Source organism: Campylobacter sp. BCW_6873, assembly GCF_001762365.1.
Taxonomy (GTDB): Bacteria; Campylobacterota; Campylobacteria; order Campylobacterales; family Campylobacteraceae; genus Campylobacter_D; species Campylobacter_D jejuni.
The window spans coordinates 57,905-104,940 of record NZ_MJWS01000107.1; the positions used below are offsets into that span (position 1 = coordinate 57,905).

The window sequence follows — 47,036 nt, forward strand, 5'->3', positions numbered from 1 at the left end:
TTTAATAGCTTCATTTGACTCTTGTGCATTTAAATTAGTTATTAGCAATAATGCAAATAAAGATAACTTAAAAGCTTTTTTATTTGGATGCAAATTTTACTCCTTAAATAAAATAAATAATGATAATTTATATCATAATAATTTAGAACTAAATTTATCCATTATTAACTTAATTTAGTATAAATTTTTGTTAAAATAGATAATTTATATATTTTAAGTTATTTTTAATTTGATAATTGATACCATTTTTTTTAATATTTTATTTTAAAATCAAGAAAGGATAAAAATGAATTTTGAAAGCATTATTTCTCATATGAATGATCATCATAAATCAAATTTAGTTGATCTTTGTAAAAAATTTGGTGGTATTGAGCAAGTGCAAGATGTTTTTCTAAAAAGTGTTGATTTTAATGGCTTGGATCTTGTTTACAATGATAAAGAAAATTTACGAGTGGAATTTCCTAAAAAAGCCGATGAAAACACGATTAAAGATACTATAATATCCCTTTGCATGAGTGCAAAGAGCGAGCAAAATTTTAGTGGCGTAGAAAAAGAATTAAATGAATTTATGCTAAGTTTTAATTCTGTAGCTTTGGCAACTTTAAATGCAAATGGAGAAGTTGTTTGCTCGTATGCACCTTTTGTAAGCACACAATGGGGAAATTATATTTATATAAGTGAAGTAAGCGAACATTTTAACAACATCAAAGTAAATCCAAACAATATAGAAATAATGTTTTTAGAGGATGAGAGTAAAGCTGCTTCTGTTATACTGCGCAAAAGATTGCGCTATAGAGTAAATGCAAGCTTTTTGGAGAGAGGTGAAAGATTTGATCAAATTTATGATGAGTTTGAAAAACAAACCGGAGGAGAAGGAGGCATTAAAACTATACGCAAGATGCTTGATTTTCATCTAGTAAAGCTTGAATTTAAAAAAGGACGCTTTGTAAAAGGTTTTGGTCAAGCTTATGATATAGAAAATGGAAATGTTACACATGTAGGTGCTAGTGGAAATCCACATAAATTCCCACATAAGCATTAATTTGTATAAAATCTTATAAATTTTGTTCTTGTAAAGCTTGGGCTTGATGATGAGTGATTAAAGGTTCTATGATTTCATCAAAAAGCCCATCTTGCATAATGGCATCTAAGCGATATAAAGTAAGATTTATTCTATGATCACTGATACGATTTTGTGGAAAATTGTAAGTGCGAATGCGTTCGCTTCTATCTCCGCTTCCTACTTGTGATTTTCTTGCTTCACTTTCTTTTGCTAGTCTTTCACTCTCTTGCATTTCATAAAGCCTTGCTTTTAGGACTTTCATCGCACTTTCTTTATTTTTGTGTTGGCTTTTTCCATCTTGATTGACTACAACTATACCTGTAGGGATATGAGTGATACGAACAGCCGAATCAGTAGTATTTACACTTTGTCCACCATGTCCTGAAGATCGCATAACATCAACTTTAAGATCGTTTGGATTGATTTCGATTTCTATATCATCAACTTCTGGCATTACTGCCACGGTGATAGCAGAAGTATGCACGCGTCCTTGGGATTCTGTTTGAGGAACTCTTTGAACACGGTGCGTTCCACCTTCATATTTAAGTCTTGAATAAGCCCCTGTTCCTTTAACAAGCATGATGATTTCTTTAAATCCACCTACACTTCCTTCGCTAGAGCTTACAATCTCAAGTTTATAGCCGCGATTTTCAGCATATCTTGCATAAGCTTTTACAAGATCTCCTACAAATAAAGATGCCTCATCGCCACCTGTGCCTGCACGAATTTCAAGAAAAATATTTCTTTCATCATTGGGATCTTTAGGAAGAAGTAAAATTTTAATCTCTTCTTCAAGTTTTGGTTTTAATTCTTCTAAAATTTTTAGTTCTTCTTTTGCAAGTTCCCCAAGTTCTGGATCGTTTAGCAAAGCTTTATTTTCTTCTATATTGTCTAAAGTTTTTAAATACTCTTTAGCTTTTAAAACGATAGGTTCTAAATTTTTTTGTTCTTTAGAGAGTGTAGTCATTTTACTGATATCGTTGAGTATATCAGAACTGCTAAGAAGAGAATTTAACTCTTCAAAGCGTTTTAAAAAAGGATCTAGTTTGCTAGCTAACATTAAAAACTATATAGAAAATTATGCGATTTTATTTACTAAAAGGGCTAAGCGGCTTACACGGCGAGAAGCAGTTTGTTTTTTAATGAAACCGCGACTTACCATAGCATGAATGCTTTTATTAGCTACTTTTAAAGCTTCATTAGCAGCATTTTTATCTCCATTTGCTGCAGCTTCTCTTACGGCTTTAGTTATATTTTTAAGTCTTGTTCTATAGAATCTATTTCTTTCTGTTTTTTTAATAGTTTGTCTTGCTCTTTTTTCAGCAGATTTATGGTTTGCCATTTATATTTTCCTTTTTTGAAATTAAAGACTAAATTATATAAGAATAAAATTTAAAATTTCATTAATTTAAGCAAAATTTCAAAATAAATCTTTTAAATTTATATCCCAAAAAACTAAATTAAATTTGAGTAAAAATCCATAAATTACCGCACTTAAAAGTCCAGCAAACAATCCTGCTAGCATATCATCAAGCATTACACCTAGTCCGCCTTTGACTTTTTTATCTATCTTGCCAATAATAGAAGGTTTTGTAATGTCAAAGAGTCTAAATAAAACAAAAGCCAAAATAAAATTGACTATCGAGTTTTCAGCACTTGCTGCAATAGCACAAGCAAGAAAAACCCCAGCAACTTCATCGATAACTATGTGTTTATCATCGTGAATTCCTGTTTTTTTTTCATAATCATCTATAACACGAATACTTGCAACAAAAATTAAAATGCTTAGTAAAAACAAAGTATTAATCCCAAGATATTTAAGTATAAAAAAAGCAGGTGTTAAAGCAGCGATAGTACCAAAAGTCCCACTTGCCTTTTTTATAGAACCTGAATAAAAAAAAGTTAAAAATAATTTTTGCATTTTGTTACACCATATAAGACATTTGATGAATTTCTAAAAGTTTTTGATAAAATTCTTCATCATTTTTGTATTCTAAAATTCCATCAGTTGGAAAAAGCTCATTATAAATTTTTTGCATATTTTTTAATCTATTTGGAAAAAGAGAAGTTAAAATAACACTAGATACTTCCTTGCGCATGAAAATTGCTGGAGGAATGATGCCCGCTCTTAACAAATCTTTTAAAGACTGAGAATTATAGTGCAAATGGTGGTGACAACCATGAGGGCAAGATCTTGTGCTGACAATCATGCGACATTGATCGCAAAATACAAATTCAGGTAAAACAATCACTTCTATGCCATAATCCTTGGAAAAATCATCAAGTATGGTTTTTGGTTGATTATCATCATAAAACATTCCAAGTCCTGTATGATTTTGTCCTACTACTAGTTTGGTACAACCTAGACTTTTTGCGATAATGCTTTCTAGGCCAGGATTTAAATGAGCGTGAAAAATATTAATATTTTTTAATGGAAAAATGAAAATTCTATCCGGTGGAAGATAGTTTTGAATAAATTTTTTCAAATAAGCTTCTTTAAGTTCGAATTCAAACCCATTTGTATCAAAAGATTCTACAAGAAAAATTACAACTAAATCTGCTTTATCAATAGTCCAACGAAACATTCTTTCATGGGCACGATGCAAAGGATCAAAACTTGAAACTATAGCGGTAATTTTTTGTGCATTAAGATTGTTTTTGATTTGTTGAAAATTTTCTTTTATTTTTTTAATTTGAGAATTGTAAATTTCTATTTTTCCACTTATGCAAGTTGTTCCTATGTCTTTTAGAGAGCAAGTGTTGGGATTGAAAATATCAGAAAATTTTTTATTATTTTTAAATTGGCTTTTAAAATCTATATGTCCTACTACTTTTTCATCTAGTATGAGATCGATTCTATCGCCAGATTTTATATCATTTAGTGCTTCTTCAGCATTTTTTGGTGCAAAGCTTAAGGGATAGGGAAAACTTTCTCCTTTAAATTTTCCTGATTTAATGATTTCATTGACTTCTTTTTCATTCATTAAATGAGTGCAAGTGCCTAGCAAACCTTCTTTAATAAGTGATAAGATGCCAAATTCATTTTGATCTATGGTAATGTTTTTATTTTTTCTTGCTGATTTCATATTTCTTCCTTTTTTCCCATAAAGATTTACGTGAAATGCCTAATTTTTTTGAAAGATCAGTATCAGGAAATATATTTTGGTAGTTTATAATAACATATTTTACATACTCATCTATGGTTAAAATTTCATTGCTATCGATATTTTTTTCATTATCATTTAAATTAATGCAGTTTATTTTTAAATCATCTGTATTTGAATTGGTATGCAAAATAACATTTTTGTTTTGTATAAAATCTAGGAGTTTTTCCTTTTCTGCTGCTTTTAATGCTTGAAAATTACTCAAAAATAAGAGATTGTTTTCTGTGGGAAGTTTCATAACTTTTTCAACTGAATTTGTAGATGTTAAATCAATAAAAGAAAGAGTAATGTCACATTCATTTACATAATTAAAAACAAAAGCATCAGCACTGCTTTGCTTGTTGGATTTTAATATCAATGGAAGTTTTAATTTTTTATAATTATACTCTGGAATTTTGATTGTTTCTAATCTTGATTTGATATAGCTTTGATAAGCTTTATTAAGGATTGAAAGTTTTCTAAAATCTTGATAATGCTTTATTTTTCTAATCAGCTCTTCTATCATAAAGGGTTTTTGAATATAATCACTAGCACCTAATTTCAAAGGATTTGAAACTGTATCTGTGCTTATATAAGAAATAAGCAAAATAATAATACTATGCTTAAACTGACCTACGGCTTTTAGAAAATTATTAGTATTTGTAGAAAGCAGTACAATATCATAGTATTTTGCACCATTGTATTCATCAAACGAGTTTATAATTTCACAGCTATATCCAGCATCACTTAGTTTAATGCTAATGCTTTGCGCTAGATAAATTTCATTTTCAATAATTAAAACTTTCATAATCTTGTCCAATCAAAATATTTTAAATTTACACTACTAAGCACCGCCATACCTTCTTTTCTTCCAATAAAACCCAATTTTTCCGTTGTTGTGGCTTTAACATTGATTCTAAATTCATCTAAATCTAAAGTATGAGCTATATTGCTTTGCATAGCTTGTTTAAAGTCTTTAAGTTTAGGGCTTTGTGCCATGACGCAAATGTCTATATTAATGAGTTCAAAACCTATTTCTCTGACTCTATCATAAGCCTGTTTTAAAAGCTCCATGGAGTTGGCATTTTTAAATTTCATATCAGTATCAGGATAAAGCTCTCCTATATCTCCAAGTCCTGCAGCACCTAAAATCGCATCGGTTAAAGAGTGAGCTAAAACATCTCCATCGCTGTGTGCTTTAAGCCCCATAATAGGATGAATTTGCACTCCTGCTAAAAGCAAAGGGCGATTCTCTCCAAATTCATGCACATCAAAACCATTGCCAGTAAAAATTTCAAAGCTAGGTTTAGGTAAATCAAGCTTTTTAAGATCTTCTTTAAAGGTTAGTTTTCTTGCATTTTCTTCACCTTCAACAAACCAAATTTTTCCACCCATTGCAGCTATAGCTGTACTATCATCTGTAAATTCTAGGTTTTGATCCAAAGCTTTTTTAAGCAATTTGGTTTTAGAAATTTGAGGGGTTTGAATGAGTTTGATTTTTTCTCTTTGTAAGGCTTCATTGTTAAAAAGTGTTGTATCTGCAACTTTTAAAGCAGGGGTAATACAATCTGCTTTATCTAAATTTTCAATCAAACGATCAAACAAATTTTTACTCACCAATACCCTTGCTACATCACTTACCATAACAAATTCACTATCTATGAGCGCTAAGGCTTTTTTTAAGGATTCTGCTCTGGTATCACCACCTTCTATAAATTCATAGTTTTTAGCAAATTTTTTCATATAAGCGATATTACTAGAGGTAACAACTATTTTTTTAAAAGGATAAAAAGAGCTTAAATTTTTTGTTGCATAAAGCCAAAGAGGGTCATTTCCAAGTCGTAAAAATTGTTTTTTTACCTTTGTGTTAAAACGAGTAGAATTTCCAGCTGCTAACATAATGAGGCTCATTTCACTCATTTTTTCATTCCTCTTTTTAATATTGTTGGTTTTTATAATGTTACCATATTATACACTTATAAAAAGCTAAATTTTATCATTTTATTAGTAAAATTGATTTTTTTAAAAGATAAGGAAAAAACATGAAAGAACAAATTTTAGAGAAATTAAAAACTGTAAAATATCCTGGTTTTGAAAAGGATATAGTGAGTTTTAACTTTGTAAAAGATATTAAAATTCAAGATGATGGTGTATTCATTGATATAGAAATCGTTTCAGCAAATCCTGAAGTAGTTAATGAAATTCGTAAAAATGCTACTGAAGCTTTATCGAGTTTGGCTTTAAAAAATATCGAACTTAATATCATCACTCCAAAAATTCCTGAAGAAAAAAGTAATTCAAGAAGTGGAAAAAATATCGCTCCACAAGTAAAAAATTTCATCATGGTTTCAAGTGGAAAAGGTGGTGTGGGTAAATCTACAACTACAGTAAATTTAGCAATTTCCATGGCTAAAATGGGAAAAAGAGTAGGTATTTTAGACGCGGATATTTATGGGCCAAATATTCCAAGAATGCTAGGTGAAACCAAAACTCAGCCTGAAGTAGTAGGGCAGAGATTAAAGCCTATTTTAACTCATGGTGTTTATATGATGAGTATGGGGGTTTTGATCGAAGAGGGTCAAGGTCTTATGTGGCGTGGAGCTATGATTATGAAAGCAATCGAGCAACTTTTAGCTGATGTGATTTGGCCTGAACTTGATGTATTGTTTTTAGATATGCCTCCAGGAACAGGTGATGCGCAAATTACTTCTGCACAAAGTATTCCTATTACTGCAGGAGTTTGCGTAAGCACACCTCAAACCGTATCTTTAGACGATAGTAAAAGAGCTTTAGATATGTTTAATAAACTTCACATTCCTATAGCGGGTGTGATTGAAAATATGAGTGGATTTTTATGTCCTGATAATGGTAAAGAGTATGATATTTTTGGCAAAGGAACAGCTGAGGATATGGCAAAAGCTTATAAAAGTGAAGTTTTAGTACAAATTCCTATAGAAATGATAGTAAGAGAAGGTGGAGATGAAGGCAAGCCTGTGAGTTTTTATCACCCTGAAAGTGTGAGTTCAAAGCGTTATTTAATGGCGGCTGAAAAAATTTGGAGCTTTATAGAAAAGATTAACAATGAAGGCGGTGCGGATAATTCTGCTATACAACCTGTGATGAATGGAAAAAGTGCGTGTTCGCATTAAAAATTAAGTGGATAAGGAAAAGAAAATGATTAATACTAAAGAAGAATTTTTACTTTTAATCAAACAAATTGAGCAAAAAAGTGGTTATAAAAAACCTAAAGCTTTTGGTATGGCAAGGCTTGATAGAGGACAGTTGAATAAAAATAAAATCTTACAAGCAAGCTTTGCTTTGATTAATTACGAGCAAAATTTTGGCTCAGCAGCAATTATGCTTGAAGCTTTTATGCAAAGGGGTGTGGAGATTGATTTTAATGCGAGTGAGTTTGTACAAACTTTAAAATTAGAAGATATTGATTTTGCACTTTCTTGTTTTAAACCTTTTTTAGAAGAAGAGGGGCATCAAAATATTGATTTATTAAAGATTATCAAAGATAAATTTAAAGACGATGAATTTGCTTTTGTTTGTCTTTTTGAGGATAAAGAACCTTTAAGTGTAGAAAGTGTTTATCTAAAACTTTATTTGCTTTCTACTAAAAAAGTACCTTTAAGAAGTATCAATCTAAATGGAGCTTTTGGACTTTTAAGCAATGTAGCTTGGAGTGATGATAAGCCTATCGAGCTTGAGTATTTAAGAGCAAATGAAATGCGTTTAAAAATGAGCAATCAATACCCAAAAATCGATTTTGTTGATAAATTTCCAAGATTTTTAGCACATATTATCCCTGAGGATAATACAAGAATTTTAGAAAGCTCTAAAGTAAGAATGGGTGCGTCTTTAGCAGCAGGAACAACCATCATGCCAGGGGCAAGTTATGTGAATTTTAATGCAGGCACAACAGGAGCTTGTATGGTTGAAGGGCGTATTAGTTCAAGTGCTATAGTAGGAGAAGGTTCTGATGTAGGTGGTGGAGCTTCGATTTTAGGTGTTTTAAGTGGAACAAGTGGTAATGCTATAAGTGTAGGTAAGGCTTGTCTTTTAGGGGCTAATTCAGTGACAGGAATTCCTTTAGGGGATAATTGTATAGTTGATGCAGGTATTGCGGTGCTAGAAGGAACGAAATTTTTACTCAAAGATGCCGAAGAGCTTGCTAAACTTAATCCTTATTTTAATTTTGATAAAGAAATTTACAAAGGCTTAGAGCTTAAAGGTTTAAATGGGCTACATTTCCGTCAAGATTCTATAAGCGGTGCTATGATAGTAGCTTTAAATAAAAAAGCAGTCAAACTTAACGAAGCCTTGCATTGATATAAATTTATTTACATAAAGCTTTAAGCTTTATGTCTTTCTTTCAACTTTGAAATCACATCTGAGAAACTAAGATTTGCATCTGCAAGTAAAACACTTAAATGATACATTAAATCCGCTGCTTCACAAATAAGCTCTTCTTTATCTTTTACTGTCGCTGCTAAAGCTGTTTCTACACCTTCTTCACCAACTTTTTGTGCGATGCGTTTTGTGCCACTTTTGAAAAGTTTTGCTGTATAAGAAGTATTTTCATCGGCATTTTTGCGTGCATTAATAAGCTTTTCAAGTCTGGCTAGAAAAACAAAATCCGCATTTTTAGAAATTTTTTCAAAACAAGAAATATCGCCCGTATGACAAGTAGGTCCTACAGGATTTGCTAAAATTAAAAGCGTGTCATTATCACAATCTAAGCTTAAATCTACGATATTTAAGAAATTTCCACTTTCTTCACCCTTCATCCAAAGACGCTGTTTTGTGCGTGAAAAAAAGACTACTTTACCACTTTCTAAGCTTTTTTCTAAGGCTTCATTATTCATAAAGCCTAGCATTAAAACTTCGCAAGTTTTTGCATCTTGGATGATGACAGGTAAAAGATGATCCACTTTTTGCCAAGCAATTTTTTCATTAAGTTCTTTGAAATTTTGCATATTATATCCTTATACTTAAGCCTTGATTTTTAAGATAAATTTTTAATTCTTTAATGTCTATAAGTTTTTGATGAAAAACAGAAGCAGCTAAAGCCCCATCTATGCCTAGTTTAAAAGCTTCTAAAAAATGCTCCATTTTTCCTGCTCCCCCACTTGCGATCAAAGGTACTTTACAAATTTTATATACAGCTTCTAATTGTTCTAAATCATAGCCATTTTTAACGCCATCTTGATTCATCATATTTAAAACAATTTCGCCTGCACCTAGATCTTGCACTTCTTTAACCCATTCTAAAGTGCTTTTTCCACTATGCTTGCTTGTTTTTTCATCGCCTGTGTATTGAAATACTTTTAAATTTCCATTTTCATCTTTAAAACTATCAATCCCTACTACTACGCATTGTACGCCAAAGCTTTTAGCAAGGCGTGTGATTAGGCTTGGATCATTTAAAGCAGGAGAATTGATAGAAATTTTATCTGCCCCATTAGCTAAAAGTTCAGCTGCATCTTCTTCGCTTTTAATACCCCCTGCAACACAAAAAGGAATATTGATATTTTTTGCTACTTCACTTACCCATTCTCTTGATATGCGTTCTTTTCTAGCGCTTGCAGCAATATCATAAAAAACAAGCTCATCAATATCATTTTGAGAATAATACCTAGCAAGCTCTATGATATCTCCCATATCTTTATGGTTTTTAAATTGTGTTCCTTTTACTACTCTGCCATCTTTGACATCTAAACATGCAATTATGCGTTTTGTAAGCATCTTATCCCTTCTTCTACGCTAAAAACTCCGTCTAATAAAGCTTTTCCTACGATAACCCCACTACAAATTCCTTTTAAGTTTTCAAGGTCTTTTAAGCTTGCTACTCCACCACTTGCCTGAATGCAAATATTAGGAAAAATTTCATGGATAAGTTTGTAAAGTCTTATATTTACTCCTTGCATGGTGCCATCTTTTGAAATATCTGTGCAAAGTATGTGTTTTAAGCCTTTATTGCTATAAAAATCTAAAACTTCCATAAGCTTCTTATCGCTTGCTTCTTGCCAAGCATTTACAGCCACAACATAATCTTCTTTTAAAATCGTATCTAAGGCTAAAACTATAGTTTCGCTACCAAATTCTTTTAAAATTTCAAGACATAAAGTCGCATCTTTAATCGCCATAGATCCTATAACTACTCTTTTTACTCCACAATCAAGCAAAGCTTTAACTTCTTCTTTAGAGCGTATGCCTCCACCTACTTGCAAATTGACATTGACTTCTTTGGCTAATTTTTCTATCAAAGCAAGTTGTCTTTTGCTAGGATCTTTTGCACCTGTAAGATCTACAAGATGAAGTTCTTTCGCTCCTGCTTTTTCGTATTCTTTGAATTTTTCCAAGGGATTGTATTTATATACTTTTTTTTGTTCATAATCCCCTTTTACAAGACGCACCACTTCGCCATCTATAAGATCGAGTGCGGGTATGATTTGAGTCATCCTATATCCTTAATAAAATTTGAAATTAAAATTTCCCCCGCTTCACTGCTTCTTTCAGGGTGAAATTGCACCCCGTAAAAATTATCTTTCATTACGCTTGCGCTAAATTTTTGCGAATACTCACAATCTGCTATAGTGTATTCTCCAAGTCCTACACAATAACTATGCACAAAATAAAAATAAGCCCCTTCTAAGCCTTTAAACAAAGCATGAGAGCTATGAACTTGATTCCATCCCATATGTGGAAAAGTAAAGCCTTCTTTAGCTTTAAATTTTTGGGTTGTAAAATCTATAAGTTTTAAGGTTTCTTGATTTAATTCTTCAGAAAAATTTCCTAAAATTTGCATACCTAAACAAATACCAAGCAAAGGTTTTTTGGTATTTTGAATAAAATCAATAAGATTAAATTGTTCTAAATTTTTCATCGCTTCTTTTGCGGTACCCACTCCAGGTAAAAAAAGCTTATCCGCACTTTCAAGCTCTTTTAAATCCCTACTGATAGTTGCATTAAAACCTAATCTATCCAGACAAAATTTCAAAGATGCCAAATTCGCACAGGCTGTATCGATGATGATGATTTTCATATCACTCCTTTAGAGCTGGCTAAATTTTCACTTTCTATTTTCACTGCCATTTTCAAAGCTTTTGCAAAGGCTTTAAAAAGCCCTTCGGCTTTATGATGATCGTTTTTGCCTTTAACTTTTAAATGCAAACTTATACCCATAGCATAGCTTAAAGAATAAAAAAAGTGTTCGATCATTTCTGTGCTTAAAGCCCCTAAATGAGATTTTTTAAATTTGGCTTTATAGACTAAATGAGGACGATTGCAAAAATCCATCGCACAACTTGCCAAACACTCATCCATAGGTAAAGCAAAACCATATCTTGCAATGCCGATTTTATCCCCTAAGGCTTTTTTGATACAAGCTCCAAGTGCTAAGGCTACATCTTCAACGCTATGATGCTCATCGATTTCTAAATCCCCTTTGCAAGAAATTTCAAGCCCTATGCCTCCATGTACAGCGATTTGCTCTAACATGTGATCAAAAAAATCAATACCTGTTTTAATGCTAATCTTACCCCCATTTAAGCACACTTTCACTTTTATATCTGTTTCTTTAGTAGTTCTTTGATAACTCGCGCTTCTAAAAGAACTTAAAATTTCATTTTCTATTTCTTTCCAAGAAAGTTCGCCGTATTTTAAACCACGCACGCCTAAATTTGAAGCTAAGATCATATCACTCTCACGATCTCCGATAACAAAACTTTGCTCCTTATCATAAAGTTCGTGCTTGATATATTCTTCTAACATAGCAGTTTTAGGTTTTCTGCAAGTACAATTTTCATTTTCAAAATGCGGACAAATAAAAATATCTTGAAATTCTATACCGCAACTTTTTAAAATATCAAGCATTTTTTCATGAGCGATTTCAAAATTTTCCTTTGGAAAACTTGGCGTTCCAAGACCATCTTGATTACTTACCATGACAAATTTAAATCCAAAATTTTTTAGTTTTAAAAGAGTAGGAATAGCATCTTTTTCAAAACGCAATTTTTCAAGAGTATCGATTTGAAAATCGCTTTTTGGCTCCTCTATTAAAGTGCCATCTCTATCTATAAAAAGGATTTTTTGACTCATTTTAAGCTCTCTAAACGAAAAGTTACAGCGTTTTTGTGTGCGTCTAAATGCTCATTTTGCGCTAAAATTTCAACACTTTTACCCAAAGCTAAAAAACCTTCTTTACTTAATTCTTGAACGGTCATTCTTTTACTAAAATCTGCCAAACCTAAACTAGAATGCGTTTTAGTAAGTCCATAAGTAGGTAAAACATGATTTGTCCCGCTTGCATAATCACCCATAGACTCCGGAGAATAAGCTCCTAAAAATACCGATCCTGCGTGTTTTACACCTTTTAAAAGTTCTCGTGGATTTTGAGTTTGTATGATCAAATGTTCAGGGGCATAAAGATTTGAAATTTCCAAGGCTTGATTTAAATCTTTAGCTATGATAATGCGTGAATTAGCAATGCTTTTGTTTGCAAGTTCTTTACGAGGTAAAAGTTCTAATTGACTTTGGACTTCATTACTTGCTTTTTGAGCAAAATCTTGACTTAAACACACTAAAATCACTTGAGAATCTGCACCATGTTCAGCTTGTGAAAGCAAATCACTAGCTACAAATTTTTCATTAGCCAAATCATCAGCTATTACTAAAACTTCACTAGGTCCTGCTTGCATATCAATAGTCGCTCCGTTTATATCGCTACTTACTTGACGTTTTGCTTCGGTTACAAAGGCATTTCCTGGGCCAAAAATTTTATCCACCTTTAAAACACTTTGTGTACCATAAGCCAAAGCTGCTATAGCTCCTGCACCACCCATTTGATAAATTTCATCCACGCCGCAAAGTTTAGCACAAAAAAGCACGGCATCATTGATTTTTGCAGGACTTGCTAAAACGATTTTTTCACAACCTGCAATTTTTGCAGGGATAGCTAACATTAAAACCGTTGAAAACAAAGGTGCTAAACCCCCTGGTATGTAAAGTCCTACTTTTTCTATAGGGCGTGTTAAAACCTCACATTTAACGCCTTTTGTAGTTTCAAGAGCGATTTCATGTGGGATTTGGGCTTCGTGGAATTTTTTGATATTTTCATAAGCTACTAAAATAGCATCTTGTAAATCTTTATCCAAACGATTACTTGCTTGAGTAATTTCTTCTTGAGTGATTTTAATATTAGAAATTTCAGCCTTATCAAATTTTAAAGCTTGTTCTACCAAAGCTTCATCGCCTTTTTCTTGCACTTCTTTAATGATAGAACTTACTATTTTTGAAATTTCATCCTTCGCGCTTATAGCAGGGCGTTTTAACGCCTCTTCTTTTTGTTTTTCATCTAAATTATCATATACTAAAATTTGCATTTTTTACTCACTTTAACATTTTTTCTATAGGCAGAACTAAAATCGAACTCGCACCTTCTTCTTTTAAAGCCTCCATAGTTTCCCAAAAAAGATTTTCTTTACTTACCATATGTAAAGCTACATTTTTTTCATCGTGTGCTAAAGGTAAGATAGTTGGTCTTTCAACTCCTGGAAGTAGGGCTTGAATTTTATCAAGCTTTTGTTTTGGAGCATGAAGCATAATGTATTTGGATTCTCTTGCTTGCATTACTCCTGCTACACGCAACATAATTTTATCCACTAAAGCTTGTTTTTCTTTATTTAAAGCATTTTCTTTTTGAATCAAACAAGCACGAGATTCATAAATGACTTTCACTTCTTTAAGATTATTTGCTTGTAAAGTTGCCCCGCTTGAAACAAGATCGCAAATCGCATCGGCTAAATTTGCCCTAGGGGCTACTTCAACAGAACCTGTAAGCATACAATTTTTATAATTAATCCCATTTTCTTTCATAAAACGCTTTAAAAGTTGTGGATAAGAAGTAGCTATCCTTAAGCCTTCAAAATCTTTCAAATTTTGAAATTTATTTTCTTGAGGCAAGGCAAGAGAAAGACGGCAATATCCAAAATCTAGCTTTTTTAAAAGCTTATAGCTTGGATTTTCTCCTAAAGACTGGCGTTCAAGTTCATTTTCTTCTAAAACATTTTCCCCTATAATGCCTAAATCTACAACTCCATCAAAAATAAGCCCTGGAATATCATCATCTCTAACGCGTAAAATATCTATGGGTAAATTTGTAGAAAAAGCGATCAAACTTTGTTCATGGATATGCATTTTAACACCACATTCTGAAAGAAGCTCTATGGATTCTTTTGAAAGTCTACCTGATTTTTGTATCGCAATGCGTAAACGAGTGTTTTCTTGCATAACATATCCTTGAAATTAAAAATTAAAAACTTATATTAGCATAAGTAGTTGAATTTTTAGCAAGGGTTTTAGAAAATAAATGAATTTAATTTTATTTAAAATAATTATTTAAAACTTTTTATTTTTAGGATATTTAATTGAAGTATTAATCCTAGCAAAAGCTAGGATTTGATTAAGCTACAAATTCGATGAAAGCCATTTCAGCAGCATCACCACGGCGAATTCTTGTTTTGATGATTCTTGTATATCCACCATTGCGATCTTTGAATTTCGGAGCAATTTCAGTTACTAATTTATTAGTAGCGTTTTTATCTTGTAATGAAGCAAAAACTGCTCTATGAGCGTTAAAATCTCCAAGTCTTGCTCTAGTAATCAATCTTTCTACATAACCTCTTAATTCTTTAGCTTTTGGTAGAGTAGTTTCGATTTTTCCGCTATTTACTAAAGCTATGGTTAAATTTTTTAATAAGGCAGCACGATGAGATGAAGTTCTGCCAAGTTTTCTATATCCATGTTTATGTCTCATTCTTTATCCTTCGTTTTGTGCTTTTAATTCTGCGATTTTATTTTTAAGTATTTCTTTATTATCGCTAAGCTTAGAAGTTCCCACAGGAAAACCTATGCTTTCCATGATGTTTTTAATTTCATCAAGAGATTTTTTACCTAAATTTTTAAGCCCTGCAAGTTCACTTACACTCATCAAAGCAAGCTCGCCTATGTAAACTACTCCTGCTTTTTCAAGACAATTATAACTTCTAGCACTTAAATTTAAATCTGTAATGTTTTGCAATAATTTAGTATTTTCTAGTTCATTGCTTGTTGCTTGATTTTTAATTACGCTTCTAACATTGGTAATTTTATCAAATACTGATAATTGTTTATACATAGCTTCTAGAGCATTTTGAAAAGCCTCATTTGGAGTGATTTGTCCATCAGTTGTTACGGTTAAAACCACTTTTTCATAATCAGGATTATCTTCAAATAAAACTTTTTCAATATCATAGGTTGCTTCTCTTACAGGTGTAAAGAAAGCATCTAAAGCTATAAATTTAGGATCATTTATAAGCTCTTTAATTTCTTCGCTTGGTACATAGCCAATACCTTTTTCAACAATCAATGTGAATTTGAGTTCAGCATCTTCGTTGATTGTTGCTAGATAGGCGTCTTTATTTACTACTTCTACTTGATCATTATTTAGATCTTTGCCGTAAATTTCTTTTGAGCCTTTAAAGCTAAATTCTACTATTTCTTTATTTGATTCGCCTTTAATTTTAAAGCGTAGTTTTTTTAGATTAATGATAAAAAGTGCTACATCTTCAAGCATACCACGCATGCTATCAAATTCATGAGCTACGCCATCAATATGAATTGCAGTTGGAGCATATCCTATGGTGCTAGTGTAAAGCAAACGGCGTAAAGGATGGGCTAGGGTGATTCCATAGCCGATCTCAAAAGGCCAAGCACTGATTTTAGCCACAGTATCACTAATGTTTTCTATTGTAAATTCTGTTGGCGTATAAGCAGATGTTGTAATGTTTCTCATATTTAGCCCCTATTACTTAGAGTAAAGCTCAACGATAAATCTTTCCTCAACCGGAATGACAACTTCTTCTCTCTCAGGTTTTCTTGTGAAAATTCCAAATCTCTTATCTTTTTCAACATCAACCCAAGCAACGATTCCAGTTTGTGCTGTAAGTTCGATAGCTCTTGTAATTTGAGGATTGTTTTTGCTTTTTTCGATGATTTCGATTTTAGCACCTGCTTCTACTCTAAAGCTAGGAATATCCACTCTTTTACCATTTACTAAAACATGTCCATGTGTTACAAGTTGTCTTGCAAAACGACGTGTTGTAGCAAAACCCATTCTATATACTACATTGTCTAATCTTTGTTCTAAAAGTTGGATAAGTAATACCCCTGTATTTCCTTCTCTTCTTGCTGCTTCAGCAAATAAACGACGGAATTGCTTTTCACTTACTCCATACATAAATTTAGCTTTTTGTTTTTCTCTTAATTGAAGTCCATACTCACTAATTTTACCTTTTCTTGCTCCGTGTTGTCCTGGTGCATAAGGGCGTTTATCTAGTGCACTTTTGCCAGCTAGTCTTCTTTCCCCTTTTAATGCTAAGCTAACACCAAAGCGTCTTTCTAATTTTTCTACTGGTCCTCTATATCTTGCCATAATATTCTCCTAAATTTTTCTTAATATCTTAGACACGACGACGCTTAGGCGGTCTGCAACCATTGTGAGCTAATGGAGTGATATCTTTTAAGAAAGTTACTTTAATTCCTTCCATAGCACCTACACTCTTAACAGCAGTTTCTCTACCGCTTCCTGGTCCTTGTACTTTAATGCCTACTTCTTTAATTCCGTGTTCTTTTGCTTTATTTAAAGCGTCTTCTACTGCTTGTTGTGCTGCATAAGGAGTTGATTTTTTAGAACCTTTAAATCCTAAACCACCTGCACTACTCCAAGCGATAGCATTTCCCATTTCATCAGTTACTGTAACCATAGTATTGTTAAAAGTCGCACTGATATAAACAATACCTTTTGCTATATTTTTTTTAACTACTTTTTTCTTTACGATTTTTCTTTTTGCCATGATTTATCCTTATGATTTTGCACCAACAGTTTTTCTCTTACCTTTTCTAGTTCTTGCGTTTGTTTTTGTTTTTTGTCCGCGAACTGGTAAGCCTTTTCTGTGTCTTAAGCCTCTAAAGCTTCCTAAATCCATAAGTGCTTTAATATCCATAGCAACTTGTTTTCTCAAGTCCCCTTCAACCATATAGTTTTCTTGAATTTCTTTACGGATAGCTGCTGCTTCATCTTCACTTAACTCATGAACTCTTTTATCATAAGAAATTCCTACTTTATCTAGAATTTTTCTTGAAGTGAAAAGCCCTATACCATAAATATAGGTTAGTCCATACTCAATTCTTTTTTTCTTTGGTAAATCCACACCTGCAATACGAGCCATGTTTATCCTTGTCTTTGTTTATGTTTTGGATTTTCGCAAATAATGCGAACCACGCCTTTACGGCGAACTACTTTGCACTTGTCGCACATCTTTTTAACCGATGGTCTCACTTTCATGAGCGTCTCCTTGAATGAATTCCACTTGATTTACGACTACATCAGGTTTTATGAATAACCAACTATTTTCAAAATAAGTGGTGGATTTTAAAAATACTTCTTCATATAGTTCGATGTAATTTGTCGCAAAAACTCTAATTTTATCTAAAATTAGCTTTTAAATAACTTAGATTATTTATATCTAAAAGTTATACGCCCTTTATCAAGGCTATAAGGTGTAAGTTCTACTTTTACTTTATCACCTGGCATTATTCTTATATAATGCATACGCATTTTTCCTGCAATATGACATAAAATTACATGTTTGTTGTCAAGTTCAACCTTGAAATTTGCATTAGGCAATGCTTCAAGTACGGTGCCATCAATTTCAATTACATCATCTTTTGCCAAAATTTTCTCCTTTCATGAAATAAAAAGGCTATAATTTTAGCAAAAATTATTAAAATTTTTACTTAATTTTTAGTAATTTTTAAGTAATTAATCTAAAAATTCAGGTTCAATAAAAGATGCATGAGTCCCTATAACTTTGAGTTTTCTTTCTTTAAATTCTTTAAGTAGTTTTTCCCTTGTTTGTATAGCCTCATTTTGATCTATATCAAATTTTTATAGCGATTTTAGGTTTTGGGATTTGTATATCATAAAGATGAAGTAAATCTCCCAAAAGACTATTTTATCATCAATTATGATAACATTTTGACCTGGGGTATGCCCGTAAGCAGGTATGGCTTTAATGCCTGAATTTTGAAAGATCAAATCTTTAGAGTGGTTAATAAATTCTATATTTTTAAGTTTAAGCAAGGTGTTTTTAATTTCTTGTCTATCGCTTTTGATCCAAAAATCATATTCTTTTTTATCGATTAAAATTTGAGCTTTTGGAAAAAGATTTTCTTCGCTCATTAAAGCTCCTATATGATCAGGATGTGCGTGTGTTAAGATAATATGAGTGATATCTTTAAATCGGTTTTGTGGATATGCAATTTTTCTTTTAATGTATCAATAGTATCTAAAAACCCTGTGTCTATTAAAGCATTAAAATTTGGATTTTTTATCAGAGCAATATTATGCTCATTTCTTTTGATTTTTGTGCGAGTTTTTTCTATAAAATTCTTATCTTCATTGTTTTGTGGCACTAAAAAAGAAAATAATAAATTTAAAAATTCATCATCAGATTGTTTAAGCGAGATTATATGGGTTTGATTTGAACTTTTGCTTGTGGTTTTTTCTTCTAAAAAATAAAGATTGGTTTTTAAAAAGGGTGGTTATAAAATTAAACATATTTATCCTTAAATTTTTTAGATAATATTTTGGAAATGATTATAGTATAATAAAAACAATGTTTTTAAAATTTAAGGTAATTAATCAATGAGAAAATCAAAATTTGGAACAAAGGAAATTAAGATCTTAGGACTTTCTTCACTAGGAGGAACTTTAGAATTTTATGATTTTATTATTTTTGTCTTTTTTGCTGAATATATAGCTAATGTATTTTCCCTAAAGATATGAGTGAATTTTGGGCTTTATTAAATACTTATGGAGCATTTGCAGCTGGATATTTAGCACGTCCTTTAGGTGGTATAGTTATGGCACATTTTGGAGATAAATTTGGGCGTAAAAATATGTTTATGCTAAGTATTTTACTAATGGTTCTTCCTACCTTTGTCTTAGCTTTTATTCCAGGTTATGAAACTCTTGGGTTTTTAGCTCCTGTTTTATTGATACTTATAAGAATTTTTCAAGGCATAGCTATAGGTGGAGAATTGCCTGGAGCTTGGGTTTTTGTAAGAGAACATTGTCAAGAAAAACAAAAAGCTTTCTTTTTAAGCTGTTTAAATTCAGCTATGGCTTTAGGAATTTTGTTAGGAAGTATAGTATTTTAATCATTAATGCTTTTTTTAGTATAGAAGAAATTGCTGCTTATGCATGGCGTATTGCTTTTTTTGTAGGTGGAATTTTTGGGATTATTTCTATTTATTTGCGTAGATTTTTGCAAGAAACTCCTGTTTTTAAACAAATGAAAAAAGAATCATCGCTTAGTTCTTTTCCACTTAAAGATTTATTTAAAGAAAAGGATATTGTAAAAAATTTATTTTCATCAATGATGATGACTTGGGTTTTAACAGGTTGTGTTATTGTGCTTGTTTTATTGATGCCTAAATTTATGCCTAGTATTTTAAATTTAAGTGGGGTTGAAGGAAGTTATTTGCAGATATTAGGAATTTTGGGAATAGCTTTAGGCGGGGCTTTCATGGGTTATCTTGTAGATAAATTTGGTTTATTTAAAATTTGCATTTTCTTTTCTTTAACTTTTGTATTTTTTTCTTTTTTATATTTTTATGCTTTATATGAACTTAAAAATTTGGTTTTGGTGTGTATTTTGTATTCGATTGTTTGTTTTTTAGGTGGGATTAATGTGTTTGCACCTATTTTAATGAGTGAAGTTTTTAGAGCTAAAATAAGATTTTCAGAAATTTCTTTTTCTTATAATATTGCTTATGCAATTTCAGGCGGTATTACTCCGCAACTCGTTTTTTGGCTTAATACACTCGCGAGTAAAAATGAAAATCCATTTTTATATGGTATGAGTATATATATGATTTTTTAGCGTTATTGGCTATTTGTGCTGTTTTTATAGTAAAAGATAAAATAAAATTTTGATAATCACTCTTAAAATGTTATAATTAAAATTATATTTTGGAGTTTATAAATGCCTTTTATTATCGAATTACTTAAGCAAAATAAATTAAAGTTGATTTCTTTTTTGCTTTTTTCTTTTATTACAAGTGCTGTTGGAGTTTTAACTCTTGTTTTTATCAATGATTATTTGCTTAAAAATGCACAAAACATTCCTATTTTTTATTTTATTGTTTTGCTTTTGATATTTTTTATAAGTTCTACCATAGTTGAACTTGGACTTAGTATTTTTGGACAAAATTTTATTTTTAAAATGCAAAGGCGCGTAGTAAAGCAGATCTTAGACACCCCTTTGTTAAGAGTGGCTAAAGTAGGTAAGGCTAGAATTTTAGCTTCTTTGGGAAGTGATGTGAGAAATATATCTTTTGGGCTTTTAAGATTGCCTGATTTTTTACAATCAAGTATATTGATTTTATGCACTAGTGTTTATTTATGTTATCTTTCACCACAAATTTTTGCTTTGTGTGTGGTATGGATTATGGTTATTTTTATTACTAATAATTTTTTGATGATGAAAGTATATCAGTATTTTCGAAAGGCAAGGGAAAATGACGATGCTTTGCAAAATAATTACCAAAATATACTAGATGGACATAAAGAACTTTTGATCAATCGTGATAGAGCCAAGCTTTATTATGAAGATGAATTTGAAAATAATGCAAGATTGAAAAAGAAAAATAGTACTTTAGGCAATCTTTTTAACAATCTCTCAAACAACTGGACAAATGTAACTCTTTTGGCTTTAGTGGGCGTAGAGTTTTACTTAGCTTTAAAATTTGAATGGGCAAGTGTTGCAGATGCTACAACTATAGCTCTTTCTATTTTGTTTTTACGAACCCCTTTAGTATCTATGATAGGATCTTTTCCTACTTTGCTTTTGGCAAAAATCGCTTTGGATAAGATCGCAAAATTGGAATTAGATGATTATATAGAAGGTTTTAAAAAAACACATTATATTAGCGAATGGAAAAAAATTTCTTTTAGAAATACTCAATTTGCTTATGAAGAAAATTTTCACTTAAATCCTGTAAATATAGAACTTAAAAAAGGTGAATTGGTATTTTTAATAGGTAAAAATGGAAGTGGTAAATCCACTTTTTGTATGCTTTTGACAGGACTTTTTAAGCCAAGCAAAGGCGGAATTTATGTTGATGATACGCTTATAGATGATAAAAAGTTAGATGAGTATAGATCTCTTATTTCTGCTGTTTTTAGCGATTTTCATCTTTTTACTAAAACCTTAAATAAAGAAAATTTTGCAAGCGAAGAAAAAATTGCTTTTTGGTTGGAGTTTTTAGAACTTAAAGATAAAACAAGTGTCAAAGATAATGAACTGACCTTAACCAAACTTTCTACAGGGCAAAAAAAGCGTTTAGCTATGCTTATAGCCTTGCTTGAAGAAAGGGATATTTTAGTGCTTGATGAATGGGCGGCTGATCAAGATCCTGTTTTTAGAAGATTTTTTTATAAAAAACTTTTACCTTTGTTAAAAGAGCAAGGTAAAACAATCTTTGCTATCACACATGATGATGCATATTTTGATAGTGCTGATAGAATTTTCTTGGCTCAAAATGGTGAAATCAGCGAATTAAAGGGTGAGAATATAAAGGAATTAGCTAAAAATTTAGTAGAAAAATTTGATTAAAGCCCAAAATGGGCTTATATTATTTATCATAGAGCTTTTTTTCTATATCGATATAAAATTCAGCAATTTTTCCATAAGCAACTTCCCAAGCTTTAAGAGTGGCTTCATCAGGATTTAAAAGATTTTTAATAGCCTTTAAAAGGCAAGCTCCAACTATAGGATAATGCTCTTCTTTAACCCCTAAATTAACATGAGTTATGGCAACTTTATCAACAAAGCTTCTCATATTTTCCAAATTTTCTATATTTTTGGCTGCCATTAAAATCGCCATCGCTAAAGCTTTTGGTTGTTCTCCTGAAATTTGTTTTTCCATATTAAACATAGGTTTTACCTCAGGATAATCATTAAACATTATTTTATAAAACTCCTTGGTTAAATCCTCTCCATTTTTTTGCAAAATAGGCACACAATCTTTGATAATTTGAATTTGTTCTTTTGTCATAATTTCTCCTTTTTATTGTAAAAGAGATATTTTATATCTTAAAAAGGAGAAAAAAATTGACTTGTGTTAAAATTTTGTATTTAGTTGATTGAAAAAGTCTTGCATTAACATTGCTAATGCTTTATAAAAATGTGTTTTAGCTTTATTGATAACATCAAAACTCCACATGTTAAACCAAGTAAAAAATTCTTCTTTTAAGAATTTTTGCAAAGTTATATCATCTTGTTTTTTGATTAAAAAACTAATAAATAATAATTCATTTATCAAGCTATCTGCAGGTTCTTCATTAAAAAAAGAAAAAAAGTTATTTTGCGCAAAAATTTGCTTAACTTTATCAGAATTATCTGAATAAATTTCTTTATTTTCATCAAGATAAAAAGAAGCAAAAGGCGGTGCTTTTACATAATCAACATCGCTTAAAAACAAAGATGTAAAATCACTTGCTATTAATTTATCATCTTCGTTTGAAGATGATAAAAGCTTTAAAGCGGTGCATTGTAATTTGCTATTATTTTTTAAAAACCAATTTTGCCAGAATTTTTATTTTTTAAGTTTTTCTAGCAAAAAATGATTAGGTGGATTTTGCAAAAAATTGATAAATATGTCTATTGCCAATTTTTGCATTAAGAATGTCCTAGTATTTATAAGTCCATAAAATAGCATTCTGGTGGTAAATACCCCTAAAAATGTGCAAAGTAGGGAAAAATAAGCAAAAAATTTACTTTTAAATTTTTCATGTAAATAATTATGCAAATACCAAGTAAAAATCCCAAGTCCTAAGAATGCAAAAGAAAGCGGTATAAACCAATCATAGGCTCCACCTAAAAGTTCAAAAGGGTTTACAAGCCCCATAATCCAAGTTTGTCCTACATGTAGGGTTTGCAAAACTATAGCAGTGCTTAAAGCCCTATGCCCATAAGTCCTGTAAAAAACGACATTTTTTTCATGTTCGCTATTTTCAAAAAAAACAATAATAAACAATAGCACCTAAAAATATAGTACTAGCGAAAAAATAAAGCAAAGTGATCTTAAAATCCCAAGTAGGCACACTTTCTTGCATGGAGTCATAAGCTCCACTCATAAAGAAAAGTCCTAAAATTCCACATATTAGCGTAAGATAAAACACCCAATTTGAAGTTTTTAGATAAAGCAAAAAGCCCAAAGCACATACAAGAGATACAAATAAAATTTCATTATTCATCCAGCCTATATGCCACTCATTGTTTGCATAAAAAACACCCATTCTATTTAATACATTAAAAATGTGTGTAATATCATTTAAATGAAAAAATGAAGGGATAAAAGCAACCACCATTGCAAATTCCTTTGGATTTTTACCTTCTTTTAATCTCTCATAACACCCATCGCATTTGCTCATATGACCACTTTCATGGTTAAATTGAGGTGCGCCATAATGAAATGCTATAGCACAAGCTTTGCAGCCTATACACATACTATCATCGATTGCTACTATGCCCCATTTATTTTCGTTGTTGCACCGGTTGGACAAGCTTTAAGACAAGATGGATTAGAGCAATGATTACAAGAAATAGAAGTGTAGTAAGCAAAAACATTTTGCTCAAAACTTCCATCTTTTTTAGCTGTCCAATTTCCCGCTTCAGTCTCAAATACACGGCGAAAATTAACCCACAGGCATATTTTTATAATCCTTGCAAGAAAGTGAGCAAGTCCTACAGCCTACGCATTTGCTTTGATCTAGCATAAAACCAAATTGTGAATTTTCTTCTAATTTTATCTTTTTCTCCTTAAACTTTTGCAATTTCAACTAAAATAGAATGTTGTCCATTTCCTTTAGAAATAGCATGGCACTATACTTGCCAAAGAATTCACACAAGTTCCCACATCGATGCCATTTTCATATTTTACCCATGCATCTTGCGGGGTTACTGCACAACCTGGTATGATTCCTAAGTCATTTCTTGCTTGCACCACATCGCCTGTTTTGATACTTCTTTACTCTGCATCTATAGTATTTATCCAAATTTTTTGTGGATTAGCTTCTCTAATTTGTGGAATTTCCCAAAAGTTAGAATGCGTTCTGCCTTTGTAGTAATAGCCAAAAAATTGCAAAGGATACTTTTGTTTTAATGGACCCAAAATCCCTTCTCTTTGGCTTTCAAAAACAGGAATAGGCATTATTTGTTGTCCTTCTTTTAATTTCCAAGTTTTTTGCATTTGTGCGAGTTTTGTGCTATAAATTTCTATCTTTCCGCTAGGAGTTTTTAAAGGATTATTGATGGGATCTTTTATAAAACTTTGTAATGCGACTACAGGTTTTACAGGCTCAAATTTTACAAGTCCTTTTTCGCACATTTCTTCAAAACTAGGCAAAAGTGGATTTTTTTTCATACTTTCTTCATAAAGGTATTTTAGCCAATCTTTTTGCGTTCTTCCTTCGCTAAATTCTTTTTCTATGCCAAGTCTTTAGCAAGTTCAAGACACATTTCATAAATAGGTTTTACTTTTCACCAACTGGCTCGATAGCTTTTTGACAATAAATAATATAAGGCTTATTGCTATAATATTCTGCACTAGGTCTTATAAAATCTTCTTGCTCTAGCATAGTTGCATCAGGTAAGATATAATCTGCGCAGTTATTTGACGGAGTTCTAGTTACATTAATATCTCTACTATATACTCACACAAATTCTCATCGTTTAAAATATCATGCACTTATTTAATAGTGCTGTGCTGATTTGTAAGACAATTTCCTGCTGTATTGAAAATAAATTTGATGTTTTGTTTTAATTGTGTTGTGCCACGTACTCCATCGCTAATATCTGCCATTTCTTTTCCGCGATAAATGGCATCTGTGAATAAAAAACAAGGCTTTATGGTGGCAATTTCTCTTGCAAGTTGAACTATGCGGCGTGCCGGAATTTTTGTAATCTTGCTAGCCCAATCAGGAGTTTTTTCTACTCCATCGTTTAGTCCTAAAACATAGCTTTCATAGCTTGAGTTTTGGTTGTATCTTGTGGCAGAGTATTTTCGCTAAAGCTTATGGTGTATTTATCAAGAAAAGTTCTATCAAGTAAATCTTTTTATCATCACATAATCAAAGCTGCATCGGTTCCTGGTGTTAAAGGCTTTTTGATAAGCATAGCCTACTCCACCACCTCCCATTCTAGTTTCAACATGATTTGCTCCAAAAAATATAGCTAATTTTGCAGAGCGTAAAGTGTATATATCGCTAGTAGGAGATCCTCCATAGAAAAATTCATAGCATTTGAAATTTGAGCCGTAGAATAAGAATTATGATAATTTAAATAATCACCATAAAGATTTAAAAGTCTAGCCCATGGACCTTGTGTACAGCGATTGATTATTGTTCTTGTTGCATAATTTATATAAAAGGCTTCATTGCCGTATTTTTCTTTAATTTCTTGCATTTTGGCAGAAATTTCATCAAAAGCTTGTTTCCAAGAAATAGGCATAAAAATTTACCTTCACCCCTTTTTCCCACTCTTTTTAAAGATCTTTTTAGGCGATTTGCGTTGTAAACTTTATATCTTGAACTACGCCCTCTAATACAGGCTCTTGCTTGACGATTATCAAAGCTATCATCACCTTCATTATCAGTACTGATTATTTAATAATTCCATCTTGAGAATGTACTTTTACGGGACATTTTGTTCCACAATTTACATTACATCCAGCCCCATTTGCTGATCAATGGTGGAGTTTTTAATAAATTTGCACTTAGATTTATAGGGCTTAAGGTTAAGCCGCCAAACAAAGAACTCCATTTTAAAAAATCTCTACGATTTTGTTCCATGTTATCTCCTTACATTTATGTGATAAAAATTATTGCGATTATAATACAAATAATAATTTTATTCAATTAAAATTAAGACTTTAAAACTCCTAAATATAGGCTTTATAATGGATTTTTCGTTTATGAATTTAACTTCAAAAAATAAAAATTTGAATAATATAGTGATAGAAATTTATTAAAATAGTATTTAAATAGAAATTTATAACTAAAATATAATTTTATCCCCCGTATAGGCTTGCGAGTTGAGTTTTTTTGTTTTATAATTTTACAAATTATTAAATGAAAAGGTTTATTTATGTTGAGATTTTTAATTTTTGTATTGTTATTGTTTATAAATTTAGAAGCAAAAACCCAAAAAGATATGCTTATTATAGCAGTTGAAAATGAAATCACAAGGATAAATCCTGCTTATAGTGAGGATCATGATGCAGTGATTAATCTTGTATTTTCAGGGCTTACGCGTTTTGATGAAAATATGAGTTTAAAACCTGATTTGGCTAAGTCTTGGGATGTTAGTAAAGATGGGCTTATTTATGATATTTTTTTAAGAGACGATGTTTTATGGCATGATGGAGTCAAATTTAGTGCTGATGATGTGAAATTTAGTATAGAAACCTTTAAAAATCCTAAAAACAATTCTTCTGTTTATGTCAATTTTGAAGACATTAAAAGTGTGGAAATTTTAAATCCTTCTCATGTAAAAATCACACTTTTTAAACCTTATCCTGCATTTTTAGATGCTTTAAGCATAGGAATGCTTCCTAAGCATTTGCTTGAAAATGAGAATTTAAACACAAGCTCTTTTAATCAAAATCCTATAGGTACAGGTCCTTATAAATTTGTAAAATGGAAAAAAGGTGAATATGTTGAATTTAAAGCTAATGAACATTTTTATCTTGATAAGGTAAAAACTCCAAGACTTATTATAAAACACATTTTTGATCCTTCTATAGCTAGTGCTGAGCTTAAAAATGGCAAGATAGACACAGCTTTAATCGATGTTTCTTTGCTAAATATTTTTAAAAATGATGAAAATTTTGGAATTTTACGTGAAAAATCGGCTGATTATCGGGCTTTAATGTTTAATTTTGATAATGAATTTTTAAAAGATTTAAAAGTAAGACAAGCTTTAAATTACGCAGTTGATAAAGAAAGTATAGTAAAAAATCTTTTGCATGATTATGCTTTTGTAGCCAATCATCCTTTAGAGCGTTCTTGGGCAAATCCTAAGAATTTTAAAATTTACAAATATGATCCTAAAAAAGCCGAGGATTTACTTGTAAGTGCAGGTTTTAAGAAAAATAAAGATGGAAATTTTGAAAAAGATGGGAAAATTTTAGAATTTGAAATTTGGGCGATGAGTAATGATCCTTTAAGGGTAAGTTTGGCTGGAATTTTGCAAAGCGAATTTAAAAAAATAGGAGTTGTAAGCAAGGTGGTGGCTAAACCTGCTGGAAGTTTTGATTATTCTAAAGTAGATAGCTTTTTAATAGGCTGGGGAAGTCCTTTAGATCCTGATTTTCACACTTTTAGGGTATTTGAAAGTTCGCAAGATAGTGCTTTAAATGATGAGGGTTGGAATTTTGGACATTATCATGATAAAAAAGTGGATATAGCCTTGCAACAAGCAAGAAATACTTCAAATTTGGAAGAGAGAAAAAAATATTATAAAGATTTTATAGATGCTTTGTATGAAAATCCTCCTTTTATCTTTTTAGCCTATCTTGATTTTGCTTTAGTTTATAATAAAGATTTAAAAGGTATCAAAGCAAGGACTTTAGGTCATCATGGAGTGGGTTTTACTTGGAATGTTTATGAGTGGAGTAAATAGTGCTAAAACGCTTAGTTTTTAGTCTTGTCGTAGCATTTTTTAGCACTTTTTTATGTTTTGTTTTACTTCATTTTAGTAAAGGCAGTATAGCTTATGCTAATGGAGTTAATTCACAAAGTAAAGAATTTGTTCAAAGAATAGAACAAAATTTAGGGCTTGATAAGTCTTTGCTAGAGCAGTATAAAATTTGGCTTTTTAAGGCTTTAAAAGGAGATTTAGGAGTTTCTTTTTTAAGTGGAGAAAGTGTTTTAAAGCTTATAAAAGAAAGAATTTTTAATACTTTTATTTTGGGTTTTAGTGCCTTAATGCTTTTATTTTTACTCAGTGTTTTTTTGGCACTTTTAGGATATTACTATAAAGAAAGTTTTATAGATAAAATCATCACTTTTTTAGCTTTTAATTTTTTTGCTTTACCTCCTTTTGTTTTGGCTTTATTGTTTGTTTTAATTTTTGGAATTTTTTGGAAAATTTTGCCTGTTATGGGAAGTAGTGATATAGGCTTTGAAGATGATTTTTTAAATCGTTTAGAGCATTTGATTTTACCTGTTTTGGTGCTCGTTTTATCACATTTGGCGTTATTTTTAAGGATTGCTAGAAATTTTATCAATGAAAGTTTTTCTCAAATTTTTATTCAAAATTTATACGCTAGAGCTTTAAGGGAGAAAGATATTTATTTTTTAGTTTTGAAATATTCTTTAAGTCCTATTGTAGCTTATTTTGGGGGAAGTGCTTTAAGTTTTATGATGGGAACTTATGTGGTAGAAAGTGTCTTTGCTTACGAGGGGCTTGGGTCTTTACTTTTTAAAAGTATTATTTTTAAAGATTATCCTGTTGTACTTGCACTTATATTTTTTAGTGTTTTACTTGCAGCATTTTTTACATTTTTAAGTGATATTGTAGCTAGGATTTTAAATCCTAGATTAAGAAGGCTTGATTTTGTTTAAATTTCTTATCATACTTGTGCCTTTAATTTTTTTATTTTTATGTGCCTTGTTTGCACCTTTTTTGGCTCCTTTTGATATTTTAAGCACTCATTTAGAAAATTTGCATCAAGCTCCTAATTTTACTTATATTTTAGGGACTGATTTTTTAGGCAGGGATTTGTTTTCTCGTTTGCTTTTTGCTTTGAGAAATTCTTTGATCATAGGTGTTGGTGGATCTTTATTGTCTATTATCTTTGCTTTGTGTTATTTGTTTTTAGCACGATGTTTTTTTTATATTTTTTGGATGCGTATTTTAGAGTTTTTTTTAGCCTTGCCTGCTTTTTTACTTATGATGTTTTTTCAAAGTATGATAACTTCTGATGTGTTTTTGATGATTTTTTTAATCGCATTAATTCATTGGTGTTTCATAGCAAGAATTATAGAAAGTGAATTAAAAAGACTTGAAAATTTAGATTTTTACAAAGCAAATATAGTGCTTGGAAGAACTAAATTTAGAGCTTTTTTTAAAGATTTAATACCTGCTTTAAAAACACTGATTTTTACACTTTTTATATTTAATATTGTTCATGCTATAGCCACAGAAGCTACTTTGAGTTTTTTTGGACTGGGCTTAGGATTTGAAATTCCAACTTTAGGTACTCTTTTGAGTGAGTCTTCAAAAGCAGTTTTTATAGGTGCTTGGTGGATGATACTTTTTCCACTTTTAAGCTTGCTTTTGTTGTTTTTACCTCTTTTATGGTTGGGTAATTTTTTACAAAAAATTTGGGGTATAAGATCTTGAAGGTAAGAAATTTAAATATCAGTTTGAAGAATAATTTATTGCTTAAGGATATTAATTTAGATATAAAAACAGGCAAAACTTTAATGATACTAGGACAAAGTGGAATGGGTAAAAGTTTGCTAGGAAAAGCTTTGGTAAGACTTTTAGATTCTAATTTCACAATAAGTTTTGATGAATTAAGTTTTCATAATTCTTGTATTTTTAATTTTAACAAAGAAGAGCTTAGAGATTTTCGTTCTAAGGTGGCACTTGTTTTGCAAGATGCAGAGCTTAGTCTTTATCCTTATTTGGATATTGGAAATTTATGTCATCTTGTTTTAAAAACTCATACAAAATTAAAACAAAAAGAAAGAAAAGATTACGCTTTTTCTTATTTTCAAAAATTAGGATTTGAAAATCTTGATCGTTTGTGGCATTCTTATGCTAATGAATTAAGTTTGGGTATGGCAAGAAGGGTGAGTCTAGCTTTGGCATTATTAAATCAACCCCAAATTTTAATTTGTGATGAAACCACAGCTTCTTTGGATAAAGAAAACGCTTCTAAGATTATATCGATTTTAGAAGAATTAAAAAATAACACAGCCTTAGTTTGTATCACTCATGATTTAAATTTGGTAAATTCTTTAGCAGATGAAATTCTTATGCTAGAAAAAAATAGTTCAAATTTATATAGCTTAGATGAGTTTTTAAGGTATTATAATGCTTAAAGTTTGTAATTTAAGTAAGTTTTATGAGCTTAAAAAGCATTGGTATTTAAAAAAAGAAAGACATATTATTTTTGATAATATCAATTTTTCTTTAAATAAAAATGACAATTTAATAATTTTAGGTAAAAGTGGTGCAGGTAAAAGTACATTAGCTAGAATTCTTTGTTTTTTAGAAGATCCAAGCGAGGGTGAGGTATGGTATGAAAATCTTAACTTACACAAGCTTGATAAAAACAAACAGAGACTTTTAAGAAAGCAAATTCAGTATTGCTTTCAAGATCAAAAAATGGCTTTAAACCCTTATAAAAAAATCAAAAATCTTATACAAGATGGTTTGGAAAATTTTAATTTACAAAAGAATGATGATTTGATTTTAGAATTTTTTGATTTTTTTAGTCTAAAAAAACAAATTTTAGAACAAAAACCCTATGAGTTAAGCGGAGGAGAAGCCACACGCGTAGGTCTTATCCGTGCTTTGGTTTTAAATCCTAAATTGTTGATTTTAGATGAAATTACTTCAGCGCTTGATATTAAAACTTCTAAAGAAATTTTAACTTTTTTATATTACTATCAGCAAAAAAATAATATTTCTTATATATTTATAACCCATCAAAGTGATCTTTTTTATAAATTTAATCATAAAAAATTAAAACTTTAAAAAATATTTTTTAATATAAGTTTCAATATAGAAAGTTTAGAGTAAAATAAAGAAAAGTGTAAATTTAATTTTTGTTGTGGAGTGATTAAAGTGCTTTAAAAAAGGAGAATAAATGTCTCATATAGATGCTTCGCATCCTTATTTTGGTATTTTTTTAATGCTAGTACTTGCTAGTGTTATTTTTTTTGGACTGGTTTTTTTAGCTTCAAAAATTGGTAATAATTTTGCCACAAAAAATCGCAAAAAATTAGGACTTGGAATTTATGAATGTGGTCCTATTCCTGTTAAACAAGCTAACAAGATTAACTCTCAATTTTTCATCATCGCCTTAATCTTCATACTTTTGGATATAGAAGTTGTGTTTTTATTTCCTTGGGCTTTGATTTTTAAAGATTTAGGTTGGTTTGGGCTTTTAGAAGTTTTTGTTTTTATCGTACTTTTAGGAGTTGGATTTTTATATGCTTATAAAAAAGGAGCGTTTGCATGGCAGAGCATCAAGTAAATTATGCAAGTGGTTTGCCCGTAGTTTTAACTAGTGTTGATAAACTAGTTCAATGGGGCAGGAGTAATTCTTTATGGGCTTTATCTTATGGACTTGCCTGTTGTGCGATTGAGATGATGGCGGCTGGGGGTTCAAGATATGATTTTGATAGATTTGGAACGATTTTTAGAGCTTCACCACGCCATAGTGAAGTGATGATTATCGCAGGAACTTTATGTAAAAAGCATGCTGAATTTACAAGAAGACTTTACGATCAAATGCCTGATCCTAAATGGGTGATTTCTATGGGAAGTTGTGCCAATACAGGCGGTATGTTTAATACTTATTCTACGGTTCAAGGAGTGGATAGAATTATACCTGTAGATATTTATGTGCCAGGCTGTGCTCCACGTCCAGAAAGTTTTCAGTTTGCTTTGATGATTTTGCAAAAAAAGATTCGCAAAGAAAAAGCAAGTCGTAAAATCGCACCTAAAAGGTTGGTATAATGAGAAAGTATAGCGATAAAAAAAATGCTCAAACTCAAAATTATTACAAAGATAGATTTTATCACGCGCCACACACTGTAAAATCTGATGTTAATGAAAGTGTTTTTAAAGATGATTTTGAAGTTTTAAAAACTCAAGTAGAAATTTTAAATTCCTTTGTAGAGCTTGATTTTTGGGTAATAGAAATTAAAAAAGAAGACAATATTAAAACCTTGCAAATGCTTAAAACTTTAGGGTATTTAAGTTTTACAGAGGCAAGTGCTATTGATTTTATAGCAGATAAAAATGGTTTTGAAGTGTTTTATCAGCTTTTAAATTTAGAAAAAAAATTAAGAGTGAGAATAAAAACTTTTGTAGGTGTAAAAGAGCGTTTACAAAGCGTGGCTCATATTTTTAAAGGAGCAAATTGGAGTGAGAGAGAAATTTATGACATGTTTGGAATTTTCATCATAAATCATCCCAATTTAAAACGCATTTTAATGCCTGATGATTGGTTTGGGCATCCGCTTTTAAAAACTTATCCTTTAAAGGGCGATGAGTTTGCAAGATGGTATGAGATTGATAAAATTTTTGGCAAAGAATATCGTGAAGTAGTGGGCGAAGAACAAAGAGATCCTGGTTTTGTTGATGATAAAGATACGCTAAATTTTGCAAGACTTTATCATGAAGTGCCAAAAGGTGGTCAAAAGAAGGAAGTTTCCTTTAAACAAGAATATCAAGAAGATGAAGGCGTAGCTTTTGTAAAAAAAGTAAAACGTGATGAAGCAAAAATTTTAGAGAAAAGGCGTTAAAATGCAAATTCCTAGCAAGTTAAAACCTTATTATGAAAATATAGCTTTTGAGCAAGAAGACTCAAAAATGATTATCAATTTAGGCCCTCAACACCCTTCAGCACATGGAAATTTACGTCTTATTTTAGAACTTGATGGAGAGCAAGTTGTAAAAGCGCGTCCTTGTATAGGTTATATGCATCGTGGTATGGAAAAAATGGCTGAAAATATGATTTATCAAGAATTTATTCCTACTACTGATAGAATGGATTATATCGCCGCTTCAGCGAATAATTATGCTTATTGTGCAGCGGTTGAAAAGCTTTGTGGTTTAGAGATTCCACGCCGTGCAGCAGTGATACGCATGATACTTTTAGAATTAAACCGCATTGCATCACATTTACTTTGGCTTGCCACTCATGCGCTTGATATTGGTGCGATGAGTGTGTTTTTATACTGCTTTAGAGAACGTGAATATGTTTTGGATTTGATAGAAAAGTATTGCGGTGCAAGGCTTACGCATTCTTCTATGAGAATAGGCGGGGTTATGCTTGATTTACCTGAGGGTTATTTAGAAGAAATGCTTGCATTTTGCGATAAATTTCCAAATGATTTAAAAGATTATGAAGATCTTTTAGATGATAATAGAATTTGGCGTTTAAGAACTGAAAATGTAGGTGTGGTTACCAAAGAACAAGCCTTAAATTGGGGTTGTACGGGTGTGATGTTAAGAGGAAGCGGTATAAAATACGATATACGCAAAGAAGAGCCTTATTTGCTTTATAATGAAGTCGAATTTGGTGTGCCTTATGCTACGCAAGGGGATTCTTATGCAAGATATAAAGTTTATATGCAAGAATTTCGTGAAAGTTTGAAAATCCTTAGACAATGCGCCATGCTTTATAAAGATACTCCGCCTGAAATTTTAGCTACGCATCCTGAGTATGTAAGTGCTTCAAAGGAACAAATTTTAACGCAGAATTATTCCTTAATGCAGCATTTTGTTTTAATTACTCAAGGTTTAAAACCTCCTAAAGGCGAAGTTTATGTGCCTACTGAAAGTCCAAAAGGTGAGCTTGGCTTTTTTATCCATAGCGATGGTACAGGAAGACCTTATCGTTTAAAGGCTAGAACGCCTAGTTATTGGCATTGTGCGTTTTTTGAAGAAATGCTTGTAGGTACTTATTTAGCTGATGTTGTAGCCATTATGGGTAATGTAAATATAGTTTTAGGTGAGATAGATCGATGAGAAGAGTAGATTTAAGAAAAAGCAAAGAGCTTTTTGAAGATTTAGCACAAATCATAAAAGAAGCAAAACAAGGCGAGGTTTTAGTGGTGCTTTTTGAAATCGGCGATTTTTCTCCTGTTGAAAAAAGTTTTTCTTTTGTAAAAGAACAAGGCTGTGAGCTTTTAAATTCTTTGAAATTTAATCAAGTGGATTGGACTATTGTTATAAAAAAGGAGAGGGTATGATTTATGATAATGCTCTTTGTTTTTTAGATATGTCAAGCCTTAAAAACAAAAATTTATGTGAAAAAATAGGTGTAAATAGCATTAATATTTCTTGTTTGGAAGATAAAAACTTAAAAGCTAAATTTTACAAATGCGAAATTGCAAGTTTGAGTTTTGTTTTAGCCTTGCTTTGTAAATTAAGCGATGAAGGGCATTTTTGCGATTTAGATGAGGGATATTTAAGTGCTGAATCTTGCTTTGGAGAGGAAGAAGCAGGTGAAGTGCTTGCTTTTTTAAAAGAGGCTAAGTATTTAATTATAGATAAAAATATCCATTCTTATAAAGATAGCGAAAATATCAAATATTTTTTGAATTTCTTAAGTGCAAAATATGAATTAAAGATTTTAGATAGCGATGAAGAAGAATGTGATTTTAAAAAGGCAAAATTAAACACCCTAAAAGAACTTGATAATTATGATGGTTTAGTGCTTTTTAGAGCCAATTTACAAGATAAAAATTTACATTGTTCAAAGCAATTTTTACAAATTGCAAAATGCAAAGATCAAAGTGAAGTTGAAATTTTGGCTAAAGATTTTAGTCTTAAAACCAAGCTTTGTTTAGATGAAAATTTACAAGGCACTATAGCTTTTTTAAATTATGAAAACAATGGTTTTGATTTTACTCCAATTCGCATAAAGGAAGCAAAATGACAGTTAAGATTAATGGTATAGATTGCGCCTTTGAAGAAGGCGAATATATTTTAAATATAGCAAGAAGAAATGATATTTTTATCCCAGCGATTTGCTATCTTTCAGGCTGTAGTCCTACTTTGGCTTGTCGTATGTGTATGGTTGAAGCTGATGGTAAAAAGGTATATTCTTGCAATACTAAAGCAAAAGAGGGTATGGTTGTAGAAAGTGATTTGCAAAATCTTTGGGATGAAAGAAATGAGATCATGCAAGCTTATTGTATCAATCATCCTTTAGAATGTGGGGTTTGCGATAAATCAGGCGAGTGTGAATTGCAAAATTTCACTCATAAAAGCCGTGTAAATGTTCAAAAACATTGGATTAAAGACACGCATAAACCGCATAAACATTGGGGAATGATTAATTACGATCCCGCACTTTGCATAGTATGTGAGCGCTGCATTACAGTTTGTAAGGATAAAATCGGCGAAAGTGCTTTAAAGACTGTTCCTCGTGGCGGAGATAGTGTGGATAATAGCTTTAAAGAGAGCATGGGAAAAGATGCTTATGCGATTTGGACTAAATTTCAAAAAAGTTTGATAGGCCCTGCAAATGGCGATACGCTTGATTGTTCATTTTGTGGAGAATGTACAAGCGTGTGTCCAACAGGAGCTTTGATAGGTTCGAAATTTCAATACACTTCAAATATTTGGGAACTTAAAAGAATCCCTGCTTCAAATCCGCATTCAAGCGATTGTGAGTTGATGTATTATGATATTAAGCAAAGTGGCATTAGCAATCAAAAAGAAAAAATTTATCGTGTGAGTAATGATTTTGCCTTCGCGAGTTTAAATAAGGCTGCAAGATTTGCTTTTGATACGCAAAATGAGGCGGATAAAGATGAAAAAGCCTTTAAAGAACTTGTGGAGCTTTTTGAGAAAAATGAAATTAAAAACATTAAATTTAATAGTTTTATTACCAATGAAGAAGCTTTGATTTTACAAAATTTAAAAAAGAAATTTAATCTTTCTTTGATCAATGAAGAAGCTTTGAAATTTAAAGAATTTTTACAAGAATTTATCGCTAATTCTGGTGAGTTTTATAGTGCTAATACTCAAGATATAACAAAAAGTGATTTTTTGGTTGTGGCTGGAATGCTTTTAAGATATGATGCTCCAACGCTTAGCTATAAAATCAATAATGCTTTAGTGATGAATAAAGGCTCAGGGCTTTATTTTCATCCTATGGAAGATATGGGTATAGCAAAATATTCTAAAAATTTTATCTCACACATTCATAAAAGTGGCGATGAAGAGCAAATTTTATATTTTTTACTTCAAAAATTTAGCCAAGATGAAGGTATCAAAACTCATTTAGCAGAGTTTTTTGTTAGTGAAAATAAAGAAATAGAAGAAAGTATCAACGAAGAAGTTGTAGAACAAGTCATAGAAAAAGATGAAGAAGGCAATGAAATTCAAAAAGAAGTAAAAAAAGTCGTGCCTAAGAAAGTGAAAAAAATCATAGAAGTGCAACGCTCTATTTTTGCTAAAAATTTAGGCATAGATGAAGATAAATTAGAAGATTTATTGCTTAAAAAAGCAAATTTTACTCTTGTTATAGGGAGTGATTTTTATTTTCATAAAAATGCGAAAAAACTTGCTAAATTACTTGCTTTGATCCAAAATACCACTCCTTTTAAAGTCTTTTTAAATCCTACGCATACCAATACCTTAGGTGTGGCCATGATTTGCGATTTGGATAAAAACACACAAGAAGGCAAGACTTTAGGTTATAATGAAAAAGGTGATTTTAGTTTTTCTTATGAAGAGCATGCAAATTTAGCTAGTGCGAGTTTAAATCAGCAAGAAGGAACTTTTTTAAATTACGATAAAAGAGTGGTGCCAACTAACGCTGCTTTAGAATTTAAGGGATATTTTTTAAATGATTTAGCTAATGCTTTAGGTTTTGATGAGGAATATACCATAAATTATACTAAGAGACTCCCTATAAATAAAGGTTTTTCTCCGATTGATTTTGATCATTTAGACAATTTTTATACCAATGCAGGCGATTGTAAAAGGGGATATGAGCTTAATTTAGAATGTTTTAAACAAGTTGCTAAAAAAGAATTCATCTCTCCAAATTTTGAAAATTTAAACCCAAAAGAAGATGAAATTTTGCTTTATAGTGCTAATCCTAGCTATCAATTTGGTAGATTTTCAAATCGTGCCAGTGCGATTAATGAGGTGATTTTTTTAGGTGTAAGTGAAAATTTAGCTAAAGAGAAAAATTTAAAAGATAAAGATCTTGTAAAACTTAAAATAAAAGATAAAGAATTAAGCCTTAGTGTGCGTGTGGATAAGGATATAAAAAATGGAGCTTTCTTACCGTATTTTGATGAAAAACTTGACACGCTAAGCTTTTTTGATGAAAGATTTGTTGTGGCGAATTTAGAAAAATTAGGAACAAACCATGAGTGATTTTGCTTTTTTTGCTTTAGAGGCTTTGATTAAATGTATTATTGTCATTGCAATATTTGCGAGTTTAGCAGGTCTTGCAACTTATGCTGAAAGAAAAGTTTTAGCTTATTTTCAAAGACGCATAGGGCCTGATATGGTAGGGCCTTTTGGGCTTATTCAACTTGTAGCTGATATGATAAAACTTTTTACTAAAGAAGATATAATCCCTTCAAATTCGCAAAAATTTATTTTTGCTATAGCACCTTTGATTTCTGCTATTTGTGCTTTTGTTTCTTTAGCGGCTATTCCTATGCTACCTGAATTTACTTTATTTGGAAGGGTGATTCAGCCTATAGTGGCAGATATCAATGTAGCTTTGCTTTTTGTCATCGGCACTTCAGGACTTTGCTTTTATGCGGTGTTTTTGGGTGGACTTGCAAGTAATAATAAATGGTCGATTTTAGGGGCTGCAAGAGGGCTTGTAGCGATTATTTCCTATGAAAGCGTAGGAGCTTTGGCTTTGATTGCTATTGTAATGCTTGTAGGTTCTTTTTCTTTGGTGGATATTAACAATTATCAAAGTGATGGATTTTTTTCTTGGCTTATTTTTAAACAGCCCTTGGCTTTTGTGCTTTTTATAATTGCTTTATTTATAGAGACCAATAGAACTCCGCTTTGTTTGACGGAAAATGATGCTGAAATTGTAGCGGGTTATGGAACGGAGTATTCGGGTTTAAGATGGGGTATGTTTTTTATAGGTGAATATGCTTCTATGATAGCTGGAGCTATTTTGGTAACTCTTTTGTTTTTAGGGGGTTTTAATAGCTTTTGGATTATTCCTGGTTGGATTATGATGATAGTAAAATCAAGTTTTATTTTCTTTTGGTATTTTTGGGCAAGAGCTGCTTTTCCGCAATTGCGTCCAGATCAAGTGATGAAAATGTGCTATTTGATCTTAATCCCTTTAGCGGTTTTAAACCTTTTAATCACTGCTTTGGCAGTTCTTTTATAGGAGTTTGATATGAAAAATTATTATTTAGTGGATGAGAAAAGAAAAACTCCTGTTAGCACTTGGGAGAAAATTTCACAAGCTTTGCGTAGAAGCGTTAAACTAGAGCTTTTTGTAGGGCTTGTTGTGATGATGAGAGAATTACTTAAGAGAAATAATAGCGCTACGATTAAATATCCTTTTGAAAAGGTAAAGCTTGACAATCGTTACCGTGCTGTTCATCGTTTGATGCGTTTTATAGAAAGCGAAAATGAAAGATGTATAGGTTGTGGGCTTTGCGAAAAAATTTGCATTAGCAATTGTATTAGAATGGAAACTTCTTTAGATGAAAATGGGCGTAAAAAAATAGGAAATTATAGTATTAATTTAGGGCGTTGTATTTATTGTGGTTTTTGCGCTGAGGTTTGCCCAGAACTTGCTATAGTACATGGGACAGAGTATGAAAATGCAGCCGAGCAAAGGTCTTATTTTGGCTATAAGCAAGATTTTTTAACTCCTATTGATAAGCTTAAAAATCAAGTTGAATTTGAAGGAGCAGGAAGCCTTAGAAAAGATGCTGATTTATTGGTGGTAAAAACACCAAGTTATTACGATGTGATGATTGAAAGAGCCTTAGAAAATCAAAATACACAAGAGCAAGGAGAAAATAAATGATAGAAAATTTAGCCTTTGTATTTTTTAGTGTAGTGGTTTTAGGCTTTTTTGGCATTGCGGTTTTAAGTAAAAATATGCTTTATTCTCTTTCGGCTTTAGCGGGTGGAATGGTGTTTTTATCGGGATTTTATTTTTTACTTGATGCAGAGTTTTTAGGCGTGATACAAATTATTGTTTATAGTGGAGCTGTGCTTGGACTTTATAGTTTCGCGATGATGTTTTTTGATGCTTCTAAAGAATTTAAAGAACAACTTAAAGCTAAAAAAAGTTTTTTTACTTTGGTAGTTTTAAGTGCGATTTTACTTTTGGCCATGCTTATAGGTTTTAAATACCAAAATATCAGCACGGATTTGTCTTTAAATGATCCTGCTTTGTTTGATTTTAATAAACAACTGGCTTTAGCGATTTTTTCAAAATATCTTTTGGCTTTTGAATTCATAGCCATTTTACTTTTGATTGCTTTAGTTTGTGCTATAGTACTTACTCATAAAGAGCTGGCAAAGGAAAAACAATGATAGAAAAGTATTTTTTTATAGCTATTTTAATGTTTGTCATAGGGCTTGTAGGGATTTTAAAAAGACAAAATCTCATTATGCTTTTTATTTCGAGTGAAATTTTATTAAATAGTGCTAATTTAGCTTTGGTAGCAGCTTCTAAAATGCACAATGATTTAAATGGACAGGTTTTTGCACTTTTTATCATGGGTGTAGCGGCTTGTGAAGTAGCTGTTGGTGTAGCTTTGTGTGTGCTTTGGTATAGAAGAAAAGGCACTTTGGAATTAAAAAGCTTAAAAGAAGTGGAGGCTTAGTATGCAAAATTTGGCTTTGATTTCTCTTTTTAGTCCTTTTATAGCTTTTTTGTTTGCAAGTTGTTTTGCTTTGAGTGAGAAAAAACAATTTGTAGGGATAATTTGCTCACTTCTAATAGCTTTGAGTGCTTTTTGTTCTTTGTATTTGCTTTTTTGCAATGAAGCTTTTAATGTGAGTTTGTTTGAATGGTTTGCTGGAGTAAATTTTGGCTTTGATATAGATGCCATTTCGCTTACTATGATGAGTGTTGTAGGTATTGTAGCTACTTGTGTGCATTTTTATAGTATTTTTTATATGGCTCATGATGAAGGTTTTAATAAATTTTTTGCTTATTTAGGACTTTTTGTCTTTTCTATGCTTTTTTTAGTTATGAGCGATAATTTCTTAGGACTTTTTGTAGGTTGGGAAGGCGTTGGGCTTTGCTCTTGGTTGCTTATAGGTTTTTGGTATAAAAATGATACTTATTCTTTTGCGGCTAATGAAGCCTTTATTATGAATCGTATTGCGGATTTGGGTATGCTTTTAGGAATTTTTTGGCTTTATTTACAAGCAGGAACTTTAAAATATGATGAAGTTTTTTCCATGGCACAAAGCCTAGATCGCAACGCTTTGATCCTAATCGCAACTTGTTTATTTATAGGGGCTATGGGAAAATCTGCACAATTTCCTTTTCACACTTGGCTTGCTGATGCTATGGCAGGGCCAACTCCTGTTTCTGCATTAATCCATGCAGCAACCATGGTAACAGCGGGGGTTTATTTGGTAATTCGTGCGAGCACGCTTTATGATTTAGTTCCTGAGGTTTCTTATATTATTGCCTTACTTGGAGCTTTTGTAGCGATTTTTGCAGCCTCTATGGCTTTGGTGGCTAGGGATTTAAAACGCATTATTGCTTATTCTACCTTATCGCAACTTGGATATATGTTTGTAGCTGCAGGACTTGGGGCTTATGGTATAGCTTTATTTCACTTAGCTACACATGCTTTTTTTAAATCTTTACTTTTTTTAGGTGCTGGAAATGTAATGCATGCTATGAATGATAAATTAGACATTAAAAAAATGGGTGGACTTTTTAAACCTTTAAAATTTACAGCTATTTTGATGTGTATAGGATCTTTAGCTTTAGCAGGAATTTATCCTTTTGCAGGATTTTTCTCTAAAGATTTGATTTTAGGATATTCTTTCATTTCTTTTCACCATGGTATTTTTTTGGTGCTTTTAATCGCAGCTTTTTTAACAGCATTTTATAGCTTTAGACTTTTAATGTTGGTATTTTTTACCCCTGCAAGACATGATGAACATCCACATGAAGCAAGTAAAATCGCACTTTTAGCTATGAGTCCTTTGATGGTTTTAGCTATTATTGCAGGATTTTTTGAACATAGTTTTTTTGAATATTTAAGCACAAAATTAGTTTTTATTGATGCACAAAATCAAATTGTAATGATTTGTGCGAGTGTAGCAGCTATTTTGGGTGTAATTTTGGCTATTTTTGCTTATAAAAATTCTTGGTTTAAAGAAAGTATTGAAGAAAATAAAATTCACAAACTTTTAAGTAATGATTATTTTATTCCTAAATTCTATCATCAATTTATTGTTTCAAAATATGAAAGTTTATGTGCGATTTTAAAGCATTGTGATCTTTATATTTTTGATAGAATAGTTGAAAAAATTGCTTTGTATTCTCAAATTATTTCACAAAAAATGATTATGCCAAACAGCTTAAACTTAATGCTTAGATTTTTGGTGGCAGCTTTTGTGATTTTGTTGATTTTGGTATGGATGGTGTAAAATGCTAAATTATTTGATATTTTTTCCTTTAATTTCTGCTTTTGTGGTTTTGCTTTTAAATCGCGGAGGCGTTAAGGTTTTTAGCGTTGTTGTAAGTTTTATAATTTTGGCTTTAAATTTGGATATTTTTGCGGATTTTTTACAAGGGGCAAGCTTTGATTATAATCTCTCTTTTAAAATTTTGAAATTTTTTAGCTTTCATGTAGGAGTAGACAGTATTGCACTTGTGTTGATGCTTTTAAGTTCTTTGATGATATTTTTAAGCTTTTTATTTTTAAAGCTGGAACAAAAAGCACTTGTATCTTGTATATTCTTTTTAGAATTTTCCATTATGGGACTTTTTAGCGCAAAAGATGGTTTGTTATTTTATGTTTTTTGGGAATTTTCTCTTTTGCCTTTGCTTTATATTATGGGAGTTTATAGTAAAGATTTTAGAGCAGGGGTGAAATTTTTTATCTATGCTTTTGTGGGTTCAATTTTAATGCTTGTGGCATTGATTTATCAAGCTTATTTAAATTATCAACTTTTAAACATCTTCACTTTTGACTTAGAAATTTGGAAAAATAATGCCTCGGCAGTAAATTTCACAGAGCAACTTTTACTTTTTGGAGCATTTTTTATCGCTTTTGCTATCAAAGCTCCTTTATTTCCACTTCATACTTGGGCACCTAAGGTTTATGCAAATTCGCCTGTGCTTGTTTCTGTAATGCTTGTAGTTTTTAAAATGGCTCCTTTTGGATTTTTACTTTTTTGTTTACCACTTTTTCCAGATGCGAGTGTGTATTTTATGCCTTTAATTGTAGCTTTATGCATAGTGAGTATCGTTTATAATGCTTTAATTGCTTATAGAGCAGAAAATATTAAAGAATTGATCGCTTATAGTTCTATTTCACATCTTGGTGTGATGATTTTGGGAATTTTTTCTTTAAATGCTTTGGGTATTAGTGGTGCGGTTTTTTATATGTTTGCACACGGTATTGTAACGGGAGCTTTATTTTTAATGGTTGAACTTTTACACCAAAGATATCATACTTATGATATTTCTTTTTACCATTCTTTGGCTAAAAAAGCACCTTTATTTTCAATTTTCTTTATGCTAATTTTACTTGCGAGTGTTTCTTTGCCTTTAACTGTTTCTTTTGTGGGAGAGTTTTTAATTCTTTTAGGTATAGCAAAGATTAATTTATTTTACGCTTTATTGGCAGGTTTGGTGATTATTTTAGGAGCGATTTATATGTTTGCAGTATTTAGAAAAATATTTTTCATGCAAAAACAAAGCTTTATAGAGAGTTTTTCTTTACGCTTTAGAGAAATAGTAGCGCTTGTGTGTATTGTAGTAATGATTTTTGGACTAGGGCTTATGCCAAATATACTTTTAAAGCCGATACAAAAAGATGTGGATAATCTTATAAAAACAATGAATATTAGAGCTGTGGAGCAAAATACTTTAGATTTTTTATCTAAAATAGGAGAGGCAAATGTTAAATAATTTTTTAAATTTAGAACTTTTAAATATAAGCTTATCTTATCCATTTTTATTTTTAATTACAACTGCAATAGTTCTTTTGCTTTGCTCTGGTTTTTGGAAATTTCATCGATCGTTTTATATTGGCATAAGTTCTTTATCTTTAATTGTAAGTGCTTTTTTGATTTTAAATAATGCAAATGCTCAAGGTTTAGAAGCAAAAGCTTTTTTGGCTACTTTAAATAATGATATTGTTTCATTTTATGCTTCTTTGGTGATTTTGTGTTTTTCATTTTTATATCTTTTAATGCAAAAAGAAGAAAATCAGGGTGAATTTTATGCTTTATTTTTATTTGTGATTGCATCTTTGCTTTTGATGGTTTCAAGCTCAAATTTAGTACTTATTTTTATAGGACTTGAAAGTTCTTCTTTAGCACTTTATACTTTAATAGCAATGCGTGGAAGTGATAATGCTATTTCAAGTGCGATAAAATACTTTAGTGTAGCGGCTGTAGGAGCTGGGTTTTTTGTTATGGCTGTAGCTTTTATTTATTTAAAAACAGGAACTTTAGATTTATCTGCTAATTTAGCGTTAAAAAATGAGTTTCAAAAAGATCCCATGCTTTTGGGTGCTGGAGTGATGATTTTTGTTCTTTGTGCAATCAAGCTTTCTTTGGCACCTTTTCATTTTTGGCTTAAAGATGTGTATTATGCAGCACATACAAATTTGGTTGCTTTTATTTCAGTTGTGCCAAAAGTTGCCATGTTGGGTGTGGTTATTCGTTTGTTTGATTTTTTAAATAATACAGGTTTTGAATATATCATAATAGTTCTAGCGATTTTTTCTATGCTTATAGGTGCTTTTGCGGCTCTAAGTCAAAACAATATCAAAAAAATGTTTGCTTATAGTTCTGTAGTGCATTCTTCTTTGGTTTTGGTGGCTTGTATTCCTTTACTAAAAGAACAAAATTTTGATGGAATTTTGCTTGCTATTTTTGGATATTGGACTTTATTTGCTTTTGCAAATTATGCTGTATTTATGATTTTAAGCAATTATGAGAATAATTCTTATGAGAGTTTAAATGGACTTTTGGTTAAAAAACCTTTAATTGCTTTTTGTTTGAGCATTAGTGTGCTTTCTTTAGCAGGTGTCCCGCCTTTTGGAGTATTTTGGGGTAAATTTATGATTTTAAATACAGCAATTTTAAATGGATATTGGTATTTGGCACTTTTTGTGGCTTTATCTTCTGTTATTATGCTTTATGCGTATTTAAAGATTTTAATTCATGCTTTATTTATGAAAAATGATAGGGTTCATAATATTAAGTTTAGTTTTATACAAAATTTTATTTTAGCTTTTTGTGTTTGTATAAGCACTTTTGCTATATTGTTAATGTTATAAGAGTTTTGCTATAATTATTTTATGAGAATATTATTTTTAATTTTATTAAGTTTTTTAAATGCTTTTGCTTTTGAGCTTGTTTTAAACACGGGTCGCGAAAATAATCAAGCTTTTGCAGTTTTACATGCGAGTAATGATTTAGAATTTACATGTCAAAAATTTATTACCGAATCAAAAGTTCATTTTGAATGTGATATTGCAGGTATGGTTGATAATAAATTAAAAGATCAGAGTTTTTCTGCTTTTGATTTAAAATTTATACAAGAAGCTCAAAAAATTAAAATGATCATTTTGCCAAAAATACAAGCAAGAATGTTTGACACTTCTCAAAATATTTATATAGATAAAGAACTTAGTTCATCAAGTTCGCATAAAAGTAAGGCTTTTACTTTTATTTTTGCACCAGAGCTAGCACCTATTAAAGACTATGATGGACTTGATTTTAATATCAATTTTCCACACGAGAGCTTGCCTTATGTTGGAGCTTTGGATTTAAATTCTGATCCTGTTATTATCCCTCAAAGTGCAGATATTAATACTTATTTACGCATCAAAAAAGAATACGATAAGGCTAATTATAGTCAGGTTGCTATTGATGCGCAAAATGCTATCAATAGATATCGTGGTAGTATTTTTATTAGTGAATTTATACTATATAAATTAAGAGCTCAAAATAAACTTTACACCCAAGATCCAAGCATGCGTGATCAACAAATTTTAGAAAAGATGATTGATGATGCTAAAAATTGGACGCGTACTTTTACAAGTGATAAAAATTTTTCAGAAGTTTTACATATAATGTTAAGAACTTATATCGCTTTAGCCCAGCGTGCTGATGTGGAATATACAATGTCGATTTTGGATAATGAACAACCTAATAATTATTTTACTCAGTTATCAAAACTTGATTATGCAGACTATATTTATAATTTAAATGAAAAAGAAAAAGCTGTAAATATTTATGAAAATACTTATTTTAATACAAAAAATTTAGATTTAGCTGCAAGAGCAGCTATGAGTTTGGCAAAGAATTTGCTTTCAAATGGGCAAGTAAATAAAGCTATAGAGTATATTAACACTATTTTAAAAGCCAATCCTGAATATTTTGGAAAAGATATTCCAAGATCTTTAGAACTTGCTAAATTATTTAATCAAAAAGGACAATTTGATATAAGTGCAAGTATTTATGAAGATGCCTTTGCTAAAATGTCCAAACTTGATCCAAGTTATGAAGAAACTTTAAAAGATTTAGCCTTAGTTTTATCACATACTAACAGATCTAGTGATGCTAAAAAATACCTTGATTTGTATATGGATGATTATTTAGATGGTAGGTATTTAGATGAAATCAAAAAAGCAAGTGATGAGGTATTCTTTGCTTTAGGTGATAATAATGCAAGCTTTTTGCATCAGCGTTATACAGATTTAATGAAGCAATATGCAAATAAAGATGAGAATATTGCAAATAAAGCTTTAGATGAAGATGTTGCACTTTATTATAAAGAGGGAAATTTTAGTGCGATTTTAGCTTATAAAAATCTTATAGAAAGTAAAAAAATTCCAAATGCTACTCAATTTTTAGAGAAAGCAGCTGTTAATGATTTAAAAAATGCGATAAAAGCTGATAATTGTATCAATGCTGCAAATATTTTTATGCGTTTTAGCGCTTATGATATAGGTCAGAAAATTGATAATAAAAAACAAATGTTAGCTTGTCTTATCAGAACTTCTAATGTTGAACAAGCACTTGATTATATAAATAAAAATTATAGCGAAGATTCTATATTTTATGGTCTTCAAAAAGCATCTATTCTTTTTGATAATAAACAATATCCTCAGGTGATTAAAATTTCTAAAGATATAGCTAATTCTAGAATTTTAAAAAGCGATGATGAGAATTTTAAGGCTTATTATTTGCAATTTTTGTCTTTGTTGCGTTTAAATGACTACAATCAAGCCATTAAAATTTTGCAAATTTTAGAAAGTTTTCCAATGAATTTTAGTATGGTAGAAGTCTATGATGCTTTACTTTCTTATGCTAATGATCATAATATGCAAACAACTATTTTAACTTACGCACCTAAGGCCATTGACTATCAAAATTTTAAAGGTATAAATCTTTTTAGTCCTAATTTAGAATTTATGTATCTTGATGCTTTGGCTAAAATCAATAAAAATGAAGAAAGTTTAGCTGTTTTAACAGATTTGCTTAAATTAAAACTTTCAGATGAAGATAGAGCAAGAGCTTTATATATCCAAGCTTTAACTTATGAAAGAATGCAAAATATACAAGCTGAAAAAGAAAGTTTAAAACAATGTCTTGAAATCAAAAGTGTTTCAAATTGGCAGAATTTATGTAAGAGTAAAAATCAAATTTTAAATCAATAAGTAAATTTAGAGATAACTAGCTTTTTAGCTAGTTATCTAAGGTTAAAACCTCTTCTTCTTAACATCTTCT

At 30.9% G+C, this 47,036-nt stretch carries 52 protein-coding genes and 4 pseudogenes (1 of these 56 cut by a window edge); 25 read left to right on the top strand and 31 right to left on the bottom strand.

All coding sequences use genetic code 11. The annotated features are described in order from the left end of the window. On the bottom strand, window positions 1–93 hold the 5' end (the start) of the coding sequence (locus AJ932_RS09550) for a TonB-dependent receptor (protein ID WP_070248922.1). The gene continues 2,031 nt to the left of window position 1, outside the view; 93 of the gene's 2,124 nt are visible here — the first part of the coding sequence; its start codon is at window positions 91–93; its stop codon lies beyond the left edge, outside the window. Window positions 94–286: 193 nt separating this feature from the next. Between AJ932_RS09550 and AJ932_RS09555 the strand changes: the two genes are divergently transcribed. Further along, window positions 287–1,042: a HugZ family heme oxygenase gene (locus AJ932_RS09555; protein ID WP_002862255.1), complete on the top strand. Its 756-nt coding sequence runs from the start codon at window positions 287–289 to the stop codon at window positions 1,040–1,042. A gap of 13 nt (window positions 1,043–1,055) precedes the next feature. Here AJ932_RS09555 and prfA read toward each other — a convergent pair whose 3' ends face one another. From prfA to AJ932_RS09585, 6 genes are all read right to left on the bottom strand, one after another. Next, complete coding sequence (gene prfA, locus AJ932_RS09560; RefSeq protein WP_002862254.1) at window positions 1,056–2,123, bottom strand: peptide chain release factor 1; 1,068 nt, start codon at window positions 2,121–2,123, stop codon at window positions 1,056–1,058. An 18-nt stretch (window positions 2,124–2,141) separates the two neighbouring features. Beyond that, window positions 2,142–2,405 (bottom strand): 30S ribosomal protein S20, encoded by a 264-nt coding sequence (gene rpsT, locus AJ932_RS09565; RefSeq protein ID WP_002856547.1) that lies wholly within the window; start codon window positions 2,403–2,405, stop codon window positions 2,142–2,144. A gap of 78 nt (window positions 2,406–2,483) precedes the next feature. Continuing rightward, window positions 2,484–2,984 carry a phosphatidylglycerophosphatase A gene (locus AJ932_RS09570; RefSeq protein WP_070277967.1) on the bottom strand — a complete coding sequence of 167 codons (501 nt, stop codon included), beginning with the start codon at window positions 2,982–2,984 and terminating at the stop codon, window positions 2,484–2,486. A 4-nt stretch (window positions 2,985–2,988) separates the two neighbouring features. After that, entirely contained in the window at window positions 2,989–4,149 is a 1,161-nt protein-coding gene (locus tag AJ932_RS09575) for a sulfate adenylyltransferase (protein WP_002862252.1), read from the bottom strand. Next, complete coding sequence (locus AJ932_RS09580; protein WP_070277966.1) at window positions 4,127–5,014, bottom strand: response regulator; 888 nt, start codon at window positions 5,012–5,014, stop codon at window positions 4,127–4,129. Before AJ932_RS09580 ends, AJ932_RS09575 begins: the two co-directional genes overlap by 23 nt. After that, window positions 5,011–6,126, bottom strand: a complete 1,116-nt coding sequence (locus AJ932_RS09585) for a bifunctional 2-C-methyl-D-erythritol 4-phosphate cytidylyltransferase/2-C-methyl-D-erythritol 2,4-cyclodiphosphate synthase (protein WP_044778659.1) — start codon at window positions 6,124–6,126, stop codon at window positions 5,011–5,013. Before AJ932_RS09585 ends, AJ932_RS09580 begins: the two co-directional genes overlap by 4 nt. 122 nt (window positions 6,127–6,248) lie before the next feature. On the opposite strand from AJ932_RS09585, the gene AJ932_RS09590 reads away from it, so the two are divergent. Then, a complete protein-coding gene (locus AJ932_RS09590; protein WP_070277964.1) occupies window positions 6,249–7,355 on the top strand; it encodes an Mrp/NBP35 family ATP-binding protein in 1,107 nt (368 codons plus the stop codon). A 25-nt stretch (window positions 7,356–7,380) separates the two neighbouring features. Next, window positions 7,381–8,541 (top strand): tetrahydrodipicolinate N-succinyltransferase N-terminal domain-containing protein, encoded by a 1,161-nt coding sequence (locus AJ932_RS09595; protein ID WP_070277962.1) that lies wholly within the window; start codon window positions 7,381–7,383, stop codon window positions 8,539–8,541. A 23-nt stretch (window positions 8,542–8,564) separates the two neighbouring features. Here AJ932_RS09595 and hisIE read toward each other — a convergent pair whose 3' ends face one another. The 15 genes and pseudogenes from hisIE to AJ932_RS10900 form a co-directional block, all read right to left on the bottom strand. Further along, window positions 8,565–9,188: a bifunctional phosphoribosyl-AMP cyclohydrolase/phosphoribosyl-ATP diphosphatase HisIE gene (hisIE, locus tag AJ932_RS09600; protein WP_002868829.1), complete on the bottom strand. Its 624-nt coding sequence runs from the start codon at window positions 9,186–9,188 to the stop codon at window positions 8,565–8,567. A 1-nt stretch (window position 9,189) separates the two neighbouring features. Further along, window positions 9,190–9,957, bottom strand: a complete 768-nt coding sequence (gene hisF / locus AJ932_RS09605; RefSeq protein ID WP_070277960.1) for an imidazole glycerol phosphate synthase subunit HisF — start codon at window positions 9,955–9,957, stop codon at window positions 9,190–9,192. After that, window positions 9,939–10,673, bottom strand: coding sequence for a 1-(5-phosphoribosyl)-5-[(5-phosphoribosylamino)methylideneamino]imidazole-4-carboxamide isomerase (gene hisA / locus AJ932_RS09610; protein WP_070277958.1), 735 nt, complete (start codon window positions 10,671–10,673; stop codon window positions 9,939–9,941). Before hisA ends, hisF begins: the two co-directional genes overlap by 19 nt. Continuing rightward, entirely contained in the window at window positions 10,670–11,257 is a 588-nt protein-coding gene (gene hisH / locus AJ932_RS09615; protein WP_002882756.1) for an imidazole glycerol phosphate synthase subunit HisH, read from the bottom strand. Before hisH ends, hisA begins: the two co-directional genes overlap by 4 nt. After that, window positions 11,254–12,312 (bottom strand): bifunctional histidinol-phosphatase/imidazoleglycerol-phosphate dehydratase HisB, encoded by a 1,059-nt coding sequence (hisB, locus tag AJ932_RS09620; protein WP_052858820.1) that lies wholly within the window; start codon window positions 12,310–12,312, stop codon window positions 11,254–11,256. Before hisB ends, hisH begins: the two co-directional genes overlap by 4 nt. Then, on the bottom strand, window positions 12,309–13,595 hold the full coding sequence (gene hisD / locus AJ932_RS09625; protein ID WP_044778674.1) for a histidinol dehydrogenase: 1,287 nt from the start codon (window positions 13,593–13,595) through the stop codon (window positions 12,309–12,311). The genes hisB and hisD overlap by 4 nt, the downstream gene beginning before the upstream one ends. Before the next feature lie 7 nt (window positions 13,596–13,602). Further along, the gene (hisG, locus tag AJ932_RS09630; RefSeq protein ID WP_044779873.1) at window positions 13,603–14,502 is read right to left on the bottom strand and encodes an ATP phosphoribosyltransferase; all 900 of its coding nucleotides are present in this window, start codon (window positions 14,500–14,502) and stop codon (window positions 13,603–13,605) included. A 172-nt stretch (window positions 14,503–14,674) separates the two neighbouring features. Next, the gene (gene rplQ, locus AJ932_RS09635; protein ID WP_002851332.1) at window positions 14,675–15,028 is read right to left on the bottom strand and encodes a 50S ribosomal protein L17; all 354 of its coding nucleotides are present in this window, start codon (window positions 15,026–15,028) and stop codon (window positions 14,675–14,677) included. A 3-nt stretch (window positions 15,029–15,031) separates the two neighbouring features. Continuing rightward, window positions 15,032–16,045 (bottom strand): DNA-directed RNA polymerase subunit alpha, encoded by a 1,014-nt coding sequence (locus tag AJ932_RS09640; RefSeq protein WP_002855748.1) that lies wholly within the window; start codon window positions 16,043–16,045, stop codon window positions 15,032–15,034. 12 nt (window positions 16,046–16,057) lie between these two features. After that, window positions 16,058–16,684, bottom strand: coding sequence for a 30S ribosomal protein S4 (gene rpsD, locus AJ932_RS09645; protein ID WP_002856574.1), 627 nt, complete (start codon window positions 16,682–16,684; stop codon window positions 16,058–16,060). A 28-nt stretch (window positions 16,685–16,712) separates the two neighbouring features. Continuing rightward, window positions 16,713–17,105 carry a 30S ribosomal protein S11 gene (gene rpsK / locus AJ932_RS09650; protein ID WP_002779544.1) on the bottom strand — a complete coding sequence of 131 codons (393 nt, stop codon included), beginning with the start codon at window positions 17,103–17,105 and terminating at the stop codon, window positions 16,713–16,715. Between the two features lie 9 nt (window positions 17,106–17,114). Next, entirely contained in the window at window positions 17,115–17,480 is a 366-nt protein-coding gene (rpsM, locus tag AJ932_RS09655) for a 30S ribosomal protein S13 (RefSeq protein WP_002800121.1), read from the bottom strand. A gap of 2 nt (window positions 17,481–17,482) precedes the next feature. Beyond that, window positions 17,483–17,596 carry a 50S ribosomal protein L36 gene (rpmJ, locus tag AJ932_RS09660; RefSeq protein WP_002781429.1) on the bottom strand — a complete coding sequence of 38 codons (114 nt, stop codon included), beginning with the start codon at window positions 17,594–17,596 and terminating at the stop codon, window positions 17,483–17,485. Window positions 17,597–17,767: 171 nt separating this feature from the next. After that, window positions 17,768–17,986 (bottom strand): translation initiation factor IF-1, encoded by a 219-nt coding sequence (gene infA / locus AJ932_RS09665; RefSeq protein WP_002781436.1) that lies wholly within the window; start codon window positions 17,984–17,986, stop codon window positions 17,768–17,770. A gap of 87 nt (window positions 17,987–18,073) precedes the next feature. Further along, window positions 18,074–18,871: pseudogene (locus tag AJ932_RS10900) on the bottom strand (MBL fold metallo-hydrolase). Between the two features lie 87 nt (window positions 18,872–18,958). Between AJ932_RS10900 and AJ932_RS09680 the strand changes: the two are divergent. Both AJ932_RS09680 and AJ932_RS09685 read left to right on the top strand, forming a co-directional pair. Further along, window positions 18,959–20,251 (top strand): annotated as a pseudogene (locus AJ932_RS09680) (MFS transporter). 49 nt (window positions 20,252–20,300) lie between these two features. Next, window positions 20,301–21,932 (top strand): multidrug ABC transporter permease/ATP-binding protein, encoded by a 1,632-nt coding sequence (locus AJ932_RS09685; RefSeq protein WP_053872690.1) that lies wholly within the window; start codon window positions 20,301–20,303, stop codon window positions 21,930–21,932. 19 nt (window positions 21,933–21,951) lie between these two features. Here AJ932_RS09685 and cgb read toward each other — a convergent pair whose 3' ends face one another. The 9 genes and pseudogenes from cgb to AJ932_RS10920 form a co-directional block, all read right to left on the bottom strand. Continuing rightward, a complete protein-coding gene (cgb, locus tag AJ932_RS09690) occupies window positions 21,952–22,374 on the bottom strand; it encodes a single-domain globin Cgb (protein WP_002871269.1) in 423 nt (140 codons plus the stop codon). Window positions 22,375–22,440: 66 nt separating this feature from the next. Beyond that, window positions 22,441–22,839, bottom strand: a pseudogene (locus tag AJ932_RS09695) (molecular chaperone); the annotation flags it as partial. Between the two features lie 75 nt (window positions 22,840–22,914). Beyond that, a complete protein-coding gene (locus tag AJ932_RS10610) occupies window positions 22,915–23,355 on the bottom strand; it encodes a hypothetical protein (protein ID WP_002862235.1) in 441 nt (146 codons plus the stop codon). Beyond that, window positions 23,333–23,689 carry a DmsC/YnfH family molybdoenzyme membrane anchor subunit gene (locus tag AJ932_RS10995; RefSeq protein WP_308203065.1) on the bottom strand — a complete coding sequence of 119 codons (357 nt, stop codon included), beginning with the start codon at window positions 23,687–23,689 and terminating at the stop codon, window positions 23,333–23,335. The genes AJ932_RS10610 and AJ932_RS10995 overlap by 23 nt, the downstream gene beginning before the upstream one ends. Then, window positions 23,690–24,130: pseudogene (locus tag AJ932_RS11000) on the bottom strand (4Fe-4S dicluster domain-containing protein); the annotation flags it as partial. It lies immediately after the preceding gene. A gap of 56 nt (window positions 24,131–24,186) precedes the next feature. Then, window positions 24,187–24,324 (bottom strand): hypothetical protein, encoded by a 138-nt coding sequence (locus AJ932_RS10905; RefSeq protein ID WP_251817328.1) that lies wholly within the window; start codon window positions 24,322–24,324, stop codon window positions 24,187–24,189. Between the two features lie 24 nt (window positions 24,325–24,348). Next, entirely contained in the window at window positions 24,349–24,744 is a 396-nt protein-coding gene (locus tag AJ932_RS10910) for a hypothetical protein (protein ID WP_070277956.1), read from the bottom strand. 809 nt (window positions 24,745–25,553) lie between these two features. Then, the gene (locus AJ932_RS10915) at window positions 25,554–25,829 is read right to left on the bottom strand and encodes a molybdopterin-dependent oxidoreductase (RefSeq protein WP_070277954.1); all 276 of its coding nucleotides are present in this window, start codon (window positions 25,827–25,829) and stop codon (window positions 25,554–25,556) included. 212 nt (window positions 25,830–26,041) lie between these two features. After that, window positions 26,042–26,170, bottom strand: coding sequence for a hypothetical protein (locus AJ932_RS10920; protein WP_257841576.1), 129 nt, complete (start codon window positions 26,168–26,170; stop codon window positions 26,042–26,044). Between the two features lie 295 nt (window positions 26,171–26,465). Here AJ932_RS10920 and AJ932_RS09720 point away from each other — a divergent pair, with 295 nt between their 5' ends. The 20 genes from AJ932_RS09720 (at window position 26,466) to AJ932_RS09815 (ending at window position 46,966) form a co-directional block, all read left to right on the top strand. Beyond that, complete coding sequence (locus tag AJ932_RS09720) at window positions 26,466–28,001, top strand: ABC transporter substrate-binding protein (protein ID WP_070277952.1); 1,536 nt, start codon at window positions 26,466–26,468, stop codon at window positions 27,999–28,001. After that, complete coding sequence (locus tag AJ932_RS09725) at window positions 28,001–28,945, top strand: ABC transporter permease (RefSeq protein WP_070277950.1); 945 nt, start codon at window positions 28,001–28,003, stop codon at window positions 28,943–28,945. The genes AJ932_RS09720 and AJ932_RS09725 overlap by 1 nt, the downstream gene beginning before the upstream one ends. After that, window positions 28,932–29,726 (top strand): ABC transporter permease, encoded by a 795-nt coding sequence (locus tag AJ932_RS09730; protein ID WP_074470062.1) that lies wholly within the window; start codon window positions 28,932–28,934, stop codon window positions 29,724–29,726. The genes AJ932_RS09725 and AJ932_RS09730 overlap by 14 nt, the downstream gene beginning before the upstream one ends. Further along, the gene (locus AJ932_RS09735; RefSeq protein ID WP_070277946.1) at window positions 29,723–30,433 is read left to right on the top strand and encodes an ATP-binding cassette domain-containing protein; all 711 of its coding nucleotides are present in this window, start codon (window positions 29,723–29,725) and stop codon (window positions 30,431–30,433) included. The genes AJ932_RS09730 and AJ932_RS09735 overlap by 4 nt, the downstream gene beginning before the upstream one ends. Next, a complete protein-coding gene (locus tag AJ932_RS09740) occupies window positions 30,426–31,091 on the top strand; it encodes an ATP-binding cassette domain-containing protein (RefSeq protein ID WP_070277944.1) in 666 nt (221 codons plus the stop codon). The genes AJ932_RS09735 and AJ932_RS09740 overlap by 8 nt, the downstream gene beginning before the upstream one ends. A gap of 112 nt (window positions 31,092–31,203) precedes the next feature. After that, the gene (locus AJ932_RS09745; protein WP_070277942.1) at window positions 31,204–31,593 is read left to right on the top strand and encodes an NAD(P)H-quinone oxidoreductase subunit 3; all 390 of its coding nucleotides are present in this window, start codon (window positions 31,204–31,206) and stop codon (window positions 31,591–31,593) included. Further along, window positions 31,575–32,078 carry a NuoB/complex I 20 kDa subunit family protein gene (locus AJ932_RS09750; protein WP_002777888.1) on the top strand — a complete coding sequence of 168 codons (504 nt, stop codon included), beginning with the start codon at window positions 31,575–31,577 and terminating at the stop codon, window positions 32,076–32,078. Before AJ932_RS09745 ends, AJ932_RS09750 begins: the two co-directional genes overlap by 19 nt. Next, window positions 32,075–32,869: an NADH-quinone oxidoreductase subunit C gene (locus AJ932_RS09755; protein WP_074470063.1), complete on the top strand. Its 795-nt coding sequence runs from the start codon at window positions 32,075–32,077 to the stop codon at window positions 32,867–32,869. The genes AJ932_RS09750 and AJ932_RS09755 overlap by 4 nt, the downstream gene beginning before the upstream one ends. A gap of 1 nt (window position 32,870) precedes the next feature. Next, window positions 32,871–34,097 (top strand): NADH dehydrogenase (quinone) subunit D, encoded by a 1,227-nt coding sequence (gene nuoD / locus AJ932_RS09760; protein WP_070277938.1) that lies wholly within the window; start codon window positions 32,871–32,873, stop codon window positions 34,095–34,097. Further along, a complete protein-coding gene (locus AJ932_RS09765; protein WP_002824979.1) occupies window positions 34,094–34,321 on the top strand; it encodes an NADH-ubiquinone oxidoreductase subunit E family protein in 228 nt (75 codons plus the stop codon). The genes nuoD and AJ932_RS09765 overlap by 4 nt, the downstream gene beginning before the upstream one ends. Continuing rightward, complete coding sequence (locus tag AJ932_RS09770) at window positions 34,318–35,010, top strand: NADH dehydrogenase (protein ID WP_070277936.1); 693 nt, start codon at window positions 34,318–34,320, stop codon at window positions 35,008–35,010. Before AJ932_RS09765 ends, AJ932_RS09770 begins: the two co-directional genes overlap by 4 nt. Next, window positions 35,007–37,469 (top strand): NADH-quinone oxidoreductase subunit G, encoded by a 2,463-nt coding sequence (locus AJ932_RS09775; protein WP_070277933.1) that lies wholly within the window; start codon window positions 35,007–35,009, stop codon window positions 37,467–37,469. Before AJ932_RS09770 ends, AJ932_RS09775 begins: the two co-directional genes overlap by 4 nt. Further along, entirely contained in the window at window positions 37,462–38,460 is a 999-nt protein-coding gene (gene nuoH, locus AJ932_RS09780) for an NADH-quinone oxidoreductase subunit NuoH (protein WP_002856570.1), read from the top strand. Before AJ932_RS09775 ends, nuoH begins: the two co-directional genes overlap by 8 nt. Before the next feature lie 9 nt (window positions 38,461–38,469). Continuing rightward, entirely contained in the window at window positions 38,470–39,111 is a 642-nt protein-coding gene (gene nuoI / locus AJ932_RS09785; protein WP_070277932.1) for an NADH-quinone oxidoreductase subunit NuoI, read from the top strand. Beyond that, the gene (locus tag AJ932_RS09790; RefSeq protein WP_070277931.1) at window positions 39,108–39,626 is read left to right on the top strand and encodes an NADH-quinone oxidoreductase subunit J; all 519 of its coding nucleotides are present in this window, start codon (window positions 39,108–39,110) and stop codon (window positions 39,624–39,626) included. The genes nuoI and AJ932_RS09790 overlap by 4 nt, the downstream gene beginning before the upstream one ends. Next, entirely contained in the window at window positions 39,623–39,919 is a 297-nt protein-coding gene (gene nuoK / locus AJ932_RS09795) for an NADH-quinone oxidoreductase subunit NuoK (RefSeq protein WP_002858466.1), read from the top strand. The genes AJ932_RS09790 and nuoK overlap by 4 nt, the downstream gene beginning before the upstream one ends. A 1-nt stretch (window position 39,920) precedes the next feature. After that, window positions 39,921–41,711 (top strand): NADH-quinone oxidoreductase subunit L, encoded by a 1,791-nt coding sequence (gene nuoL, locus AJ932_RS09800; RefSeq protein ID WP_070277930.1) that lies wholly within the window; start codon window positions 39,921–39,923, stop codon window positions 41,709–41,711. Window position 41,712: 1 nt separating this feature from the next. After that, window positions 41,713–43,200 carry an NADH-quinone oxidoreductase subunit M gene (locus AJ932_RS09805; RefSeq protein ID WP_070277929.1) on the top strand — a complete coding sequence of 496 codons (1,488 nt, stop codon included), beginning with the start codon at window positions 41,713–41,715 and terminating at the stop codon, window positions 43,198–43,200. After that, complete coding sequence (locus AJ932_RS09810; protein ID WP_044794378.1) at window positions 43,190–44,578, top strand: NADH-quinone oxidoreductase subunit N; 1,389 nt, start codon at window positions 43,190–43,192, stop codon at window positions 44,576–44,578. The genes AJ932_RS09805 and AJ932_RS09810 overlap by 11 nt, the downstream gene beginning before the upstream one ends. Window positions 44,579–44,599: 21 nt before the next feature. Then, window positions 44,600–46,966: a tetratricopeptide repeat protein gene (locus AJ932_RS09815; protein ID WP_070277928.1), complete on the top strand. Its 2,367-nt coding sequence runs from the start codon at window positions 44,600–44,602 to the stop codon at window positions 46,964–46,966. Window positions 46,967–47,036 lie beyond the last annotated feature (70 nt).

What these genes read in the sequence shown, in the direction of transcription:
- AJ932_RS09555 (WP_002862255.1), top strand. Translation starts at nt 287, where the DNA reads ATGAATTTTGAAAGCATTATTTCTCATATGAATGATCATCATAAATCA.
- prfA (WP_002862254.1), bottom strand. Translation starts at nt 2,123, where the DNA reads ATGTTAGCTAGCAAACTAGATCCTTTTTTAAAACGCTTTGAAGAGTTA.
- rpsT (WP_002856547.1), bottom strand. Translation starts at nt 2,405, where the DNA reads ATGGCAAACCATAAATCTGCTGAAAAAAGAGCAAGACAAACTATTAAA.
- AJ932_RS09570 (WP_070277967.1), bottom strand. Translation starts at nt 2,984, where the DNA reads ATGCAAAAATTATTTTTAACTTTTTTTTATTCAGGTTCTATAAAAAAG.
- AJ932_RS09575 (WP_002862252.1), bottom strand. Translation starts at nt 4,149, where the DNA reads ATGAAATCAGCAAGAAAAAATAAAAACATTACCATAGATCAAAATGAA.
- AJ932_RS09580 (WP_070277966.1), bottom strand. Translation starts at nt 5,014, where the DNA reads ATGAAAGTTTTAATTATTGAAAATGAAATTTATCTAGCGCAAAGCATT.
- AJ932_RS09585 (WP_044778659.1), bottom strand. Translation starts at nt 6,126, where the DNA reads ATGAGTGAAATGAGCCTCATTATGTTAGCAGCTGGAAATTCTACTCGT.
- AJ932_RS09590 (WP_070277964.1), top strand. Translation starts at nt 6,249, where the DNA reads ATGAAAGAACAAATTTTAGAGAAATTAAAAACTGTAAAATATCCTGGT.
- AJ932_RS09595 (WP_070277962.1), top strand. Translation starts at nt 7,381, where the DNA reads ATGATTAATACTAAAGAAGAATTTTTACTTTTAATCAAACAAATTGAG.
- hisIE (WP_002868829.1), bottom strand. Translation starts at nt 9,188, where the DNA reads ATGCAAAATTTCAAAGAACTTAATGAAAAAATTGCTTGGCAAAAAGTG.
- hisF (WP_070277960.1), bottom strand. Translation starts at nt 9,957, where the DNA reads ATGCTTACAAAACGCATAATTGCATGTTTAGATGTCAAAGATGGCAGA.
- hisA (WP_070277958.1), bottom strand. Translation starts at nt 10,673, where the DNA reads ATGACTCAAATCATACCCGCACTCGATCTTATAGATGGCGAAGTGGTG.
- hisH (WP_002882756.1), bottom strand. Translation starts at nt 11,257, where the DNA reads ATGAAAATCATCATCATCGATACAGCCTGTGCGAATTTGGCATCTTTG.
- hisB (WP_052858820.1), bottom strand. Translation starts at nt 12,312, where the DNA reads ATGAGTCAAAAAATCCTTTTTATAGATAGAGATGGCACTTTAATAGAG.
- hisD (WP_044778674.1), bottom strand. Translation starts at nt 13,595, where the DNA reads ATGCAAATTTTAGTATATGATAATTTAGATGAAAAACAAAAAGAAGAG.
- hisG (WP_044779873.1), bottom strand. Translation starts at nt 14,502, where the DNA reads ATGCAAGAAAACACTCGTTTACGCATTGCGATACAAAAATCAGGTAGA.
- rplQ (WP_002851332.1), bottom strand. Translation starts at nt 15,028, where the DNA reads ATGAGACATAAACATGGATATAGAAAACTTGGCAGAACTTCATCTCAT.
- AJ932_RS09640 (WP_002855748.1), bottom strand. Translation starts at nt 16,045, where the DNA reads ATGAGAAACATTACAACATCTGCTTATACGCCAACAGAATTTACAATA.
- rpsD (WP_002856574.1), bottom strand. Translation starts at nt 16,684, where the DNA reads ATGGCAAGATATAGAGGACCAGTAGAAAAATTAGAAAGACGCTTTGGT.
- rpsK (WP_002779544.1), bottom strand. Translation starts at nt 17,105, where the DNA reads ATGGCAAAAAGAAAAATCGTAAAGAAAAAAGTAGTTAAAAAAAATATA.
- rpsM (WP_002800121.1), bottom strand. Translation starts at nt 17,480, where the DNA reads ATGGCTCGTATTGCAGGTGTGGATTTACCAAAGAAAAAAAGAATTGAG.
- rpmJ (WP_002781429.1), bottom strand. Translation starts at nt 17,596, where the DNA reads ATGAAAGTGAGACCATCGGTTAAAAAGATGTGCGACAAGTGCAAAGTA.
- AJ932_RS09685 (WP_053872690.1), top strand. Translation starts at nt 20,301, where the DNA reads ATGCCTTTTATTATCGAATTACTTAAGCAAAATAAATTAAAGTTGATT.
- cgb (WP_002871269.1), bottom strand. Translation starts at nt 22,374, where the DNA reads ATGACAAAAGAACAAATTCAAATTATCAAAGATTGTGTGCCTATTTTG.
- AJ932_RS10995 (WP_308203065.1), bottom strand. Translation starts at nt 23,689, where the DNA reads ATGGTGGTTGCTTTTATCCCTTCATTTTTTCATTTAAATGATATTACA.
- AJ932_RS10910 (WP_070277956.1), bottom strand. Translation starts at nt 24,744, where the DNA reads ATGAAAAAAAATCCACTTTTGCCTAGTTTTGAAGAAATGTGCGAAAAA.
- AJ932_RS10915 (WP_070277954.1), bottom strand. Translation starts at nt 25,829, where the DNA reads ATGCCTATTTCTTGGAAACAAGCTTTTGATGAAATTTCTGCCAAAATG.
- AJ932_RS10920 (WP_257841576.1), bottom strand. Translation starts at nt 26,170, where the DNA reads ATGGAACAAAATCGTAGAGATTTTTTAAAATGGAGTTCTTTGTTTGGC.
- AJ932_RS09720 (WP_070277952.1), top strand. Translation starts at nt 26,466, where the DNA reads ATGTTGAGATTTTTAATTTTTGTATTGTTATTGTTTATAAATTTAGAA.
- AJ932_RS09740 (WP_070277944.1), top strand. Translation starts at nt 30,426, where the DNA reads ATGCTTAAAGTTTGTAATTTAAGTAAGTTTTATGAGCTTAAAAAGCAT.
- AJ932_RS09745 (WP_070277942.1), top strand. Translation starts at nt 31,204, where the DNA reads ATGTCTCATATAGATGCTTCGCATCCTTATTTTGGTATTTTTTTAATG.
- AJ932_RS09750 (WP_002777888.1), top strand. Translation starts at nt 31,575, where the DNA reads ATGGCAGAGCATCAAGTAAATTATGCAAGTGGTTTGCCCGTAGTTTTA.
- nuoD (WP_070277938.1), top strand. Translation starts at nt 32,871, where the DNA reads ATGCAAATTCCTAGCAAGTTAAAACCTTATTATGAAAATATAGCTTTT.
- AJ932_RS09765 (WP_002824979.1), top strand. Translation starts at nt 34,094, where the DNA reads ATGAGAAGAGTAGATTTAAGAAAAAGCAAAGAGCTTTTTGAAGATTTA.
- AJ932_RS09770 (WP_070277936.1), top strand. Translation starts at nt 34,318, where the DNA reads ATGATTTATGATAATGCTCTTTGTTTTTTAGATATGTCAAGCCTTAAA.
- AJ932_RS09775 (WP_070277933.1), top strand. Translation starts at nt 35,007, where the DNA reads ATGACAGTTAAGATTAATGGTATAGATTGCGCCTTTGAAGAAGGCGAA.
- nuoH (WP_002856570.1), top strand. Translation starts at nt 37,462, where the DNA reads ATGAGTGATTTTGCTTTTTTTGCTTTAGAGGCTTTGATTAAATGTATT.
- nuoI (WP_070277932.1), top strand. Translation starts at nt 38,470, where the DNA reads ATGAAAAATTATTATTTAGTGGATGAGAAAAGAAAAACTCCTGTTAGC.
- AJ932_RS09790 (WP_070277931.1), top strand. Translation starts at nt 39,108, where the DNA reads ATGATAGAAAATTTAGCCTTTGTATTTTTTAGTGTAGTGGTTTTAGGC.
- nuoK (WP_002858466.1), top strand. Translation starts at nt 39,623, where the DNA reads ATGATAGAAAAGTATTTTTTTATAGCTATTTTAATGTTTGTCATAGGG.
- nuoL (WP_070277930.1), top strand. Translation starts at nt 39,921, where the DNA reads ATGCAAAATTTGGCTTTGATTTCTCTTTTTAGTCCTTTTATAGCTTTT.
- AJ932_RS09805 (WP_070277929.1), top strand. Translation starts at nt 41,713, where the DNA reads ATGCTAAATTATTTGATATTTTTTCCTTTAATTTCTGCTTTTGTGGTT.
- AJ932_RS09810 (WP_044794378.1), top strand. Translation starts at nt 43,190, where the DNA reads ATGTTAAATAATTTTTTAAATTTAGAACTTTTAAATATAAGCTTATCT.
- AJ932_RS09815 (WP_070277928.1), top strand. Translation starts at nt 44,600, where the DNA reads ATGAGAATATTATTTTTAATTTTATTAAGTTTTTTAAATGCTTTTGCT.